This is a genomic window from Enterococcus viikkiensis (assembly GCF_005405345.1).
In the GTDB taxonomy this organism is placed as follows: domain Bacteria; phylum Bacillota; class Bacilli; order Lactobacillales; family Enterococcaceae; genus Enterococcus_A; species Enterococcus_A viikkiensis.
In genome coordinates this window covers 1-57,671 of record NZ_BJDW01000012.1, presented here as the reverse complement: position 1 = coordinate 57,671, position 57,671 = coordinate 1, and the positions used below count along the sequence as shown (strand labels likewise).

At 40.4% G+C, this 57,671-nt stretch carries 51 protein-coding genes (1 of these 51 running past the window's edge); 12 read left to right on the top strand and 39 right to left on the bottom strand.

Annotated elements, in window-relative coordinates; all coding sequences use genetic code 11:
• On the bottom strand, positions 1–691 hold the 5' end (the start) of the coding sequence (locus tag FFM67_RS07880; RefSeq protein ID WP_137614030.1) for a zinc ABC transporter substrate-binding protein AdcA. It extends 827 nt beyond the left edge of the window; the window shows 691 of its 1,518 coding nt (coding positions 1–691); it begins with the start codon at positions 689–691; the stop codon falls past the left edge of the window.
• A 383-nt stretch (positions 692–1,074) separates the two neighbouring features.
• Positions 1,075–1,854, bottom strand: a complete 780-nt coding sequence (locus FFM67_RS07875; protein ID WP_137614029.1) for an SDR family NAD(P)-dependent oxidoreductase — start codon at positions 1,852–1,854, stop codon at positions 1,075–1,077.
• A 103-nt stretch (positions 1,855–1,957) separates the two neighbouring features.
• On the opposite strand from FFM67_RS07875, the gene FFM67_RS07870 reads away from it, so the two are divergent.
• Positions 1,958–2,497: a TetR/AcrR family transcriptional regulator gene (locus tag FFM67_RS07870; RefSeq protein ID WP_137614028.1), complete on the top strand. Its 540-nt coding sequence runs from the start codon at positions 1,958–1,960 to the stop codon at positions 2,495–2,497.
• A gap of 43 nt (positions 2,498–2,540) precedes the next feature.
• Here the strand turns inward: FFM67_RS07870 and FFM67_RS07865 are convergent, their stop codons facing one another.
• The 6 genes from FFM67_RS07865 to FFM67_RS07840 all read right to left on the bottom strand — a co-directional run bounded on the left by FFM67_RS07865 (position 2,541) and on the right by FFM67_RS07840 (position 7,426).
• Complete coding sequence (locus tag FFM67_RS07865) at positions 2,541–3,140, bottom strand: DUF6198 family protein (protein ID WP_137614027.1); 600 nt, start codon at positions 3,138–3,140, stop codon at positions 2,541–2,543.
• The gene (locus FFM67_RS07860; protein WP_137614026.1) at positions 3,140–4,570 is read right to left on the bottom strand and encodes a glycoside hydrolase family 1 protein; all 1,431 of its coding nucleotides are present in this window, start codon (positions 4,568–4,570) and stop codon (positions 3,140–3,142) included. Before FFM67_RS07860 ends, FFM67_RS07865 begins: the two co-directional genes overlap by 1 nt.
• Before the next feature lie 73 nt (positions 4,571–4,643).
• Positions 4,644–5,444 carry a histidine phosphatase family protein gene (locus FFM67_RS07855; protein WP_137614025.1) on the bottom strand — a complete coding sequence of 267 codons (801 nt, stop codon included), beginning with the start codon at positions 5,442–5,444 and terminating at the stop codon, positions 4,644–4,646.
• A 9-nt stretch (positions 5,445–5,453) separates the two neighbouring features.
• On the bottom strand, positions 5,454–5,795 hold the full coding sequence (locus FFM67_RS07850) for a PTS sugar transporter subunit IIA (protein WP_137614024.1): 342 nt from the start codon (positions 5,793–5,795) through the stop codon (positions 5,454–5,456).
• 19 nt (positions 5,796–5,814) lie between these two features.
• Entirely contained in the window at positions 5,815–7,083 is a 1,269-nt protein-coding gene (locus FFM67_RS07845; protein WP_170178010.1) for a PTS sugar transporter subunit IIC, read from the bottom strand.
• A gap of 28 nt (positions 7,084–7,111) precedes the next feature.
• Positions 7,112–7,426, bottom strand: a complete 315-nt coding sequence (locus tag FFM67_RS07840; RefSeq protein WP_137614023.1) for a PTS sugar transporter subunit IIB — start codon at positions 7,424–7,426, stop codon at positions 7,112–7,114.
• 180 nt (positions 7,427–7,606) lie between these two features.
• On the opposite strand from FFM67_RS07840, the gene FFM67_RS07835 reads away from it, so the two are divergent.
• Positions 7,607–9,526: a BglG family transcription antiterminator gene (locus FFM67_RS07835; RefSeq protein ID WP_137614022.1), complete on the top strand. Its 1,920-nt coding sequence runs from the start codon at positions 7,607–7,609 to the stop codon at positions 9,524–9,526.
• Positions 9,527–9,736: 210 nt separating this feature from the next.
• Here FFM67_RS07835 and FFM67_RS07830 read toward each other — a convergent pair whose 3' ends face one another.
• The 10 genes from FFM67_RS07830 to FFM67_RS07790 all read right to left on the bottom strand — a co-directional run bounded on the left by FFM67_RS07830 (position 9,737) and on the right by FFM67_RS07790 (position 20,413).
• The gene (locus FFM67_RS07830) at positions 9,737–10,816 is read right to left on the bottom strand and encodes a coiled-coil domain-containing protein (RefSeq protein WP_137614021.1); all 1,080 of its coding nucleotides are present in this window, start codon (positions 10,814–10,816) and stop codon (positions 9,737–9,739) included.
• 18 nt (positions 10,817–10,834) lie between these two features.
• Positions 10,835–11,509, bottom strand: a complete 675-nt coding sequence (locus tag FFM67_RS07825; protein ID WP_246042959.1) for a hypothetical protein — start codon at positions 11,507–11,509, stop codon at positions 10,835–10,837.
• A gap of 84 nt (positions 11,510–11,593) precedes the next feature.
• Entirely contained in the window at positions 11,594–12,163 is a 570-nt protein-coding gene (gene lepB, locus FFM67_RS07820) for a signal peptidase I (RefSeq protein ID WP_137614019.1), read from the bottom strand.
• A 16-nt stretch (positions 12,164–12,179) separates the two neighbouring features.
• Positions 12,180–14,369 carry a glucosaminidase domain-containing protein gene (locus FFM67_RS07815; protein ID WP_137614018.1) on the bottom strand — a complete coding sequence of 730 codons (2,190 nt, stop codon included), beginning with the start codon at positions 14,367–14,369 and terminating at the stop codon, positions 12,180–12,182.
• A gap of 725 nt (positions 14,370–15,094) precedes the next feature.
• Positions 15,095–15,910 carry a phosphonoacetaldehyde hydrolase gene (gene phnX / locus FFM67_RS07810; RefSeq protein WP_137614017.1) on the bottom strand — a complete coding sequence of 272 codons (816 nt, stop codon included), beginning with the start codon at positions 15,908–15,910 and terminating at the stop codon, positions 15,095–15,097.
• Positions 15,900–16,994: a 2-aminoethylphosphonate--pyruvate transaminase gene (phnW, locus tag FFM67_RS07805; RefSeq protein ID WP_137614016.1), complete on the bottom strand. Its 1,095-nt coding sequence runs from the start codon at positions 16,992–16,994 to the stop codon at positions 15,900–15,902. The genes phnX and phnW overlap by 11 nt, the downstream gene beginning before the upstream one ends.
• Before the next feature lie 14 nt (positions 16,995–17,008).
• Positions 17,009–17,980, bottom strand: coding sequence for an extracellular solute-binding protein (locus tag FFM67_RS07800; RefSeq protein ID WP_137614015.1), 972 nt, complete (start codon positions 17,978–17,980; stop codon positions 17,009–17,011).
• Positions 17,981–17,996: 16 nt separating this feature from the next.
• Positions 17,997–19,355: an ABC transporter permease subunit gene (locus FFM67_RS07795; RefSeq protein WP_246042961.1), complete on the bottom strand. Its 1,359-nt coding sequence runs from the start codon at positions 19,353–19,355 to the stop codon at positions 17,997–17,999.
• A gap of 18 nt (positions 19,356–19,373) precedes the next feature.
• A complete protein-coding gene (locus FFM67_RS12415) occupies positions 19,374–19,652 on the bottom strand; it encodes a hypothetical protein (protein WP_246042958.1) in 279 nt (92 codons plus the stop codon).
• Positions 19,649–20,413 carry an ABC transporter ATP-binding protein gene (locus FFM67_RS07790; protein ID WP_137614014.1) on the bottom strand — a complete coding sequence of 255 codons (765 nt, stop codon included), beginning with the start codon at positions 20,411–20,413 and terminating at the stop codon, positions 19,649–19,651. Before FFM67_RS07790 ends, FFM67_RS12415 begins: the two co-directional genes overlap by 4 nt.
• A 292-nt stretch (positions 20,414–20,705) precedes the next feature.
• Here FFM67_RS07790 and FFM67_RS07785 point away from each other — a divergent pair, with 292 nt between their 5' ends.
• From FFM67_RS07785 to FFM67_RS07775, 3 genes are read left to right on the top strand one after another with little or no spacing between them, the layout of a single operon-like run.
• Entirely contained in the window at positions 20,706–21,143 is a 438-nt protein-coding gene (locus FFM67_RS07785; RefSeq protein ID WP_137614013.1) for a MarR family winged helix-turn-helix transcriptional regulator, read from the top strand.
• Entirely contained in the window at positions 21,140–22,861 is a 1,722-nt protein-coding gene (locus FFM67_RS07780) for an ABC transporter ATP-binding protein (protein ID WP_137614012.1), read from the top strand. Before FFM67_RS07785 ends, FFM67_RS07780 begins: the two co-directional genes overlap by 4 nt.
• Positions 22,851–24,599, top strand: a complete 1,749-nt coding sequence (locus FFM67_RS07775; protein ID WP_137614011.1) for an ABC transporter ATP-binding protein — start codon at positions 22,851–22,853, stop codon at positions 24,597–24,599. Before FFM67_RS07780 ends, FFM67_RS07775 begins: the two co-directional genes overlap by 11 nt.
• A gap of 45 nt (positions 24,600–24,644) precedes the next feature.
• On the opposite strand, the gene FFM67_RS07770 is transcribed toward FFM67_RS07775, so the two are convergent.
• The 3 genes from FFM67_RS07770 to FFM67_RS07760 form a co-directional block, all read right to left on the bottom strand.
• The gene (locus FFM67_RS07770) at positions 24,645–25,958 is read right to left on the bottom strand and encodes a TPM domain-containing protein (RefSeq protein WP_137614010.1); all 1,314 of its coding nucleotides are present in this window, start codon (positions 25,956–25,958) and stop codon (positions 24,645–24,647) included.
• A gap of 14 nt (positions 25,959–25,972) precedes the next feature.
• A complete protein-coding gene (locus FFM67_RS07765; protein ID WP_170178009.1) occupies positions 25,973–26,542 on the bottom strand; it encodes a LemA family protein in 570 nt (189 codons plus the stop codon).
• 165 nt (positions 26,543–26,707) lie between these two features.
• Positions 26,708–27,535, bottom strand: coding sequence for a LysR substrate-binding domain-containing protein (locus tag FFM67_RS07760; protein WP_137614008.1), 828 nt, complete (start codon positions 27,533–27,535; stop codon positions 26,708–26,710).
• 88 nt (positions 27,536–27,623) lie between these two features.
• Here FFM67_RS07760 and FFM67_RS07755 point away from each other — a divergent pair, with 88 nt between their 5' ends.
• Positions 27,624–28,631, top strand: a complete 1,008-nt coding sequence (locus FFM67_RS07755; RefSeq protein ID WP_137614007.1) for a YeiH family protein — start codon at positions 27,624–27,626, stop codon at positions 28,629–28,631.
• A gap of 47 nt (positions 28,632–28,678) precedes the next feature.
• Here the strand turns inward: FFM67_RS07755 and FFM67_RS07750 are convergent, their stop codons facing one another.
• Entirely contained in the window at positions 28,679–29,101 is a 423-nt protein-coding gene (locus tag FFM67_RS07750; RefSeq protein ID WP_137614006.1) for a RidA family protein, read from the bottom strand.
• Positions 29,102–29,485: 384 nt separating this feature from the next.
• On the opposite strand from FFM67_RS07750, the gene FFM67_RS07745 reads away from it, so the two are divergent.
• Together FFM67_RS07745 and FFM67_RS07740 are read left to right on the top strand one after the other, a co-directional pair.
• Entirely contained in the window at positions 29,486–30,277 is a 792-nt protein-coding gene (locus tag FFM67_RS07745; protein WP_137614005.1) for a TraX family protein, read from the top strand.
• Positions 30,278–30,563: 286 nt separating this feature from the next.
• Positions 30,564–31,934: an MFS transporter gene (locus FFM67_RS07740; protein ID WP_137614004.1), complete on the top strand. Its 1,371-nt coding sequence runs from the start codon at positions 30,564–30,566 to the stop codon at positions 31,932–31,934.
• A gap of 15 nt (positions 31,935–31,949) precedes the next feature.
• On the opposite strand, the gene FFM67_RS07735 is transcribed toward FFM67_RS07740, so the two are convergent.
• The gene (locus FFM67_RS07735) at positions 31,950–33,158 is read right to left on the bottom strand and encodes an MFS transporter (protein WP_137614003.1); all 1,209 of its coding nucleotides are present in this window, start codon (positions 33,156–33,158) and stop codon (positions 31,950–31,952) included.
• A 145-nt stretch (positions 33,159–33,303) separates the two neighbouring features.
• On the opposite strand from FFM67_RS07735, the gene FFM67_RS07730 reads away from it, so the two are divergent.
• Together FFM67_RS07730 and gloA2 are read left to right on the top strand one after the other, a co-directional pair.
• Entirely contained in the window at positions 33,304–33,660 is a 357-nt protein-coding gene (locus FFM67_RS07730; protein WP_137614002.1) for a winged helix-turn-helix transcriptional regulator, read from the top strand.
• Positions 33,661–33,679: 19 nt separating this feature from the next.
• Positions 33,680–34,069 carry an SMU1112c/YaeR family gloxylase I-like metalloprotein gene (gloA2, locus tag FFM67_RS07725; RefSeq protein WP_137614001.1) on the top strand — a complete coding sequence of 130 codons (390 nt, stop codon included), beginning with the start codon at positions 33,680–33,682 and terminating at the stop codon, positions 34,067–34,069.
• Between the two features lie 31 nt (positions 34,070–34,100).
• Here gloA2 and FFM67_RS07720 read toward each other — a convergent pair whose 3' ends face one another.
• From FFM67_RS07720 to FFM67_RS07665, 12 genes are all read right to left on the bottom strand, one after another.
• Complete coding sequence (locus FFM67_RS07720) at positions 34,101–34,394, bottom strand: nucleotide pyrophosphohydrolase (protein WP_137614000.1); 294 nt, start codon at positions 34,392–34,394, stop codon at positions 34,101–34,103.
• Between the two features lie 166 nt (positions 34,395–34,560).
• Entirely contained in the window at positions 34,561–34,947 is a 387-nt protein-coding gene (locus FFM67_RS07715) for an ASCH domain-containing protein (RefSeq protein ID WP_137613999.1), read from the bottom strand.
• 124 nt (positions 34,948–35,071) lie between these two features.
• Complete coding sequence (locus FFM67_RS07710; RefSeq protein WP_137613998.1) at positions 35,072–35,347, bottom strand: macro domain-containing protein; 276 nt, start codon at positions 35,345–35,347, stop codon at positions 35,072–35,074.
• A gap of 241 nt (positions 35,348–35,588) precedes the next feature.
• On the bottom strand, positions 35,589–36,542 hold the full coding sequence (locus FFM67_RS07705; RefSeq protein WP_137613997.1) for a tRNA dihydrouridine synthase: 954 nt from the start codon (positions 36,540–36,542) through the stop codon (positions 35,589–35,591).
• 514 nt (positions 36,543–37,056) lie between these two features.
• A complete protein-coding gene (locus tag FFM67_RS12520) occupies positions 37,057–38,235 on the bottom strand; it encodes a class C sortase (protein WP_137613996.1) in 1,179 nt (392 codons plus the stop codon).
• A gap of 76 nt (positions 38,236–38,311) precedes the next feature.
• Positions 38,312–40,168, bottom strand: coding sequence for a SpaH/EbpB family LPXTG-anchored major pilin (locus FFM67_RS07695; protein WP_137613995.1), 1,857 nt, complete (start codon positions 40,166–40,168; stop codon positions 38,312–38,314).
• Between the two features lie 10 nt (positions 40,169–40,178).
• Positions 40,179–41,684 carry a SpaH/EbpB family LPXTG-anchored major pilin gene (locus FFM67_RS07690; protein ID WP_137613994.1) on the bottom strand — a complete coding sequence of 502 codons (1,506 nt, stop codon included), beginning with the start codon at positions 41,682–41,684 and terminating at the stop codon, positions 40,179–40,181.
• A gap of 1 nt (position 41,685) precedes the next feature.
• Positions 41,686–45,006 (bottom strand): SpaA isopeptide-forming pilin-related protein, encoded by a 3,321-nt coding sequence (locus FFM67_RS07685; protein WP_137613993.1) that lies wholly within the window; start codon positions 45,004–45,006, stop codon positions 41,686–41,688.
• A gap of 1,362 nt (positions 45,007–46,368) precedes the next feature.
• Complete coding sequence (locus FFM67_RS07680; RefSeq protein WP_174784471.1) at positions 46,369–47,436, bottom strand: Fic family protein; 1,068 nt, start codon at positions 47,434–47,436, stop codon at positions 46,369–46,371.
• 525 nt (positions 47,437–47,961) lie between these two features.
• Positions 47,962–49,806, bottom strand: coding sequence for an ATP-dependent nuclease (locus FFM67_RS07675; protein ID WP_137613991.1), 1,845 nt, complete (start codon positions 49,804–49,806; stop codon positions 47,962–47,964).
• Positions 49,807–50,883, bottom strand: a complete 1,077-nt coding sequence (locus tag FFM67_RS07670; RefSeq protein ID WP_137613990.1) for a DNA cytosine methyltransferase — start codon at positions 50,881–50,883, stop codon at positions 49,807–49,809.
• Positions 50,884–51,074: 191 nt separating this feature from the next.
• Positions 51,075–51,887, bottom strand: a complete 813-nt coding sequence (locus FFM67_RS07665; RefSeq protein ID WP_137613989.1) for a helix-turn-helix domain-containing protein — start codon at positions 51,885–51,887, stop codon at positions 51,075–51,077.
• Positions 51,888–52,105: 218 nt separating this feature from the next.
• On the opposite strand from FFM67_RS07665, the gene FFM67_RS07660 reads away from it, so the two are divergent.
• Together FFM67_RS07660 and FFM67_RS07655 are read left to right on the top strand one after the other, a co-directional pair.
• Positions 52,106–52,396 (top strand): helix-turn-helix domain-containing protein, encoded by a 291-nt coding sequence (locus FFM67_RS07660; protein WP_003128904.1) that lies wholly within the window; start codon positions 52,106–52,108, stop codon positions 52,394–52,396.
• 47 nt (positions 52,397–52,443) lie between these two features.
• Complete coding sequence (locus tag FFM67_RS07655) at positions 52,444–53,631, top strand: tyrosine-type recombinase/integrase (RefSeq protein WP_137613988.1); 1,188 nt, start codon at positions 52,444–52,446, stop codon at positions 53,629–53,631.
• A 383-nt stretch (positions 53,632–54,014) separates the two neighbouring features.
• Here the strand turns inward: FFM67_RS07655 and FFM67_RS07650 are convergent, their stop codons facing one another.
• From FFM67_RS07650 to FFM67_RS07635, 4 genes are all read right to left on the bottom strand, one after another.
• Complete coding sequence (locus FFM67_RS07650) at positions 54,015–54,230, bottom strand: hypothetical protein (protein WP_033918655.1); 216 nt, start codon at positions 54,228–54,230, stop codon at positions 54,015–54,017.
• 158 nt (positions 54,231–54,388) lie between these two features.
• A protein-coding gene (locus FFM67_RS07645; protein WP_137613987.1) for an IS3 family transposase occupies positions 54,389–55,551 on the bottom strand; the annotation gives its coding sequence in 2 pieces (ribosomal slippage) (positions 54,389–55,275 and positions 55,275–55,551; 1,164 coding nt in all).
• 197 nt (positions 55,552–55,748) lie between these two features.
• On the bottom strand, positions 55,749–56,498 hold the full coding sequence (locus FFM67_RS07640) for a hypothetical protein (protein WP_174784470.1): 750 nt from the start codon (positions 56,496–56,498) through the stop codon (positions 55,749–55,751).
• A gap of 5 nt (positions 56,499–56,503) precedes the next feature.
• Positions 56,504–57,499 (bottom strand): sigma-70 RNA polymerase sigma factor region 4 domain-containing protein, encoded by a 996-nt coding sequence (locus FFM67_RS07635; RefSeq protein WP_137613986.1) that lies wholly within the window; start codon positions 57,497–57,499, stop codon positions 56,504–56,506.
• Between the last annotated feature and the right edge of the window lie 172 nt (positions 57,500–57,671).

Here is a 57,671-nt window from a genome sequence, read left to right as displayed (position 1 = left end):
GATCCGGATTGATCCCAGAGATACCAACTTGATTCAAGCCATAATCCAGCGCCAAATAACTAAAGGCGGTATGCTGGGTAACAAAATTCTTTTGCTTCGCCGCTTGTAAAGTTGTTGTATAGCTTTTATCCAAGGCCTCAAGCTCGGCTAAATATTTTTTTGCATTGACTTCAAAGACGGCCTTTTTTTCTGGATAAAGTGCACTCAACTGCTCTTTGATTGATTCCACTTCTTGGATTGCTCGATAAGGCGATACCCAAGTATGGGGGTCCAACGCATGGGGATGCCCTTCTTCGTGACTATGCCCATGTTCTTCTTCACCTGGAAGTAGCAGCATCCCTTTTGTGCCTTCAACAATATTCGGTGAGCCTTTTTCCCACGATTTGATTGCTTTGGGTACCCACATTTCCATATTTTCATTATGATAAATAAATGCATCGGCATCTGTGATCTTCGCCAAATCTCTAGCGGAAGGCTCGTAATCATGAGGCTCCGTTCCAGCTGGCATCAATAAGGACACCTCCGCTTCATCACCCACGATATTTTTAGTAAAATCATACATCGGATAAAAGGTCGCAACGATCTGCAGCTTATCATTTTTGCTTTTGGTCGCCGCTTGATTATTCTCTTTGCACCCAGCCAGACCGATCAACGCTCCTATACTAAACAAAACTAACCCTAACTTCTTCATTCCCAACCTCTTTCTTAAAACTATTTTTACCGCTGACGTTCATCCACTAAATCGACTTCACAATTAAAAATTACAACGAATCGTTAGGCAATCATAAAATAAGCAGTCCATGATCACTAAGTGCATGAAATCTCCAAGACTATGAACAGCAGTATTACCTTGTTTATGCCCTCCTATTCGCGTTACACAAAACGTAATAATTACGATTAGTTAACGATACTTTACCATCCAAGAAAAGAGCTGTCAATATAAAATAACATGAAATTTCATTCATGTGAATATCGCTTCATTTTTAGCTTTCTTAAGTGTTCGTGCCTCTTGTTTCCAATTTAACGCTAAAAAAGCCCTTAAGATTTTTTGCTCTTAAGGGCTTTACATTCACTTTATTTTTTTACGAATTCGGTCGCCATTGAACCTTTCATCGCCCCTATACGTAACGCCATTGGAGCGAATCGACCAATGATATTCAATAATTTACTAGGACCGGGATTAATAACTGCTTTATCTTTTTCGATTCCTTTAATCACCAGTGGAACAAAATCCGCTAGTTTCATATTCAACGGATTCTTTTCACCATTTTCATGCATCGCTGGATTCAAATTGGTCTCTGAAACTAAGGGTGGTGCAACTTGAATGACATGCAGCTTTTCATGTCCAAAATAATCGGCTTGGCCGCGAATCGCTTCGGTCAATGCGCCCACTCCAGATTTACTAGCGGAATAAATCGGATTAGCCGTACTCGCCACATAAGCCAGCCCAGAAGTAATATTCACCAATGTTGCTTCGGGTTGCTGTGCCAACAATGGCAGAAAAACTTTATCGACATTGATCGTTCCAATTAAATTGGTTTCGATTTCTTTCGACAACGGAGCAGCCGCGTCAAAAAAATTCACGCTTTGCATAATTCCAGCCGAATTAATCACCATATTTAGTGTCGGATGTTCGTTTAGAATCCTTTCTTTTAAACGCTCAACACTGGCTAGATCGCTGACATCGACTGGATAACCGATCAATCCAGGATTTTCAGCCGTTACTTGCTCAATCACCGCCGGACGGCGAGAAGTAACGATCACGGTATTATGCTTTAAAAGAGCTTGGGCTAGGCCTAAACCGAGTCCTGAGGTTCCTCCGGTAATAAGCACGGTATTATTTTCTAATTTCATTTAAATTCCTCATTTACATTTTTTTATTTTTGTAACTCACTACGTCACTATAAACCGGTTGGTTACATTTGTCAATTAATGTAACTTCTGCTAAAATCAATGCATGACTACTCTATCAAAAGAATTAATCTTACAAACCGCGTTCGACCTAGTTGAACAAAAACAAAATATTAAAATATCGTTGAATGATGTCGGTGGTGCATTAGGCGTCAGCCATGCCGCCCTTTATAAATATTTTCCCAATAAAAAGGCCCTCTGGACTGAATTAGCGATGAAATGGCTGGACCAGCAATTGATTGCGATTCTTCCTTTTGACACTTCTTCTTATGACGACGTTTCTGTCATTGCCCACGACTGGCTGTGGGCGTTAGCAGATGGAAAACGCCAAGCGAAGCAGCAGAATCCTGAGATGTTTTTGGTCTATACGACCTACATCGAGCAAGACTTGTCTGCCTATCAAAGACACGCACGAGATCTAGGTGAAAGCTTTATGACCGCAACCGGAAAGGATGAAGAGTTTACGATTGGGATTTTATTGTCCTTTATGTATTTTTCAGCCCCCGCCTATGCGATCCGTTGGGATGAACATTTTCAGGAGCAATTTGAACTCGTTTGGGCCTTGGTGAAAAAAAATTTTGAGTAACGCAAAAAGCGATTAAAATCTTTCCGATTTTAATCGCTTTTTCTTACCCTAACAATGGCTGCATCTTTTTCCCACAATACTGACTCGTAGCTTTCAGCAGCGGGCCAATCAATAACACACCAACGATCGGACCAATCATAAATTTTCCTCCTAGAATCATTCCGGTTAGAAAACAAATACAATCGAGGCTCATACGAACTTTGGCTAAATCCTTTGATAGCCGCTTACTTAATGCAAAGCTCAAAGCGATGTAGCTTTCTTTTCCGGCATTCGTCGCCGCCGCAATCCCTGATCCAATACCAATAAAGGAAATTCCTAGTATGACGATCAGTAGTTTCAGAACGGTCGGTCCTTCAAGCGTGACATGCTTGATGATCAAATCGGTCAACAGACTAGTAGCTAAGGGATTTAATAGAGTTGCTAAGCCCAGTTCTTTTTTATCAATCAATGCCACGATCACTAGACAAGTGCCCGTAACAACGAGAGAAGCCTGACCGACTGTCAGCGGTAAATGTTGTGTCAGCCCTTCCCACAAAACACCTAGCGCATCGGCGCCTAACCCGGTGACGACACAAAGACCAACGCCGACACCAACTAACGCCGAGCCCAAAACAGAAATCAGATTTTTTACGGTCATCTTCATTAATCCAATTTGGCGCCGTTTGAAGCGATCACGTCTTTATACCAGTAGAAAGAATCTTTGCGGATTCGTTTACACTCCTTCACATCATCATCGGTACGATCGATATAGACTAGGCCATAACGTTTTTTGTAGCCGTTACTAGTAGACAATAAATCGATCGCTGACCAAGGCATGTAGCCGACAACTTCAACTCCCATATCCATCGCGCGTTTCGTGGCTTGAATATGTTCACGAAGATACTCGATCCGATAATCATCATGGACTTTCCCGTCTGGCGTCAGCTCATCATAGGCACCTAACCCATTTTCAGTAATCATAAATGGCACGCGGTAGCGCGTATACAGATCCCGGTAAACATATTCCAAGCCGATTGGATCAATCGCCCAATCCCAATCTGTTGTTCTAAGCTCAGGATTCGCACACATTTGATAAAAACCTGGATGGGTCTCAAAACCAGACATATCGCCTTTTTTCCCAGAGATATTATAACCAGACCAGCGTCGCTCCTCGCCTTCCGGACAAGCATGCGCACATTGGCTATCATAATAATTAATTGCAAAGAAGTCAGACAAATTTTCTGCGAAAAATTCTTCATCACCGGCTTCCATTTTCGGTGCTAAACCGGCTTTTTGTAAATACGTTAAGGCGGCAACATTGTAGTAACCGCGGAAGTAAACATCTAGATAATACGCATTCCGCAAATCATTGGCGTTCAGGGCCGCTAGTTGGTCTTCCGGTTTACAAGTACGGGCATAAACAGGTGCGTACCCTAAAGCTGGACCTGCTAATGCACCCGCTTCATGAGCTAGTTTTACCGCAACAGCTTGAGCAAGATTCATGTGGTGATTGATTTGATAACGTAATTGATTGTCGTCTTGATATTCCGGTAGTACATAACACTTTTGTGTCCAATACTGTACGATGATACTTTGCTCATTGATCGTGATCCAGTATTTGATGTCGTCCTTAAATTCATTGATGACATATTTAGCGAATACTTCAAAATCCTTCACTACTTCTCGTGATAACCAGCCGCCATATTTTTCGACTAACGGCCATGGCAAGTCATAGTGATAAAGCGTCGGAATCGGTTCGATATCGTTTGCCTTCAATTCATTGATCAAATCACGATAAAATTGAATTCCTGCTTCGTTAACCACATCATCTCCATTAGGGAAGATCCGTGACCACGCAATGGAAAAGCGATAACTCGTAAAACCCATTTCTTTGAATAAAGCAATGTCCTCTTTGTATTTATGGTAATGATCACTGGCAACACTAGCATCGGCAAAGCCGAATTTTTCGTGTCGTTCAGAATTGATAATATCTTGTTGGGATAGTCCTTTCCCATCCTCTTGTGCTGCGCCTTCTACTTGATACGCGCTAGTTGCTGCTCCCCACAGGAAGTCTTTTGGAAATGCATTATTCATCTCTTTCGCTCCTCATCTTTTATTTAAAACTGAAGGATGAGTCAATAACGGACTGCTTCAGGTTTTATATCGGTTATTCTTTTTGATCGACAAAATGGGTATCGCCAATCTTCTTGACGGCGTATACGCCATCTTTATAAGTCAAAGTCGTCACACTGCAATTCGCAATTTTTTCGCCTTGATATTTCCCTGGTGCAACACTTTCCAACAAGATTGGAATAATGCCACCCGACGAAACAATCAACACGTTTCCACCTTTTTTGGCGGCTTTTTTCATGACTTGAGGCATCGCTTTTTCTACCCGCTGCTTCATTTGGTCATACGTTTCAGCCGTTTTTGTCGGGTCAACATCTGCGACTTTATTGGCTAATTCTTCCTCGGTTAGTTGGTCCTTCAAGAAATCCCACAATTCATCGCTACCTTCGGGATAGTCTAAATTCAATGCTTTCGCAACCGCAAGATTCATGTCGTCGTTGGACTGTCCTTCAAAGCCACCAAAGTTTTTTTCTCTAAATCCTTTATTTTCAACAATCGGTGGGATCTTATTTCCGTTTTGAGCCAAGATCAGCTGGGCAGTCTTACGCTGGCGCCCCAAATCACTGGAGTAGGCAGCGGTGAATTTGACTTCTTCTAGGCCTTCGCCGACTAATTTGGCCTGAGTTTCCCCTTCTTCAGTCAGCAGACTATCGCTAAAGCCTTGGACTTGGTTTTGCGTATTGAACCAGGTTTTCCCATGTCTAACTAAGTAGATCGTCGTTTCTTTAGACTGCTTGGATTCTTTGGCAAGCCCTTCATTTGCGCCACTGGTACCGGCAACGATGATTGCCAGTAAAATACTCAACAGCGAGACTATTCCTATTATTTTTTTCTTCATTAAGGTCTCCTACTTTTCTAGTGCTAGTTCAAATAGATCAACCAAATCTCTCGTCATATTCACTTCGCTGGTAATCGTCATTAAGTGGTCTTGTGCATGGGTAAAGAGTAAACAAGGTTGATAACTTTTTCCCGCTGCCTCATTTTGGATGACTTCGGTTTGCGAGCGGTGGGCTAACACGATATTGTCTTTAGCTTCTTTTAATGCTGTTCGTGCCGATTCAAAATCCTTTAGTTTTGCAAATTGGATTGCTTCTTGGGCTTTCGTTCGACCATTGCCGGCATGCAGGATGATCTGCATTGACACTGGAATCAATTCATTTTCTTCTAGCACTTCTGTTTCTTCCATCATTTTTTTTACACCTCATTTTTTAGATTGCTTCAACTGGGGCAGTGAATTCTTCCCCCAATTTTTCTTCTTTGACTTCTTCCGCTAAGACTTCTTTTTCATAAACTTTGAAGAATGGGTACCAAGTAACTAGATACAGCGCGAATAATAAGGCATACCACAGTACCGCACGGAAATCCTGTAAGATCATAACACTGGAGATTGGCGCCGGAATCTGAGCGACTTGCATCAAATCTTGTGGAATATTCAGCAGGCCACCTCGCATCGCAAACCATACGACACAGCTCCCAGTAATAGAATTGATCCACATCGGCATCATCAAGATAGGATTCATTACGACCGGTGCACTGAAGACGATCGGTTCATTAATATTGAAGATCGAAGGACCAATACAGATTCGGCCTAAGGTTTTTAATTTTTTCGCTTTCGAGAAGCACATCAATAAATTCAGTGTCAGTGTTGCTCCCGTACCACCCATCATGATCAACCCTAAGCTGTAAACTGTTTCATTCGTCACGATGTTCATCCCCGTATCGCCTCCCTTAAGGGCTAAGGCATTCGCCGCAATTCCAGCGATAAAAATCGGGTTCTGAATCGCTGACCACAGCCAAGTAGAGATTCCCATTGAATAGAAGAAAGCTGGAATCAGAACCAGTAAAATCAGACCTGGTAAAGATTGACCAAAGTTTTGAATTGGTTCAAACAGGTTGATGATTACTTCGAAGACATCGATCTTGAAACTGAAGATCAAGGTGGACCATAATGCTAAGCTCAAGAAAATTGGAATGATATTATTGATCCACTCAATCACAAAATCCGGTAATTCGGAATTTTGTAACAGGTGCAATTTGCTGAAATTATGAAAGATTACACTGACGATCGCCCCAACGATCACCCCAATCAAAATCCCGGTCGGTCCCACCCGTCCCATATCGAAGACGCCTTCTTTTGCCCCTACTGGATGTAAGGTCATCATTAAGACACAGACCGAAACGATTCCGGCAGTGATACTGTAATTTTGATGCTTGAATTTTTCCATGTATTGGTTCGCAACCATGAAGGCGGCAATTAACCCGATCATGCCAAATGAATAATTTGAAATATTGCCTAAATCCGGTAACTGTGGAATGTACGAACGGAACACGTTATAAAAGAAGACGATCGAACCGGTCATAATAAACGGAATCAACTTCTGCATGGCACTGGATAGTCCCGCGACGGAAGGCATTTGCGTCAGTTTCTTTGCTTTAGGCGCAAAGGAGTTTGCCAACCAATCCATAAATTTTTTCATTTTGCTCTTCCTCCTTGTTTAATTTGCTCTATTTTTCTAATTTACTAATCGCAAAGTCCAACAATCCTTCACCATCTAACATGCCGTAAATATCTTGCGGGATCACATCTACCACCACGTTGTGAGGTGCTGCTTGTTCCGCCATCTCTTCTTTGAATGACGCGTAATGGGGGCCTAAAAGTAAGATGTCGATGGAATTTAGATACGAAGCCACTTCACTTTCACTACGGGCATCGATCGAACCTGAGATTTTTCTTTTTTTTGCGGCCTTTCTAGTTTTTTGGGCTAAAAATCCACTAGACATCCCGGCACCACAACATAATAAAATATTGACTGTTTCCATTATTAATTCCTCCTAAATATGTTTTTTGTGTCTGTGCTGATCTCTTTTACACCCTTATTATTGCAAAATTTCTATTTTCCTCTCAACTAGACTGTTGCACGGAGGTGGTGCAAATACCTATTTTTTTAAGAACGTTTTCACGTTATAATAAAGAAAAACATATTTGAAGAGGTGAGGCTATTGAAAAAGAAACAAAAAGATCTGCTAACTCTATTGCTGCAGCAAGATTCTCCCATTTCTTCAAGGAGACTGTCAGAAAAAATGACTGTTTCGGTTCGAACAGTAAAAAACTATATTTACGAGCTGAACAGATTAGGAGCAGCCCCGGTGATTACATCCTCCAAGATCGGCTATCAAGTCGTCCGTGATGAAGCCGAGAAATTATTGCAGGAGCCAAAAGACCTTTCCCAATTGCCGCAAACCTTTAAGGAACGTTCCTTCTATATTATTAAAAAAATCTTGATGGAAAATCAGCGCATCAATATTTTCGATCTATCGGAGGAATTGTTTGTCAGCTTTTCCACTTTGAAATCCGATCTATCCCGCATGAATAAAGCGTACGAAAAATTCCATGTAAAATTTGTCCTGAAGCAAGAGGAAATTCAAATTACAGGGGAGGAAAAAGAAAAGCGCCGGCTGATCTCGTATATTATCTTTGAAGAAGTCCCTAATAAATTTATCGACAAACAAATTTTAGAAGCGACCTTTGAGAAGGAGGATATCGAGAAGCTATCAGAGATCATTCATACGATTTTGCATGAGTCTAATTACCATTTGAATGATTTTTACTTTGTGAATTTGATGCTCCACTTGCTAATTCTGTTGGAATCGGTCCGCAATGATAAATCCTTAGCTAGCCGTAATTGGTTCAGCTCGTGGCTAAGAGAAGACAAAGCTAAATTAGTCACGGAAATGATCCGCCAAATTGAAATCGCCTTTGATTTGACCTTAAACAATTTGGAAAAGGAAGAAATTCATATGATCTTCCAAGCCAACGCCAATTATATTCCCTCTAATAACCTGAAAGAATTGGAACAGATTGTCGGCAGCGAGATTTCTCACGCAGTAGACGCCATTTTGAGGGACGTGCGGCTAACCTTTGGTATCAATCTCATGAGTGAAAGCTTTATCGTTCCCTTTTCGCTACATGTCAGTGGACTCTTTTCCCGCGCAAAACAAAAGACTTCCCTGAAAAATCCGATGCTAAGCTCGCTAAAAAAAGAATTTCCGATGGTCTATGACATTGCTGTCTATCTTTCTTTACGTTTAAGCGCGCTGTTTGATATTTCCATCAGCGAAGATGAAACAGCTTACATCGCGTTGCATATCGGCTCAGAATTGGAAGGACAAAAAAGAAACCTATCAAAAATCCCAACGGTTCTGCTGTGTCCAAAGTACATGAATCTAGATGAGCGTCTGTATGAGCAGTTGACTCAACATTTTGGCAATGACTTGAATATTCAGACGGTCATTTCAAAGTTTTCGGAAGCCGCAGACTTGGATTTTGAACTATTGATTACGACCCTACCGATCCCTGCAACGAATGATTTCTTAACGATTGAGGTCTCGCCAATTTTTACGGAAGAACAGCGAGTAATGCTGATTACCGAGCTAGGAGACATTCGTTTAGATCGGAAAAAAAGTATTCTGCGAAAAAACTTTGACGATTATTTCGATCAGCGCTTTTTCACTAGTCAACTGAAAGCCAATCAAACCGAAGCCATCATCAACGATTTGTGCCACGTTTTAGAAAGAGAAAGTATCGTACCTGAGACCTTTGCTAAACATGTTTTAGAACGAGAACGAGCTTCTTCTACCGCCTTTGAAGCCGTGGCGATTCCCCATTCGGTCTATATGGATGCTCATCAGACTGTTATCAGTGTGGCGATTTCCGAAAAGGGGATCTTGTGGGGGGATAAAAAAGTCCATATCGTCTTGCTAGCTGCCATCAATGATATTGATCGCCATCTCTTTACAGATATCTATGAGGCCCTGATCTCTCTATTCGATTCCGCTATTAGCTATCAAGAAATCAAAGGGATCAAAAACTTTGAAGCCTTCCGTTCCTTTATTTATAAAAAAAGCAGACGCGGGTATTAAAAAAAGCGACTAAAATCTTTTCGATTTTAATCGCTTTTCAATTTAGTATGCTCGTTTCCTCTTTTATTGTGCAACTTCCTCGTTATTTAAAAGTAGCGAGCGTCTTTAAAAATAAAGAACAATCCTTTTCACGGAAAATGATTCGAATACTGGCTTTCACAAAAAAGAGGTACCGCCAAAATATCGTTACCTCTCAAGGAAAATTTATTTTTAGTTTTCAGACTCATCCGATTCGTTTTTTGTTGCTGCTTGTATTTTTCCTTGCGCAAGGATCTCTACTCGGGTTTGTATTTCTTCATACAGGGCCATAACAGAATGACGCGATTCACTGATTTCTTCCGAGATTTCTCTGGCTTGCTCATTGATTAGCGCTAATTCTTTTTTCGCCTCTCCAATAATCCGATGAGCATCCATTTTTGATTTTTCTACCATCCGATTCGCTTGCTTCCGAGCGGAAATCAAGACTTCGCCGATTTCCAGCTGAGTAGCGACCGCCTCTTGTTTCAGCTCCGCATTCTCTGCTTCAAAATAAGCTAATTGTTCCTTCAACTCAGAAACTTCTTCTAATTGATCCTCATTGGCTTGACCGTCTTGTCCTGCTACAATCTGTTCAATCATTTGATCCTTCTCTAGGATTACCTGGTCCAATTGGGAATAGTGTTCTTCCTTTTCATTGATTTCAGCTAGTAAGTCTTCGATTTGTTCCTCCAATTGTTTAACCTTCTCCAATCGTTGAACCTCTTCATCCTTTTGCTGAGATACTAAAGCTTTATGTTCTTCGTGAATGTCTTCCAACTCCTGTTCTACGGTGGCTAAATGTTCAACCGAGGCTGTTAATTGTTTGTTTTCGTCTAAGGTCTCATCCAACTGCTGCCTCAGCTCTTCTAGTTCCTGCGAATTTTTTAATCGCTTAATCTCTTGGCGTGCCCGTTGGATCTCCGTTTCCAAATCTTGGATTTGACGGCGATTTTGAGCTTTTTCTTCACCCATTCTTAAAACTGATTGACGATAATTTTCATTTTCCTTGGTTAATTGCTGGTTCTGGACAGTCATTTCCTTTTTGTATTTCTGCAAGACCTGTTCCTTTTCGAAAATCAAACGTTTCAATTCTTTGATTTCTTCTATCTGCTTGTCTGGCGAGTCACTGACCGTATTGTCTGCGACCATCTTTAATGTCGGTGCCGCTTTTGCAGAGTCTTCTTTTTCCACTTTCTCCTTCGGAACGGCATTGATCTCATCAATGATATTTTTATTAAAAAACCATCCGTTCTTTTTTTGTTGTGCTACCATTCATATCCCTTCTTTCCTTTAATCTTCTTGAATAATTGAAAATTGAGCTTCTTCATTCTCACGAGAGAAAGTACAACTATACTCCGGTTTTTGCTTGTCTCCCTCACGAACATTTAGCTGGAAGGCAATCTGTGTCAAATTAGACACTCCCTCCGCTTCCTTGGCAAAAGCCTTCACATTTTCTATGATCTGCTTACGATTATCTTCACTGGTCAAATCACTAGCTAGAGCGATATTCAACGTTTGCGTCGGAATATCTAAGACGATCAAGATCGTCGGTAATCCAAAATAGGGACTGAGTTTACTCGATAGATCGCTTTCCAGCGCATATTGCTTCTCACGGCTCTCATCGGTAAATAAGTCGTCCCATGAATCATCTTGCAAACCAATCCCCGCTTCCGGATAGGCTTTGACTGGAATCTTATTGATGAACTTTTTCTGTTCCTTCTTCATCAGATTGAGATCGTCTTTTAAAAGATTGTTTTGTTCATTCATGGTATACAGCTGATCTTGGACTTTAAAATTACTGTAAGTATTCAGCAACCACCCAACCGCGAGGAAGAAGATGATGAACAACAGCGCGGAAACGTGTTTTGTTTGTTCGATCTGCCGGACATATTCTAATTTCTGCTGAAAAGAAGGATCCGCGTTTCTTGGTGGCTTGACTCCTTGCAAACGAATGTTAATGATCATTCGGTAAAACCACACAAGGAGGACTAAAATAATCAGTCCTATGCAAATCCAATTAATGATTATCATATTCTTCTCCTTCTGTCCTTATTTTTCCGACTTTGCTAGGCGAACGACCGGAAGACGAAATTGAACCGTTCCTTCGATTGCCTTTTGTTGGACAAAGCCAAATGTTCGACTATCTTTTGAGACGTCAACATGATCGCCAATTACAAAGTAGACGTCTTCAGGAATTTTATTCAACATTTGAAATTCTTCTGCAACAGTGGGTGCTAATTGAAAGCTACTAGTGGTTTCAAAATCATCCTGTTCACCGATATTTAAAACCATCCGTCCATTACGGACAAACATGCTGTCTCCAGGTAGGCCAATCACACGTTTGACAAACATTCCCTTCTCCTTGATGACTGAAAAAGCAACAATATCGTAACGTTGGACCGGCGTTCTTTTTTGTACGATAACCATGTCCTTTTCGGTCAAAGTCGGCACCATCGATGTTCCTGAAATCGTATGAATGCTAAGATTTTTTTTTAATTGCCCATTAATGACAAATAGTATCGATACAAATAGCGCCACTAAGATCAAAACCGTCAACATTGCGGCCTTCCTATCTTCCCGTGGATCTGTATGTCCTTGACTTGGACGAATATTTGCCATTCGTGCTGGCACCCCCTTATTTTGCTTTGATGTAGGTAACAAGGTCGGATTTTGCTAGGTTCGCATCGATCACCCGATACGAAATAACTGTACCTCCGTAGACATTTCCTTCTGAGATCAAGATCCCTTCCGGTTTGACCGCTTCGACAAAGGCCACGTGTCCATAGCGTGCATCAGAGCCCGCGACGCCTGGTTTGAAGGAGATCAGCCAGCCGGCCTTTGGTTCGCGGCTCACTTCATAACCTAAAGCCTTGCCCTTCGTTCCCCATTCTCCGCCATTGCCCATGAAATCATCGACACTCTTGCCTAACTGCTTCACGCGGTTAAAGGCATACCACGTGCATTGACCGACAGGATACGATCCTGAAGTATTGTAATTGACGCCGTTGTAATCTGGGTAACACATCACTGAACGATACGCTTCTGGAATTTCTTCTTTGCCTTTAATGAAGACACCAGCTGTTTGATTGACCTTTACACGATCATACTGAGTCAAATTGTAAACCGCGATGATCGAATTCAATTTACGACCATAAGAAATATCGGTGGCATATGTTCCAGTCAAAGCATTGGTCGTCCGTAAATAATTCTTCGCTGTAGAACGCCATGTTTTTTGATAATAACCAGCATTGCCACTGATTCCACCACGCAATAGTTGAACATAATCACCTAATGAAGCGGCGTAGTTGGGATATTTACGAAAGGCGGCATTGATTGAGTACAGTGCGCCATTACCACGATCTTCTTGAGTTGCCATCGAAACAGCTTGTCCTTGATAAGTGCCCTTTACGCCAAACAAATTATGATTTGGCGGTAACGAAAGACTGCTAGTTCCTGAACCACTTTCTAACAACGCTTGCGCGATCATCACCGAAGCGAATACATCATATTCTTGGCCCAGTTGACGAGCGTCTTCAGCGATCTTAGCAATGAAATTCTTCGCGCCTTCGTTTTCAGTGAAATTGATTGAAGCCGGATACTCTGCTAACACTTCATTTCCGTATTCGGTCAAAGTAACCGCCGGTAACGACTGTACTAAAATATCTTCATCTAAATCCAACGGTTGCAGAATGACTTGACGCTGCTTTGTCTTTCCAGCTGAATCGTTGCCTACTTCCTTATCGTCGGAAAGCTTTGCCGCATCGGTATCTTTTTCTGCTTGCGCGACTTCGACATCACCTACTGTTAAGTAGTACTCCTCACCGATATAAATCCCGACTAATTCATTTTTTTCCTTTTTCTTTTGATACAGCAAACTTCCAATGTTGATCTCTTCCTTCACTTGTTCTGGCGTACCGGAAAGTTCGATTCCGAAGAGATTATGATAAAGCTCGGTGGCTAATTGCTCGGGGCTAAAGTTATTCGCTTGTTCGATTCCTAATTTTTTTATTCCGTCATAAACCAAGGCCCCGTGGGCTTGGTCCTTGAAGCTGGATAGCAATGGTAATTCAAACCCTTTCAAATCTGACTGTGCAACTTCCGACGTTTTCAACCCACTTGGCAGGTCCAACGTACTTGATTGTGAAAAGGCCTCTGGCACGACTGGCGTAAAAGCAGAACTCGCTTGGGCACTGGCTGAATTCGTTTTAGGCGGTGTTCCTTGTGGTGCGGCTGGTACTATCGGCTGCTTTGGCTCTTCATAGCTAGAAGGAGGTGGACTGCTTGGCTGTGTCCAACTAGAACTGCTATCGCTTGGCTGCGTGCCACCAGAAGTGGATCCTCCACTTGAAGAGGTACTAGTATCAGACGTTGGATTCGTCGCACTTTGATCGGTAGAACTTTGATCGGTAGAACTTTGACTCGTCGAACTGTCGCTGATTGAACTATCACTGGTTGAGGTCTCATTGGTGGAGGTGTCTTCAGATGTACTAGTGGTCGTTGGTGATTCTTCTGTACTATTTTCGGTTGGCGCCGTCGTTTCGGTCATCGATACTTCTTCTGATGTTGTTGGCACTTCGACCGAGAACCCTGGCGTGGATTCTTCAGGTATCTCGACTGGTATTTCCGTAGCGGGGACTTCGACCGTTGGTGTCTCTGCTACGGAAACCTCTGGCACTGGCGGAGCGATTGTCGAACTCTCAGGAACCGTTGTTTCAATCACTGGCTCTTGCAGCAAGTCATCCGCTTTCAAAACTCCGTTTCGTAAACTCGCCACTCCCCAGCAAACCATAATCAACCCACAAATCCCCATAACGATCTTTTTCATAAATATTTCCCCTTCTTTCTCTTTTTAAATCAAGTAAACCAATTTTTACTTTAAGAGCAACCAATGACTGTCGTTGTAAAAAAAATCAAGGATGCTGTCAGTAATCCGCATCCTTGATTCATTCTTCAATAATGATGCATTCACATCTAAAAAAACGACTGCCAATCATTCCCCCACCGCTCACAAACAAGATTTAAATAAGTAGCTTAAGTCACACTATTTTACTGATTCATGGCATTCCCCTAAGACAACTGTGATTGAACCCCCATTCAATCACTCCTCTGCTGAAAATAGTAAAATTACAATGACCATATCTTTTATGTCATTTAACTTGTTTGTTTTCTATGAACTTTATTTGCTAGCATTTTCGCCAACGAATACATTCATTTCCTTTCAACATAAAATTGCGAATAAAAGACTTTTCAAAGCACTTTAGCATTGGTTACACCATTATTCTACCCGCATTTATAAGGAAAGTCTCAGCCATTTTTTCAATATAAAATTTAATTTTTGAATAAAAATGAGTACTATCAACCGTTGTATCCGTCATCCTATTTGATGCTGCTCAAATTTCCATAAAAATAAAATCAAATGACTAGTTCAAAACTACTGAATTCTTTTTTTTGTTTTTCTATTTCGTTTTTGATTCAAGACGAGTGATTTTTTTTATTTCAAAATAAAAAAAGTTGAGGATAACGTTGCTCACGTCGTCCTCAACACTTCTGTTAACGAATTGCAGATTTCTTTTTGATCAATTGTGGGATCATGGTATGCTCCTGCAATAATTCTGCCAACTCTAATAAATTTTTCACACACAGATCTGCGCCCTGCTGATAAAATCTATCCGCGGTCTGCTGATTCAAATGAGCCATTTCGTCTTTTGATAATTGTTTGTATTCGTCAAAGGAAAGACCCATCACCGAACTACCTTCCGTCACCGCGATACTTAAAACCCCAGCATTTTTCCCTTCTTGGATGTCTGAGAAGGTATCGCCGACTTTGATTACTTCTCGCACTGAACGATTTTGGAAATGACGCATATTCTGATAGATCATGTAAGGATACGGCCGTCCGAGTGATCCAACCTCATCTGGTGTGACTAAATAATCGGGATGATAGCCTTCGACTTTGGCTGTCTCTGCTACGACCGTCATCATCGCTCGAGTGTACCCGGTGGTTGTCCCAATATTAAAGCCCAGCTGTTTAATCTTTCTGATCGCCTGTTTTGTTTCCGGCTTCAACTGACTGTGCTCTGCTAGATCCGCAAAGAGGTATTTCTCAAAATCTTGATAAATCGACAGAGCCGCTGCTTCATTACTGGCTTTACCAAATTGTTCCAGCCATTGCTGCTTCACTGTCTCTAATGCTAACAGCTGCTTGATATGGTCCAGCTTCAACATTCCCATGGGTTTACGAATTTCTTCATAAGAAAGAGTGATCCCTTTGTTCTCAAAAGCCCTTTTAAAGGCTTGAACTGGGGCCATACAACCAAAGTCAACCGTCGTACCAGCCCAATCTAAAATAATTGTTTTAACTGACATAGGCTACCTCCGAATAATGTTCAATTATTTCAACTAAGCGGTCGATATCCTCTGGATAAATCTCGCCAATATTGCCAATACGAAAACATTCCTGTGAACTGATCTTACCTGGATAGATTACAAAGCCATGCTCCTTCAAAAACGCATAGAACTGATCAAATTTAAAGTTTCCCCTTTTCGGATAATAAAACGAAGTAATGAAGGGGCCTTGATGTTCTTTAATAAAGGGATAATAGCCAATCTCAGACATTTTTTGCCGCAGCAGTCGATTGTTCGTCAAGTAGCGGACATACCGCTGATAGATGCCGCCTTCTTTCTCCAGTTCAATCAACGCTTGATAAAAGGCTAGCACCGTGTGAGTTGGCGAAGTGAAACGCCATTTTCCATCCTTTTCCATGACTTTATATTGATCATACAGATCTAAAGACAACGTCCGAGCATAGGTTTGCCGCTGTTCTAATTCTTTTCGCTTAGCAATCACAAAAGAAAAGCCTGGCACGCCTTGAATGCATTTATTTGCGCTAGAGATCAGAAAATCAATTCCCAATCCTGAAACATCGATGGGGATACCGCCAAAGCTGGACATCGCATCAACAATAAAAAGTAACTGTTGCTCCTTGGCTAACTGAGCGATTTCCGCTAACTCATTCAAAATACCTGACGTCGTCTCACTATGAACCATCGCTAGCGCTGTGATCGTCGGATTGGCTTTGATGAGCTTTGCGATGTCCGCCGCTAAAGGAATCGCGTTCTCTGCCACTTCGTAAACGGTATAGTTCAGTTGATAGCGTTCGCTCATGGCGACGATCCGTTGACCGTACGCCCCATTGGCACAAATCAACAAATGATCTGTCGGCTTAATCATCGAGCTAAGCACCGATTCCACACCGAAGGAACCGCTACCTTGCATCAAAACCGTCGTGTATTCCTGCTCTGAGACGCCGGCTAAAATCAACAGCTTCTGCCGAATCTCTTGTGTAATCGTTTTGTATTCTTGATCCCATGTACACTGATCCGTCAGCATCGCTTGCTTGACAGTCGCCGTAGTCGTCAATGGACCCGGCGTCAATAATTTGTATTCCATGTTGTGCTCCTCACTTAATCCACTAGTTTTTGATGATGCTCTAATAATTCCGCCGTCAATTCTTCAGGGAAGACTTTTTGTTCTTTCGCAAGGGCGCGGCTGTTAACTTTTTCCCCTTCGTATAAAGCGCTGGGATAAATTTCTAATAAATCCTTCCGACCCTTTTTCAAAATCACGTCCAGCATTTTTTCCGCTTCAGGGTTCGTACTTTTACCTTTGTCAATTACCGCTAACGACTCGGTCAATGTATAGGTGCCTTCTGAAGGCTCCACGAAATCGATAGGCAAACCATCCGTCTTGTCTTTGACCGCTTGGTGACGTAGACCGAAGCCCAGCGCGACTTCTCCTAAACGAACCTTTTTGATGGGACCTGAGCCTGAGCTTTCTAAATGGTCGCCAGTATTTTTATAAATAGCTTTTAAAATCGTCTTTGCTTCATCCTTGCCGTAAGTATCAACTAACGCTTGGAATAACAGCCATGCCGTAGACGATTGCTTAATGTCGGAGATTGATAGAACGCCTTTATATTGCGGGTCCGCTAAATCTTTTAAACTTTTCGGGATCGGTAAATGCAATTCCTTCATTTTGTCAGTGTTGTAAAAGATCGTACCTTCTTGCACAGTGAAGGGCGCGGCGTAGTCCGGAATTTTCGCTAAAGGTTTGACCGGTAACTTTTCTTCCTTGAACATTTTTTCCTTTTGCTGCGCACTATTCAAATAGAAGGTACTCATCGTTACTAGGTCCGCTTCGATATTTTTGCCTTCTGCCAACAGCTTTCCGCCTAGCTCTGAAGTCCCAAAAGATTGCAGGACGTACTTACCTTTATAGCCGTTATCGTCTAAAACTTTTTTCATTACTGCTACTGGCTCCTCATCCGCATTCGTATAGATCGTTACCTTGTCATTCGCGGCGTTGCTTTTGCTGCAAGCTCCTAATAACAACAAGGTAAAGATACAGCCTAGTAAGACGATTAATTTGTTTTTCATTCATCCTTCTCCTTCTTTATACGTGTTTTTTCTCAATCGAATGTTTTTTCCCTAGATTCGTTAAAAAACTTGGAAGCGTCGTTTGCTTCGCTAATTGCATCAATCCTTGTACGCTTAAATTAATGACTAGTAAAAACAGTGACAGCATGAAGATATCGTTAAACCGGCCAAAATGCTGAAGCTCCTTCAGCTTGGCGGTAATAACCATTGTGTTGGCGCTAGTCAAGAAAATTACCGCGCTGATAGTGACCATTGAATTGAAGAAATAGTAAGAAAAAATATCAATGATCGTGATTTTAGAATTCGGGATCAAGATTCGCCAAACTGTTTTGATCCAGCTGTCTCCCATTAATTTCGCGGTGTTCTCCCAATTCAAATTCATTTTTTGCAAGGCTTCCTTCGCCATTTGATACGGCGTAGAAAAATAATGAATGACCGTAACGATGACTAAGATCAGCAACGTATTATGCAGCGGAGTGTCGCTAAACAGTAATAAGAAGGCGACCCCTAAAACCATGCCTGGAATCGAGTTAGTGATCGTCGCGATGCTGTCGATCACTTGATTGACCTTATACAAGTTCCGCTCCCGTGAAGTCAGGATCGCTGCGAAATATGCGATCACCGTTCCAACCAACGCGGTCAATAACGCCATCATCAAAGAATTTCTCAAAGTAGAAACGAGACTGTCGTCTTGAATAAAGCGAGCGAAATTAGTAACGGTCGGCTGCAACTCATAAGGCCAATTCGTGACCATTGGAATAATCAGCAAGACTGCGAACACGCCTAAGATAAATAAGGAGACGCTTAAAAACAGCAATCGGAAAAGCCAATCTCTGACTGGATTTTTTTTCAGCACAATCGGTCGTGGTTTTTCGTATCGTACGACCTTCTTTTGCAAATGATTCAAAATCAAAATACTTACGATCGATGGCAAAAGCATCGTCAACGCTACCAGTGAACCAAATTGAAAATTCGGGATCGTTCCCATAAAGCCTTCATATAATAGAGTCGTGATAAAAGGTGTCTGTCCGCCTACCGCACTGGGAATCCCAAAATCCGTGAAGGACATGAAAAACCCTTGTAAAAAAGCCACCGCCAAAACCCGAGCCAAAGGAGTCAAAATCGTCTTGACTAAAGACCGATGCCATGCGTCCCCCATCAAACGAGAAACGATGAACAGCTGCGTATCTATATATTTCATGGAATTATTAATCAAAATGAAGATTGGTGGCAAAGTATAAATGATAAAACCTAATAAAATGCCGATGGATCCATAGATGGGAAACAGCTCCTGTTTGAAAATTTTGCTCCACAATCCTTGACTTCCAAAGGCATAAATAAGAACAAAGCCATAAGTAATCGTTGGTAGCAACATCGGAAAATGCAAGATGCTCTAATTCAGCTTTAAAAACTTGCGATTGATCTGCGTAAAATTATTGCCGTAAGCTAAGAGAAATCCTAGCAAAGTCGAACAGCTGGTCGCAATTAAGGAATAGCTCAAGCTATTACTAAAGGAGGCTCGCCACTTAGGACTAAAAACGTCAATGTTTTTCCCGCCGACCTCAGGAAAAGCAGTCAAAACGATCTGCACTAATGGCCACGCTATAAATAAAATGAAAAATCCTAAGACCAACCAGCTGCTGAAACGTTTCAAGGAAAAAAACCTACTCATGTAGCCACCAGCTTCATGGACGCTTGAAAAATCTGTTGGATGTTCCGTTGCTTGATTGCTAATTGATTGACGATGAATTCTTCCACAAAATGGCAAGAAGCCGCACTCATAATCTCCACTGGTGAGCTGCACTGGGCGATCTTTCCTTCATCTAACACGACGATCTTGTCGGACATCGTCAATGCTTCTTCCGGATCATGGGTGACGATGATGATGGTTAAATGCAGCTTGCGGGCAATTTCTTGGATTTTTTCCTTGATGGATTCCTTGATCACCCCATCCAATGCGCTCAATGGTTCATCTAACAGCAGCAGCTGCGGCTTCATCACTAATGTTCGGCCTAACGCTACCCGCTGTTTTTGACCACCTGACAATTGATGGATTGGTTTGTCTAAATGTTTTTCTAAGTTCAGCAGCTGAATCAATTCCGCTACCTCGTCACTAGAAGAACGATCCTTTTGATTTTTTAAGCCGTAGATCAGATTTTGATACGCGGTTAAATGAGGAAACAGCGCGTAATCTTGAAAAACGATATTGAAAGGCCGTTTCTCCATTAACGTATGAGTGATTTCTTTATCATTAAAATAAATTTTTCCCGCTGTCGGTTCTTCTACTCCTAAGATCAAATTCAACAATGTCGTTTTGCCCGAACCGGATTGCCCTAAAATAGAGACAATCTCGCCAGCTGCGATCTCTAAGTTGATATCTTCCAGCACCGTCGTTTCTTGGAATTGCTTGTAGATTTTTTCGAGTTTCAGCACAATTGTTCTCTCCTTTTTTTATCTTGAAGGGGCGTTCTTCCCAAGAGTCCTTCTTTATTTTTGATTGCTAGTTGTGTCCTCCACACCTAGCAAAGTATGTTAAGTGATTGCCCGCCTCTTAAAAAAGTATAGCGGCGCATTGTTAAGGCTCGAACAACTTCATGCAAAGATAAAATAAAGATTGTTATGGTTGTGTAAAGATTGAGGAAAATAATTCAACCTTTAATCGTTGCACCCGCAACGGTTTTCTTTTATACTGATTCTGGTTCAAAGGAAGGATGAGAGGAAGAAAATGGATTCTTTTATGCAAATGGTCAATCGCCTCGCGCGACTTTCAGCCTTGTATCGTGAAAAGGAATTTAAAAAATTAGGCTTGGGAGAAATGCATCACGCCTATATTTTAACGATTTGCCATCGGCCGGGGATTTCCCAAGAAGAGCTGGCTTGTCGTATCTTTGTAAATAAAAGCAACGTCGCTCGCCAGTTGGCGCAGCTAGAACAAAAGGGCTTTATCACTCGCAAAAGTGATCCGACAGACGCCCGACGCTTACAAATTTTTCCCACTGAAAAAGCACAGGAGATCAAAGAGGAGATTCGCCACATCTTAGCCGACTGGAATCAGACACTATTGGCAGAAGTCCCCGCTGAACGACAGACTGAGCTATTGGCGGACGTAGAGACGATCATGACAACTGCGGAAGCACGCATTTGTAGTAAGGAGCAAAAATGAAATTAATTTTAAACTATTTGCGACCCTATCGTTCACAAGTGACGATCGGTGTGATTATTAAATTTTTAGGAACAATGATGGAACTGGTCCTCCCGTGGACGCTGGCCTATATTTTAGACCACGTGATTCCACAAAAAGATCCCCATAAAATCCTTTTGTGGGGCGGTGTCATGCTATTGGCCTCCGCCTTTGCTTTATGGGCGAATATCATTGCCAACCGCATGGTCTCAAAAACGGCGAAGAACACGACCAAGCATATTCGCGATGACCTATTCAAAAAAATTAGTTATTTAGATACGACTCAAATTGAAGAAGTCAGCGTCTCCTCGTTAGTCTCGCGAGTCACGACAGATTCTTACAATATTCATTTAACACTGGGGGTCATGCTGCGGATGGGCATTCGCGCACCGATCCTGTTGATTGGTGGAATTTTGATTACCACCACCTTAGACCCGGTGTTGACACTGGTCTTAGTCGCGGTGATGCCGATCATCTTCGTGGTGGTCACACATATTTCTAAAAAAGGGGTCCCGCTATTTAGTAAATTGCAAACAAAGGTCGATCAACTCGTGCTGACGGTGCGGGAAAACGTGACTGGTTCACGCGTCATCAAAGCGCTATCGAAAGAAGCGTATGAACGGAATCGTTTTGAACAAGTCAATCAATCATTAGTAAATGCGGAGACGAAAGCCAATGTGACGTTGGCTGCTTCACCGGCATTATTGGATTTATTTTTAAATCTAGGCTTGACCCTCGTAATCGTCGTCAGCGCCTACCGCGTCAATGCAGGACTGACACAACCCGGGGTAATCGTCGCTTTCTTGACGTATTTCACGATCATTTTGAATGCGATGCTGTCAATCACGCGAATTTTTGTTTTGTATTCTCGAGGACTGGCTTCAGCCAAACGAATCAACGATGTCCTGCGGAAAAAACCAACCTTGGTTCCCGGCACTTTGGAACAACGCAACGAAAGCGAAACAAAATTACGCTTCGATCACGTGACCTTCGCCTATCCCGACGCTGCAACTGCGATTGAAGATATTTCCTTCAATCTAGCATCCGGCGAAACATTAGGGATCATGGGGGCTACTGGCAGCGGGAAAACCACCATCGCCAGTCTGATCTTGCGTTTGTATGACCGAACCTCTGGACAGATTCTTTTAGACGGTCAAGACATCAAGCATTATTCCTTAGACGCGCTGCATCAAAAAATCGGCGCGGTCTTACAAAAGGATGTACTATTTGCCGATACGATCCGTGAAAATATTTTATTCGGTCGAGCTTTTTCAGAAGTACAAGTCCAGCAAGCAATAGACGATGCGCAGGCACGAGAATTTATTGATAAATTAGCGGACGGTTTGGATTACCCCTCAGAAGCCAAAGGACAAAATCTCAGCGGTGGCCAGAAACAACGAGTACTCTTAGCTCGTGCGTTGATTGGTCAGCCGGATCTCTTGATCTTAGATGATTCCTCTAGCGCGTTGGACTATCATACGGATGCGAATTTAAGAAAAGCCCTGCGAACCCATTTTGCAGCGACCACCAAAATTTTGATTGCTCAACGGATCAGCTCGATCCAACATGCAGACAAAATCCTTCTTTTAAAAAAAGGAAAAATGATCGGTTACGGCAGTCATGAAGAACTGCTAGCTGAGAATGCAACTTATCAAACGATCTACCACGGTCAGATTGGAGGGGCAAGCATTGGAGAATAGTTCACGTAAAGGTACCCTGCTGCGATTGTGGGGCTACTTGTATCAATTCAAATGGCTTTTACTTTTAGCAGTGCTATTAACCATCGCCAGTAATTTATTTGCTTTAGTCGGCCCTTTGCTTTCCGGCTATGCCATCGATGCAATCCAGATTGGAAAAGGACAAGTCGCCTTCCAGAAAGTCTTCTTTTACTGTGCCTGGATGGTGGGCTTTTACTTAGCCTCAGCGATTTTAAGCTACGGTATCAGCCGCTTAATGATTTATTTGAGTCAAAAAATCGCCTTTCGGTTACGGAAAGATTTATTTAACAAAATCGTTTCACTGCCAGTCGGCTATTTCGATCAGCATCAAACGGGGGATATCGTCAGCCGCATGAGCTATGATATCGACACGATCAATACCTCACTAGCCAGCGACTCCGTCCAAGTGTTAAGCAGTTTGGTCACCGTCATCGGTTCTTTTGTAATGATGATGGTGATTTCGCCAATAATGGTAACGATCTTCCTAGTCACCGTGCCAGCATCGATTTTGCTAACACGCTTTTTGACCAGTAAATTTCAGCCGCTGTTTCGCAAACGTTCCGCTAAGCTGGGGGAATTAAACGGTCTAACCGAAGAACTTTTATCCGGTGAACAAACAACGAAAGTCTATCATCAAGAAGAAACCATGATCAAGCGCTTCGCTACTAAAAATGACGAAGCCATGACCGCCTATTACAATGCCGAATATTATGGCAGTATGACCGGACCTTCCGTCAACTTCATCAACAATGTCTCCTTGTCATTGATCAGTATCTTAGGCGCGTTCCTCTTCCTATTTGGGCATCTCACATTAGGGAAACTTTCGTCCTTTGTGCTGTATTCACGGAAATTCTCTGGCCCAATCAACGAACTGGCAAATATTTTCAGTGACTTGCAATCATCGATCGCTGCTGCTGAACGTATTTTCAAATTATTAGATGAAGAACCTGAAGTCCAGGATGTACCTGAGGCTTACGTCTTCAATCAGGTGAAGGGTGCTGTTCGCTTCGATCATGTCTCCTTCAGCTATCAGCAAGCGCAACCGGTAATCAACGATCTATCCTTTGACATCGCTCCCGGCAGCATGGTCGCCATCGTAGGGCCCACCGGTGCAGGCAAGACGACGATCGTCAATCTATTAATGCGTTTTTACGATCCAAATAGTGGCGCGATTTATTTAGATGGCCAAAACATCAAAGAAGCAACCCGCGAAAGTCTGCGGAAGCAATACGCGATGGTCTTGCAAGACACGTGGCTCTTTACTGGAACAATTTTTGAAAATCTAACCTATGGCAATGAAGCCGCCACGATGGAAGACGTTGTTTCCGCTACGAAGGCCGCTCACATCCACGATTTTATTACTCAACTGCCTAAAGGCTATGACACGATCATGACCGAAGACGGTTTGGCAATTTCTCAAGGTCAAAAACAATTACTGACGATTGCCCGAGCGATGCTGCTAAATGCGGAGCTGTTGATTTTAGATGAGGCGACTTCCAATGTCGATACCCAAACCGAACTGTTGATCCAAGCAGCAATGGGCCGTTTGATGGTGGATAAGACTTCCTTCATCATCGCCCACCGGCTCTCAACGATTCGTGAAGCCGACTTGATCTTAGTCGTCAATAACGGCAACATCGTCGAACAAGGGACTCATGAAGAACTCTTAGCAAAAAAAGACAACTACTATCAGCTCCATCAAGCCCAATTTGAACATTAAAAAAAGACGTTTACCAAAAGTTGGTAAACGTCTTTCTATTTTTTATTACCAGCCTCCAGAAGCGCCACCACCACCGGAGGACCCACCACCGAAGGAGCCCCACGAGGAGCCACCGCCAGAGCTGTTGTTATTATTGTCCGACCAATTATCGGAATTATAATTTGATGCTAAGTAGGCTGTCGTTAGTACATTCCCATTGCCAGAATAAAGAGTATCACCAATCAAGATCCGGCCGAACAATTTCTTTTCCGCCGCTGGATCACGCAGCAGCTGTCCCTGAATGATTGCTCGTTTAATCCCTCTAACAGACAAGCCGATTACTAAGCCACTTAAGAAAATCGCATACAGCGGCGATTGCTGTGCTGCTTGATTCAAAGCTTTATCACTAACGATCCTAGTCGTTTCACGCTGATAGCGCTTATAGGTGTCTTTTAAAAAGACGCGTGCCCGCAAAAGATTTATCAGACTGATCAGACTGACTAAACACAAGAGACTCAATACAACTAGGCCCATCCAATGGAAAAACATCAGCTGTGTCCGTTGATCCTTTACTTGAGCAATTTGCGAATCTACTAGCGCTGTCTTCGTATTCATGGTGGCGAAGACTTCATCGATCACTTGATTGACGCCTTGATCATAAGCTTCATCCTTAAAAGCATCCACTACGTCGTCATTATTGATAATATCATCTGCCTTACCGTCGGGAATCAAACCTTCCAAGCCGTACCCCACCTCTAATCGAAATTTTCGCTCGTCTAAAGCAATCAGGTACAAGACGCCGTTATTTTCCTGTTTATCGCCGATACCCAATTGATTAAAGATCGTATTAGCATAAGACTCGATATCTTGACCACGAGGCAGTTCAGATACGGTAACGACGGCTAATTGCGCGCCGTTGGTACTTGCCGCCAGCTGTTTGTTTAATTGATAAATTTTTTGTTTCAGTTTATCACTCAGCATCCGCGCGTTGTCAGAAACGAAAACATTATTCTTATTAATCGTCAAATGACTATCCGTCCCTTTAATCGCGACTTGATAATTATTGGCCTGCCTTGGATATTCCTTTAAGTTGGACAAATTGTCATTCATAGTCGTTTTGAAGGATTGTGTAACAGTCACCTGTTTACCAGCTAGAATAGCTGCTCGTTCCTGATCCAGTTTTGTTAGTTGCTGATCGTAGCCCGCCTTTTTATCGCCATAGCCACCGCTAGTAACGAATGTAAAGAATGAAAATCCGCTCACCAGCAATACAATCACTAACACGAATGAAAAAATACCGTTGCGTCTACGCAATTTGCGGTAATTTTCAACAACCGTTTGATGAAGTTGTTCCCTTGAACCATACGGATCCTTTTTCATTTTTCCACCCATCCTTATTCAAAACTAACGTCAGGCACCTCTTTGGCGTTTTCATCCGCTTTGAAATTTGCCTTTTTATCAAAACCTAAGACTTTCGCCGCCATATTTTTGGGGAAGCGGACTAAGCTTTGGTTGTAATCATTGACTTCTTCGATATAATTCTTTCGTTCAACGGAAATCCGATTTTCTGTTCCTTCTAGTTGTACCATCAATGTTTTAACATTTTCATTTGAAGCTAGTGTTGGGTAATCTTCTTGGATCACATTCACCATTGTTCCTAAACTTTGTTCGATCTGATTATTCGCCGCGTTTTTTTCTGCAGGCGATTTTGCGCTGTTGTAGGCTTTTCGTGCGTCTGTAATTTCCTTGACGATTTTTTCTTCATGATTCATACTGCCTTGCACACTGTTCACTAAGTTCGGAATCAAATCTGCTCGTCGCTGCATCACATTTTCAACCTGCGACCATTTGGCATCGACATTGTTTTCCGCTGAAGCCAATGAATTATAGGTGGTGATCAAGTAAACGCCAATCGCTAAAAGAATCACACCCATCCCAACAATAAGCCCTGAATTTTTTTTCATTTTCATCAATCCTTTTTTCTTTGTGATTGAGCTAATTATAGCACTCGCCCAGTGGCGCGCCTCAGCCTTTCGACCGATTTTTCAGTTAGGTGGTTGACAAAGAAAAAACAGGATAATTTTTTTATCCTGCTTCCTTCTTCTTAAATAAATCATCGCTCACAACTCTTACTGTTTACACCACTTCTCAATAAACTTAGTACATTTTTCAATCTCTTCAGAGTCTTGGGCTTTCCGCCGAATCAAATAAAAATGTCGTTTAAAGCTATCATCCAACATTTGGTAAGAAATCCCTTCAACAGCTCGTTCAGAAATTACCGAGCAACCGAAGCCACGCTTTAATAACCCTACAATGATCTCATTATTTTGAATCTCGATGATTGGATCTTTGATATCGCCCTCATCTAAAAAACGTTTCGTATAATAATGAACGCCAGAAGTATTTTCCCGAATGAGCCAAGGACCGGTCTTAGGATCGCCAGCCAAAACTAATTGGTCCTCCATTAAAGAAACCCGTTTGATGTTCACTGAGGATAATGGTTTTTCAATAAACCCAAGATCAACCGTATGATGCTCTACCGCCTGCAATACTTCTAGTGAATTCATCATTTGAACGCTGAAACGAATATGAGGAAAGTGTTGATACAAGTCGATCAGCAAGGTTGGCAAAATATAATTGGCAAAGGTGTGTGAAGCACCGATTACACACCGGATAGTTTTCTGCTGATTGATTTGAACTGCTTGATACAGATTCTCCCAGTCATCGATCAAATCCACGACCCGCTCATATAAAATTTCTGCTTGCTGAGTTACCAAGACTTCTTTACGACCGCTGCGAATGAACAACTGTGTGTTTAATTCATTTTCCAACTGTTTGATCTGTGAAGAAACCGTCGGCTGGGAAATAAATAAAATCTCCGAAGCCTTAGAAAAATTTTTGGTTTCATAAACCACTTTAAAGGTTTCTAGCCATTTAAATATCGTAATCACTTCCATTAACTTTTTCTATCTAAGGTATTATATCAATAAATTATAATAATGAAAGTTGTTGGTTATAATAAATTTAATAGAAAGGAACCTGCCTATGTCTAACAATTTTTTTATGTCGTTTAAAAAACTCATTCCTGGCTTAAGTTTGTCGATAGCTGTCGCGATTTGCGGTAAGCTCTTGGCGCTGTTGCTACCAAAGCTTGGTGCAGCAACACTGGCGATCTTACTAGGGATTCTCTTAGGGAATACTTTTTTTAAACAACCAAGTCTCGCAGATGGGACAAAATTTTCCGAGAGTCGGCTGTTGGAATACTCTGTCGTCTTACTAGGCCTCACGGTGACCTTCCAAACGATTGGTCAAATGGGGGTCAAAGGGCTGATTTTTATCCTACTCCTCATGACGATCGTCATCTTTGGAGCTTATCTACTAGGCCGCAAACTCGGCTTTAATGAAAAAATGGCCTTGATGATGGCTGGTGGAAATGCGGTCTGTGGCTCTTCTGCCATTGGAGCAATTGCACCAGCGATTGAAGCAGACGATAATCAAAAAGGACAGATCATCACACTAGTGAATCTGTTAGGAACCGTGATGATGCTTACATTGCCCTTTTTAGGAATTCATTTATTCGGCAATGCGTTATTCGCTAAGAGTGCTTTATTAGGAGGCACGTTACAATCCGTTGGACAAGTTGTTGCCGGGGCTAGCCTAGTCAATGCCGAAACGGTCAAATTTTCGATGCTGTTTAAGATCACACGAATCATTTTTCTCGTTGTTGTAGTATTCGTCTTTGAACAAAAAGTACGCCGCGATCAATTAGTCACTACCAAAAACGCCAAGAAAAAATTTCCGATTCCTTGGTATGTTCTAGGTTTTCTATTAGCCTGCATAGTGAATAGCTTCCTGCCTTTGCCTAGCTTTTTTAACCAGGGAGCTCATTTTATCAGTTCATGGTTTGAAACAATTGCCTTAGCTGCCATCGGCTTGCGTTTGGATTTTCGTAAATTTTTAAAAGAAGGCCCGCATTTTTTGATTTATGGATTATCAGTTGGCACACTGCAAACCATCGCCGCAGTCGTGTTAATTTTTCTTTTACACATTTAAAGAAGAACGTGTGCCAACCAACTGGTGAGTACACGTCCTTCTTTTTTTTATTTCACCACCGCAACAATTTCAACTTCCACCAACGCATCCTTAGGCAAGCGGGCCACCTCTACACACGAACGGCTAGGTTTTTCATTGGAAAAAAAACTTTCATAGACTTGATTAAATGCGACAAATTCACCGATATCATTCAAAAAGCAAGTCGTTTTGATAACTTGATCATAATCTAGATCGACGGCTCGTAAAATGCCACCCACATTTTGCAGCACCTGATTCGTTTGCTCTTGAATCGTTTCCCCGACTAATTCTCCAGTGACTGGGTCCAAGGCAATCTGGCCCGAGGCATATAAGAACCCATTGACGACTTTTCCTTGAACGTAAGGACCAATTGCCTGTGGTGCCTCATTTGTTTCGACGGTGTAAACAGGTGCTACCTCTTGAAAATCCAGTTTCGCTACATTGTTTTCCATTTTTCCCACTCCTTTTTTTAAAATCAAAAAAGCATCCCACCTTTATCAGTGAGATGCTGGAGAATCCCACTTAACAAATGTCAAACAGGACTTCAAACCGTTTTTTTCAAAACAAGTCTCAAGTCCTACGCCTAATAATAATCATTTGCCAAGCAGTCGTCGTGTTCATAGAAATTCTCCTTTTAAATTAAATTTAAATGGCAATTAAATTAATTTATGATTGTAATCATAACGGAGGTTACTTTGCTTGTCAATGAGTTTAAAGAATTTTCTGACATTTAGTTGTTCTCTTCCTCTCATTTTTGTAAGTTGATTGTTCGTTAAATACATGGTAAGATATCACTTTTTTCGGTATCTTTGAAATAAAGAGAGAGGAGTTTTTTAATGAATCATGGATTGACTGGTTTCCAGTTAAAAGTAGTCGGGGTCGTAACGATGGTGCTCGATCATCTAGCAGAATTTTTCCTATTTCTAGGAGTTCCGATGTGGTTTCACTGGATCGGACGAATCGCAGCACCGATTTTCCTTTTTGAAAGTTCCGAGGGCTTTATTCATACAAGCAATCGAAAAAAATATATGTTCCGTTTGTTGGTGGGCTATTGGATCATGGGAATTATCAGCCAAATTATCAACCGTTATCTGATGACTGGCGATACTGTTATTATGAATAATATTTTTGGAACGTTGTTCTTAGGGACCGTCTATATGCAAGCGTGCGAATACTTCAAACAACGCAAAACTTTTTTCAAAGGATTGATCTGGTTCCTTGTTCCAACACTGTTAAGTATCTTAGCGATGGCCTTATTATCTAGCAGCTTATTCGAGTCAGAAGTTGGACCGATTTTCTTCCAAATATTTACTTTGCTGGTACCGACCTTATTACTGACTGAGGGAGGAATTTTATTTGTTTTACTGGCCGTCTTGTTCTATTTATTCCACGGTAAGAAACTGTTACAAGTTGCTGCATTAGTTGTAGTCGCTGTAATAACGCTCGTTTTTGGAGGCGGCATACAGCATGCCTTTACCTTTAACTTCCAATGGATGATGCTTTTTTCAGCCATTCCTATCATCCTATACAACGGAGAAAAAGGCCGCAGCATGCGGAATTTCTTCTACATTTTTTATCCCGCTCATATCGCACTATTCGCCGTTATCAGCTTTTTAATCCAGCACTAAGCTTGACCTTCGCCAAAAAAAGCCGTACAATGCTGATTGTGAATAAATCGTACAGATAACACGCTTTCGCGTGTCGAGAGAGAGGCGGTTTCTATTAATTTAGAAACCATCTCTCTCTTTTTGCGAATTCCACTTCTTATTTTAGCAAGTTTGGTGGAATCGTATGTGTACTGAAGAGCATTCATTTTCTTTTTTTTAGAAAAATGAGTCCGATGCTTTGAAGTAGCTGCGAGTCCCACTTCGTTTTTTTATGCGATTATTCAAGTAAAATCTGTGAGGTTATAAAATGAAAGAAAAGAAAATCCACTTGTTGTATGCTGTCTTAGCCACTGGAATCATGTCCTTCGCTGGTGTCCTGATCGAAACCGCCATGAACGTCACCTTCCCAACTTTAATCAAGCAATTCGGGATCTCCACCGGAATGGTACAGTGGGTCACGACGATATATCTCTTAGTGATCTCTATCATGGTGCCTTTTTCAAATTACTTATTGAAAAATTATTCGATTCGAAAATTATTTTTAGTTGCTAATCTCTTTTTTATCGTCGGTTTGGTGACAGACTTATGGTCGCCTTCTTTTAGTATCTTGTTAGCAGGACGCCTGTTACAAGGGATCAGTACCGGAATCGCGCTACCGTTGATGTTCCATATTATTTTAAACTTTACGCCGATGCATAAACGGGGAACAATGATGGGAGTTGGAACCTTGACGACCTCCATTGCGCCGGCAATCGGCCCAACTTACGGTGGAATCATGACTGCTAGCCTGTCTTGGCATTCGATTTTTTTATTTTTACTACCAGTCTTGGCTTTGTCGTTAATTATCGGCTTATATGCGATCCCCGAAATGCCGGTCAAAAAATCCGGCGGACTGGATATCGTCAGTTTGTTAGGCGTGGCCCTTCTGTTTAGTGGGCTATTAATGTTCTTAAATCAACTAGGTAGCTGGCTAAGTCTCGTATCATTAGCCATTGGAATTTTAGGTCTCCTGATTTTTTATCGGCAAGCAACTCGCGGAAAAAATCCATTGGTGCGCATTACTGTTCTGAAAAACAACGTCTTCGTTTTATTTTTATGCGGTTTTCTCGTGTGTCAGTTTTTACTTTTAGGGATTTCCTTCGTCCTGCCAAACTTCATCCAGATTGTTTTAGGCAAAGACGCATTTGTTGCTGGTTTAGTTATGATGCCGGGTGCTGCGGTGGGGGCCATCTTAGCACCAATCTCTGGCCGCGTCTTAGATACCTTCGGCTCAAAAAAACCGATTCTACTAGGCCTGAGCTTAGCGACGATCGGCTGGATCGCTTTGACCGTATTATTACGAGCCCCCATTTTATTGGGCTTTGTAGCAGGCCACGTCTTTTATATGATCGGAATCGGCTTTGCTTACAGCAATCTGATGACCACCGGCATGAATTTACTGCCTGAATCCGATTATGGCGACGGCAATACGCTTTTCAATACGTTGCAACAATTTTCTGGTGCAGTCGCTACCGCAATCGTCGCGACGATCATTAATCTAGCACAGCAATCTCAGTCGGATTTTATCGCCGCCACCGTTACCGGTTCGCAAATCTCGTTGCTCTTTCTACTTGCACTGCTAGTGATCGTTTTGATTGCTTGTTGGATTCATTTTCGCAAAGAACCAACCATCGTTTGATGGCTGGTTCTTTTTTTATTCTTCACATTCACTCATGGTATCAATTGATTCAACTGATTCACTTTCTTTCACTTTCCCAATCAAAAGAATCGCTAATAAAACAATCACTGCCCCAAAAATCGGTGTGTAGGTAAGTCCTATTTTACCTGTGACTTGAGCACCAACCGTCGAACCTAAAGTGATTCCGATGTTAAACGCGGCGATGTTCAAGGCTGAAGCCAAAGTAATATCTTGTGGAACATATTTTTCAGCGAGCTCTACGACATACAGCTGCAAGCCAGGGACATTCATGAAGGCAAATAGGCCTAACAACAGTGCTGCTGACAATCCTAAAATGGTATTTCCAAGCAAAACTGTCACAAATAAAAAGACGAGCGCAGCCAACAACAATCCAAACATCTTCATCAATGACGACAACGGTTGGGCATTGGCAAAGTGCCCACCAATCGTATTTCCAATCGCTACCATGATGCCGTACACGATCAAAATAAGGACTACCGCACTAGCAGAAAAACCAAAACCTGCTAAAATTGGCGATAAATAAGTATACGCTGCAAAAGTTCCGCCATACCCAAATGCCGTGATTAAAAAGGACATGACTAATGATTTGTTCGTAAAGATTCGTACAAAGCCTTTTAAATCCACCTTTCCAGGTATCGGCAAATTGCGAGGCACTAAAAAACTGCTGGCAATCAATCCAATTAAACCAACGACTGCAATAAAAATGAAGGACATTTTCCAAGTCGTTTGCTGACCGATAAAGGTTCCTAATGGTACGCCTGTTACCGTTGCAACTGTCAAACCCGTAAACATAATCGCAATCGCACTTGCTCGCCGTGAAGGTTCCACGACATCCGCCGCGATCACTGTAGAGACTGACATAAAGATGCCATGAGCAAGCGCCGCTAAAATCCGACCAACTAATAAAATTGAAAAAGTCGGCGCAAAGGCTGCCAGTAGATTTCCACTGATAAACAGCAACATAATACCCAGCATCAAGTTGCGACGATTCCATTTTCCTGTTAAGACAGTCAAAAGTGGCGCACCAATCGTGACACCTAACGCATAGAGTGAGACAGTCAGACCAGCTTGAGCCAATGTGACGTGAAAGCTTTTGACCAGCATTGGCAGTAGGCCGACACTGATAAACTCCGTCGATCCAATCGCAAAAGCATTGATCGCTAAAGCAAATAACGTTAAATTAGGTGATAGTTTCTTTTCCATTTTCTTCCTCCAAAGCAAGTATTTGTAAGCTACAAGAAGATACTATATACTGTGGAAGATCTTTTGGTAAGTACCCACTTTTTTGTACCATAGATACCTTTTAGTAACTATTGGATCATATCAAGCGTTAAAGGAGCAAAAAAAATTGGAAAATCGTGCGTATATGATCGGTGTCGAAGCCACGATGGCTGTCATCGGTGGAAAATGGAAACCGATCATTCTATGTAATCTTCGGCATGGACCGATGCGCCCTAGTGATTTGAAACGGGGAATCACCGGCATCAGTCAAAAAATGCTGACCTCTCAGTTGCGGGAATTAGAAGAAGACAACATCATCGACCGCAAAGTCTATCAGCAAGTCCCGCCGAAGGTCGAATATTCTTTAAGTGAATACGGCCGCAGTCTCTCAGACATTTTGGATAATCTGTGCAGTTGGGGCGAGCAACACGTCGCTCATCTACAAGAACAAGGTCACGCAGTTTGTTTAGAAAAAACACCCTAAAAGAGGAGAGAGCCCTTTTATGCCAACACCAAATTTTTCCGCCATTCATCATGTGGCGATCATTGTTTCTGATTATCAGAAGGCGCGTAATTTTTATGTCGATATTTTAGGTCTTCCGATCATTCGTGAAAATTATCGTCCAGAACGAGAAGATTATAAATTAGACTTGCAGCTAAAGGACGCTGAATTAGAAATTTTTGCCGTAAAAAAACCACCTCGACGTCCCAGTTTTCCTGAAGCTTCTGGGTTGCGCCATCTCGCTTTTAAAACAGAAGACATCGAAGCGACAGTCGCCTACTTAAAGGAACAAGGCGTGGATTGCGAACCTTTACGTAAAGATGATTTTACCGGGGATCGGATGACGTTTTTTTTCGATCCCGATGGTTTGCCGTTAGAACTACACGAATAAAAAAAACGGCAGATTCGCTCTGCCGCTTTTTTTATACTTTATCAACTGGGTATTTGATGGCGTTTTTCTTTAATTTTTCACTGATGATCTCATCAATATCGAAGTCTAAATTATCTGCCATCATATACGAATAAATCAACACATCCGCTAGCTCTTCTTTCAAGCGTTCAGTTTGCGTTCGCGCTTCTTCTGAGTCTTTCCATTGAAAAAGTTCTAACAGCTCCGCGGCTTCTAATGTGATCGACAGTGCCAAATCCTTTTCATTATGAAAAGGACGCCAGTTTCGTTCATCACGAAATTGATTGATTTTTTCCATACTGTTCATAGTCAACCTTCTTTCGCTCCTATTCTACCACAGAAACAGGGCATCGCTTTTCCACCAGCTCACTAACCCCTTGAATCTAGCTAGTCCTTTTTACTCCCCCTTAACACTCAAAAACTCGTTTAGCACTTTCAATATTTTTATAAAAAGCGCTTACAAAATCAAATAATTAACTAATCAATGTGAGATAATATTTTTGCCAGAATTCTTCGGTGACGACCTTCTCCTCGTCCTCAACTAAAAATTCACCTCTCATCGGTTCCACGATGCGTTCATCTGAAACATGATAAAGACGTCGCTGTCCTTTGATAGAAAAAGGATGGATACAGCGTACATTTTTGAAGATCCAAGCGTAAGAACCTTCCCCTAACTGCTCTACATCAACCAAGTCCACGATACAAACCGCGTGTCTCGAAATACAGCCGGGAGTTTTGATTGCCGTTGAGCAAATCAATAATGGCCCACGATAATGCGTAGTCCATGAACGATATTCCTTTGTTTTCTTTCCCGCGAGAATTTCCATAACTGGTTCGGGATGAATAGAGATAGCTTTCAAGAACTTTCCCTCCTTTTGCTTCTTTTTATTATTTTATCACGTATTCCTCTTGATGATAATTTATATATATATATCGCTTACATTTGTGAAAAAAATAATACACCTATCGAGTTATCTTAATTGACTAACTTGATACAGCGATCAATTTTTCAAACAGCGGCAGCCAAGTTGGTTCTAAAACAATAATTTTAGTTTTAATCGTTTGATTTTCTGGGCGAGTGGCCACACGATACAAAATTTCTGCCGCTTTCTGTTTAGGATAATTGTAGATTCCTGTACTTAATACCGGCAAAGTTAGCGTCTGAACCGTCTGTTGATGCACCAAATCAAAAATCACTTCATAAGCAGACTGCAACTGCTCCGTCTCGCGCTGTTTTTCATCACGATAACGGGGGGCCAACTACACGAGTGACATACTCAGCCGCCAAATCAAAGGCCGGTGTAATGACCGCCACTTTTTCTGTTAGTTCAAACATTTAGCCAATTCTTCCTTTTTTGTTGAGGCATTCAGCTATTTGCGTTAACCGTACCCAAAAGCAATTGGGCCTGTCAATAGTTTTTAAGAAAAAGAGCGGGCGATACCGATCACTATCAAAAAAAGCTCTTTTCCTCAGAGTGAGAAAAAGAACGTTTAGTCAAGCTTATTGAAAGCGATCTAATATCGCTCGCACTTCCGCGGTTGATTTTGTATTCATCAGGCTGACGCGCAAATCATTCGCACCGGGAAAACTTTTCACGTAAATTTTAAAGAAGCGATGCAAGCCGACGATTGAACGAGGAACCTGTTCCGCGAATTGATCTTGCAAATCCAGTTGCAACCGTAATAAATCCATCATTTCTTTTGGTGTATGTTCCTTCGCTTCTTTTTCAAAAGCATAAGGATTCTTGAAAATACCACGGCCGATCATGATACCATCCACACCATATTTTTCTGCCAACTCTAACCCCATCTGACGATCCAAAATATCACCGTTAATGGTGATCAAAGTTTGCGGCGCGATTTCATCTCGCAATTTGACGATTTCAGGAATCAGGTCCCAGTGAGCATCGACTTTGCTCATTTCTTTTCTCGTCCGCATATGAACCGAAAGATTCGCGATATCTTGTTTTAACAAGTGACTGATCCATGCTTCAAGCTCGTCTTTTTCCGTAAAGCCGATGCGCGTCTTGACGCTGACCGGCAATCCGCCTGCCTTTGCTGCTTCGATCAGCTCCGCTGCTACCTCTGGCCGTAAAATTAGACCGCTGCCTTTGCCTCGCTCCGCGACATTGGGAACCGGACAGCCCATATTTATATCGATTCCTTTAAAGCCCATCTCAGCTAACGCCATGCTCATCTCACGGAAAAATTCCGGCTTGTCTCCCCAAATATGCGCCACCATTGGCTGCTCATCTTCCGTAAACGTCAAGCGACCACGTACGCTGTCAATGCCATCCGGGTGACAAAAACTATCTGAATTCGTAAATTCTGTAAAAAAGACATCCGGCGCTCCGGCTGCTTTGACTACATGACGGAAAACGACGTCCGTCACATCCTCCATTGGTGCCAAAACAAAAAAAGGCTTTGGCAGTTCTGCCCAAAAATTAGTTTTCATGCTATGTACTTCCTCCTATCGCGCACAGACGCGATTTTCAAAACATGCTCATTATACTAAGGATCGGCTGAAGAATCAAAAAGGGTGTTTCGTTGACGAACTTCTGTGCTAGTGCTAATTATTTTATTACTCAGAGAAATTAAAGGCAGCATGTTGATTGAATACCCTTAAATTACTTTTTCTTTCTGTAGATGCCATTGTTCGAGGTACTTTGATAAACCAACGAAAATTTTTCTCATCAAGAACTCCATTCCTAGTTGTTCAACATTCATATTGAACGGACGGAGAACCTTTTGACGATAATTTTGTATAAATCACATTTCTTCGGAAGCTAGCAGTAATTCTAAAAAGGAATGACGACAATCCCCTAGCTGTTCAGAATACAAGGTGTGCTTTCCTTTTTAAATAGTTGATTGGGAAAATGACGGCTCATCGCCCCACTTGTGTTTGCCAATTGTAAGTTATCATAAAGCAGCCTGAGGAATAACTGATTCGTTCCCCAGACTGCTTTTCTTTAGCTAAATTTGTTCTCTTTGGTTTTTTTTATTACACGGACTTGAGGGATCTCCTCTGTATCAACGACTTGTACTTGTTTCCCGCCTAGAATCGTAAACGCTCGATCGTTGACTTTTTTTACTTTGATTCTTAACTGGAGACCTTCTGTCTTTAAGGTGTAGCGTCCGCCACTTAGCGCTGGCTCGACTAGGCGTCCCATCTCATCCGTCGTTAGATAGACATGATCGCCTGTTCGTGTTAAAGGCCGTTTGCCGTTTCTAGTATACAGTTGGAATATTTGACCACCAAGACCCTGTCCTGCTTGATCCTGCAGTAAAAAGTACAATTGATATTTGCGATTCGCAATTTTTGCTGCTTTGATCCGCTGATAGATGAACGTAATCAATACAGCCGCCAACAACAGACAACCGATTACTAATAAAGTCTGTCTCAGCTTGATGTCCCGATCGATCGCATCGATTTTTTTCTTCATGGCTTTTTGATAAGGAACTCGATGACCTCGGACTAATAAGCGATGGCTGTTGATCATATAGGGCGTACAAGTCATTAAGGTCACATAATCTTGCCCTTCCACGATTTTTAATTTTTCCGTCTCTGTCGGTTCGATCACGCTAATGTCATCGACTTTATAAGCCAATGTCTCCTGATTAATCTCGATAAAAAATTGATCCCCTTTTTTCAATTTTGGCAAATCAGTAAATAATTTCGCTTCTGGCAATCCACGATGAGCGGAAATAACGGCATGCGTATTTGTTCCTCCCGTAGGATAGGAAGTCCCTTCTAACAAGGTAGCACCACGACTCAAAAAAACATCGTTTGTTTGATCATACACCGGCAGTGAGACATTGATATCAGGAATTTTCAACACGGCGATGGTATGTTTTTCAAAATAGCTCCGATTCTCCACCCGTTCTTTTTCCGGCTGATTAGCTAAGGGATCGGCCCCAGGGTTGTTCTTTTTCGCGATCTCGCGGTTTTTTTCTGCCAACTTTGCTTTTTCTGCCGCAATCTGTTCTTTATTTTTTTCATTTGCTTTTCTTTGGTGGTAACTGATCACTTGCTGCTCTACGTATTGGTTCAGTCCATCACTAACGAAAGGATACAAGGCGGCACAAATTCCCACAATCAGCACGATAGTCATCAAAATATCCATCAGTATTCTTTTCTTTTTTTTCACTCGATCACCTCATCCACCGACCTCTTTATGTAAAAAAGGAGCCAACATTAAAAACTGTCGACTCCTACTCAATCAATTATACTTCTGTGTAACCTGCTCTTTTTTTGAAGTAAATTGCCGCTCCAGTAATCGTGATAACTCCGAGCAAGACTAAACCGATGATCCCCATGCCACCAGTGGATGGTAAAATCCCTTTAGATTTATTGATAACAGGTAATGTTTGTGTTCCATCATCTGCTACAAATGTTAGATCTGGCATGGTCACATAGCCGTCAGGGGCCTTCGTTTCAATCAACGTGTAGCTTCTGCTAGCGATTCCAAAGACACTGAATTTTCCATCTGTACCTGAGACAAGAGTGGTTCCTTCCTCTTTACTATCGACCCATTTGACAGCAACCGCACTGTCCATTTTATCTCCTGTAACCGTTGCGATCGGATTATTGGAAGCATCTTGATACTGTAAATATTTTCCACTTCCATTAGTAATCTTAAATTCTGCTCCCGCCAATTTTTCCTTCGTGTTGGCGTCTTCTTTGACAAAGCGTTTTCCGAAAGTCTTTATTTTTTCAGTATCGTGCTTGTCATAGAAGTTGTTATCAAAAGTGATCTTGTTTTCGATTGTCGTTAGATCTGTTCCCGGTGTCACCGTCATTTCGACTTCAAAGGTCATCGTTTCTCCAGCGTATTTTGCCAACTGACTTGGGGTGAAAGTCAGAGTAAATTGATTCGCCCCTGCAGAATAAGTTGGAATGACATCCGTAGCTGTTGCTCCACCGATTTTGAGACTGCTTAAAATTTGAGCATCTGTTGATACCAGTCTCAAACGCGCATCGTAGTTATCAACCAACTTATACTCTGTATATTGGGCGACATCATCTGGAATTTTTTGTGTGATCGTAAACTTCACTATTTGACCTGCGTCAACATCCGTGTCATCAGCTTCTTTTTTAGGAACGGGGACCTTGTAGTTATACGCTTCTGCTGAGCCTGCTCCAGTTTGTTTGACTAGTTGTCGATTGTAGTAGTCATAAGTGACCTCCATATTAGTAGCAACCGTTGCCGTCACGACCGGATTGTTCTTATAGTGGAAAATCTCGTTGTTAGCCGTAGACTGTCCTTGGCTCGTTGAAACAGTACTATCGACCTCATAGAACTCATATTTTCCTGGATTCAATATCAGCCCTGAAACTGAAACTATCCCATTGTCATTCGATTCGATCTTACTAGCGCTCGCTACATCTGTAATATCAAACTTATTATTAGAAGAATTATAGTACAAGCCACTCGCCACATCTTTTAAGATAAACTGAGCTTTAGCTAACGTTGCCTTCGTTCCATCCACTTCGATACCATATTTAGTAAAACCTAGACTCACTTCTTTAACTTCATTTTTAGGATATACATGAACGGGATTTCTTAAGTTTCCTCCCTCATCATAGATTGGTAACCCTAATACGAATGGAACTGATTTTTCTTGATTGACACCTGCTGGTGAAGTTGTTTCAACAAAGAGATACACAGCTTTTCTACCACCTGAAGTCATTGGCAAAGCACCATTTGCAATACCGTCAGACCCAGTAGCGGGGAACGCGATCCCATTTGTTTGAGAAGCTAATTTTGCCGCTGCGATTCCTGCCGCTTTTTTCGCTTCTGTATTGCCTGGCGCAGCATCATAAGCCGTCCAATAGTCTGTTGTAGCATCATAAGCGGTAAAGACCGCTCCGGCTAACGGTTTTGAACCCGTCCAAGTCATCTCCGCTCCGGTATTTTGCGTATTGCCTGGCATAGTTTCAAATTGCAACTTGTGGATCCTAATATTTTGCGTATTTGCGGTGTCTACCGCTAGTACTCGAGCGCCTCCTAGTAATGCGGTAAGACTACTGATCAGCATCACAGCTAACGTTATTAAACGTATCAACTTAGATTTTTTCATCTTCTTTCCCCTATTCTTTTTTATTTTTTTTATAAAACGCGGCAAGTGAGACAAGCAATACTCCTCCGACAACAACTAACCAATAATTAGTGAGCATATTTGTTTTTGGAAAAATCTTACTTGGCGAATATGCTGTTGGTGTTGATGGTATTTGCGGCGTTGGCGGTACGACTTGTTTCGTCGTAGGTTTATTGACCACCTTCAATGCCAACGTTGACGCCCCTTTAGTGACCATAAACGGGATCGGATCTTGTGATACTACATAGCCAGCAGGAGCTTCCAACTCTTTTAAGAAATAGTTGCCATAGCGTAACCCCATTACTTGGAACTCTCCTTGATCGTTTGACTGCAGTTTCATCGCCTGAACTTGATCCTTCGTCCATTGATACCCTGTATCCGTCTTTTGCAAATAGTTATTTTGTCCATTTTGGACAACGAAGACCGCACCGCTTAACTGTTTACTTTCGTCTGTTAGATCCACTTTAAGGAACTTCTTCCCGCCAGTATAGATCTCACCATGGTCTGCTAACTTATCAAAATCGGTGACCAAGTCGGCCTGATTAAGCAAAGCTTGATCCACCTTTTCATAAGAATTTAACCGCATGGAATAACTGATCGTAACCGTCTTACCCGTATAATTTTTCAAGGAATCAATGTTGAAATCTAGCATAAAGCCATGATCATCCGTCTTTAGTTGATAATCACTATCCTTGACCAAAGTCGTTTGATTCACTGTGACTTTCAAGGTCTCTGGTAGCATCAGCAAACTTTCATCTGCCTGATCAGAGACTCTGTACATCGTGTAGTTGAGCAAACTTATCGGTATTCTCGTCGTCAAACGATAATCGATCTGATCCCCAAATTGATAACTCGACTGTTGATCTATGATCTGCTTATCGAAAGTCGGCTGTTCTTCCACAATCGCATTTTTAGGAAATAAATGGATCGTATTCATCGTGCTACCCGAAGTTTCATTATCGATGATCGGCAAGACGACTACTAAGTCTTCAGCCGGTGCCTCAACTTGTGCGGGTGCTTTGGTCTCGCGAAATAAGTAGATCGCATCTTTGTCCTCTGATTTGGCCGGCAAACTGAACTTAGCTTGACCTGCTTCACCGTTAATCGTAGCCGTTTCCTGAGTCTGTAACGGCGCCCGATTATTCAATTCGAGACCAACCATTTCTGCTTGAGCCGCTTCTTGCAGTGCTGTCCCTTGCAATCCCTCTTCTCTTAGTTTTGCACGTGCTTGATAAAACTCTTCTGAGATATCATAAACGGCAAAGGTAACACCATCTAATCCTTTATAATCCTTTAGTAGCTCAGCAGTTTTGCCATCATTTTTCCCATCATTTAGGATTTTTTCTGGCATTTCTGAACTAGGTATCGCAAGCTTGTGCAAAATAAAATCAATATTTTCATTTGCTTCATTTGCTGCCATCACCTGTGTTCCTCCAACAAACGGCAAGGCAGCTAGTAGCAAACTAACAAGCATTACCACTCTGACTAGTCGTTTCATCTTAAAGCACCTCCTTTGCAAAACGAGCTTTGAAGAGGTAGATGACCGTTAAAGCGATCAAAACAAAACCAGTCATCAACCATATGAGTCGCCCTGGTCCTCCCGTTTCTGGTAATGGTGCTTTCGGATCATTGTCAACGGTCAAGCCGATTTGATTATTCTTATCAGCTGAACCAAGTGTGATGGTGGAATTAGGAAAGGCTTCCCCATCTTTTTCCACAGTCACATTACCATTAGCGGCGATGCTAACTTTATAGATGCTCGTTGATAAAACATACCCATCTGGTGCCGTCGTTTCCTTGAAGTAATAGGTTTTGCCAGCTTCTAACAGGTAGAGCGAACCATCGGCTTTCTTAAACTGACCTTTGCCATCTTCACCAGTGTTCAAAGTCGCTACCGCATTAGCTGAAGTATCGGTTGGATCTTTATCGTATAAGGTAAAGATTGCACCCTTTAAGACCAACTTATTGTCATTGGCATCACGTTTTAATAGGTCCAATTCAAAAGGTTTCAGTCGGTTGACGGCGTTCATCGTAATCTGGATCTTCTGACCCGTCTTGTCTACAGTGAAGTTGCTACCAGTAACGCCTGCTGCTGGTGTAAAGGTAATCTCACCCACTGCTGTAATCGTGATCGTCCCAATCGTTCCTAAAACTTGAAAGCCATCGGGCGCCTTCGTTTCGACCACTTCATAAACACCTGGTTTCAAATCAGTCAGGGTGTGGACACCCCCGCTCCCCGCCGTCAACGGATACTCAGTATTTCCTTGTTTCAGCTTGAATACCGCGCCGTTCAATGCGCCACCGGTCGGGTCTTTCTTATTCAATCTCAAATCGATTTGTTTCAAGGTATTACTGATTTTTCCACCTGTAATACCCGTTCCTGTCACTTGTCCTTGACGGTCCACAGTGATTTGGATTGGAGCCATCGTCTGAAATCCTTCAGGTGTGACCGTTTCTCGCAACCAATAGGTACCTGGGGTGATATTAGTAAACTTCAGTACACCAGTCGCATCAGAAGTGACTTCATCCGACTTCGCAGTCCCACCAGTTGCAGCATCGAACAATCGGAATTTCGCATTAGCTAGACCAATCGTTGTACCAGCTGCAACTTTGGTCAGTTCGAATTCGACCTTAGGCATGGGGGCTTTGACCGATGGTACAGCGTAGTATTTATTATTCCCATCACCGTTGGCTAGGTAGGTCGTCTGATTGGTCGGGTAAAATGTATTGTCACGATAGGCTTCTTTTAAGGTGACATTATAGGTTATTCGATACCCTTGACGCAGGTTATCCTTATTCAATCCTAAGTTCACATTATTTAACTGGATCTGTGTACCGGTCACATTTGACGTAATTGCTTTGGCAAAATCAGGATAATTCGCCGTATCGCTACTTGGAATCACCGTTAAAGATCTGTTGCTAGTTTGCGAGAGCAATAAAGCCGAATGTTGTACCGATGAAGTATCTAAAGTCACATAGGTACTCATCGGATCCGTAATAACCGCCTTATAAATCGTCGATATCAATTCCGAAATCGCCGTCTGCAATGCTTGGATCAATGAATCAACATCCGTTGCTCTGAATGCACCATTCGGACCGAGAGCGGTGACCACAGCATTCGCACTGTCACCAGTATGAAAACCAACCCCATAACGATAGAATCCTGGAACTTGATTGTATCTATTATTTATAAAGTCAACTGTGGGTTGTCTGTTATTGATAATATCCCCCTGACCTCCGGTGCCATCAAAATAAGTAGTACTAGCAGTCATTTTTAAAATATTACCCGTTTCTTTGGTTTTGCTTAATCTATTTAATGAATTACTCACATTATTACCCTCAGTATAAGCATCCGTAGGTCTAAAGGTCGGATCACCATCTGTAATCGTAATAATGACTTTTTTCGCATCTGATCTTGCTCCATACCCTGTTGTATTTAATAGTTGTAATCCTGCATCTACTCCTAAAAACGTTGGCGTTCCAGAATTAGAAGGTGGGTCCGAGGCTAACATCTGATGACCTTGTAGCACTGTTGCGCTTTTTGTAAATCCAGTCAACGCACTTGGCAATCCGCTACCCGGTAAAGTAAAGTCTCCAAATGAAGCAATCCCACCATAAGGATTAGAACTTGCCGACCCAAATGCTGCCAGTCCAATTTGAACATCATGCGTCGCTGAATTGCTTAGCATATTATTAGAGAATTGTGTAACTGCTTCTTTTAATTGTTGCCAACGTGTTTTACCATTAGTGGAATTGTTGACCATACTACTAGACCTATCCAAAACTAAGACGATATCGACTTTTGGTATCGGCCGGATGGCATCACCGATCGTATCTAGTTGAACTTGGAAAACATTCGGATCATTCGTTGGACTGACGGTCTTTTTTGTATTTAACCGTCCGTGATCTGAACTTCCGTACTCATGGTATCCATTGTTAAAGTCCAAACTAGAACCAGTGATGTTGTAAAGCGCAATATTATCTTCTGCCTCAGTAGTTTTCGTCGCATTGCCATAGTTATAGTTTTTAATGTAATCTGACGTTCCTTCTGCTGGTACATATCGATTTGTATTATGTTTAGGATAAATTCCAGTTGGGTTACTACTATCAAAATACTTGAACGGATCAGCCAACGTTGCCCGTGATACGAGATTACCACTTAGTAATGAAAACCCACCTACAGAACTGCCAGCTTCTGGGATTTCCACCAGTTGAGTAGCACTCTTCGCTTCTTCGGCGGTACTTTCGCCCGCTGTCTCTGTTTCAGTCGCTTCCTCTTCGGTTGAGTTTTGCGTTCCTTCTGGCTTGTTTTCTGCAGTCTCATTCGTTTCGGTTACTTGAGTTAGGCCTAATTCATAGGGCCCCACTTCATCCGGACTTAATTGATCTTCTAACACTTCTCCGACTTCATCGCGCTCATTTATCTGGAGCTCCAGCTGGAGTGCTGTTGCATCTTTGGGTACAATTAACTCCAATACTCCCGTTCCTTCAGATGAAAAGTTTTTTTCTGTATACCAATCATTTTCAAAGACAAAATCATCATTCGTTGTATCACTTGCTTGATTAACCCGAACTTTCAACTGGCTTTCCACACCATCTGTAAGCGCTTTCTTCTCAAAATAGACCTGCCAGTGTTGAGCCTCGTCTACTACTTGCCCCTCGACTTCCACCTTGATCTGCTCATTGTCTACTAACGTCTGCTTCGCTGCTGTTTCTGCGGAAGCATTCAAAGGGAAGATACTCATAGCGTTCAATAAATAAGGAACCAACACACCGAATATCATCAGTAAATACATGAACTTACTTTTCCGCTTCTCCATTTTCACCTATCCTTTCTGACCATCAAACACTTATACTTACCAACAACAAAACAGAAATACAATTAGTTATAAATTAGTATTAAATAATTATATACTAATAATAACGAAATGATTTTATCATTTAATCATTATATTTTTAATAATAACAATATTTCTTAATCAAATCAATTAATAGCTACCCTCCAAAAGAATGATTTTCTCTAATGAAATAAACCCATGAAACCAGCGGGGTTTTATCACTTTTTAATCCTTAAAAAGGTCGCCATATTCTCAAACACTCCGTATATTTAACGCCAATCATGCTTTTTTCCTGTTCCCCAATAAACGCCCTTCTTTATTGCAGCTTCATAAAGTCAAACCCTATTTAATATCTCTTTGCCCCAAAACGACGGTTTCAAAATATATATTTCAAACACGCAGCGTTGTCGAATATCGTTATGACGCCTTTTCCGTTCAGATATTCCGCAAAAATCAAACTATTTGTTTCGGGTAAAGCATTAGCAATAGATGTGCATAAATTGGCATCCTATGCTTTTCAATTATCTCCACTCCTCTGTAACTTCATAGCATCTGATCTAAGTCTCAAGAACAGCCAATTCAAAATCTCGTACCTAAGCGCACAAAAAAAGACACCCACCAAATGGTGGATGTCTAAAATCGTTGATATAACAACGATTAACGTTTTGAGAATTGAGAAGCTTTACGGGCTTTTTTAAGACCTGGTTGGCAGTTCAATTGTGTTATTTTAAATCAATGAATATCAAAAATGCTGATTTATCAGTATTTTCTCCTCAAGATTTGTACTGGATTTCAGTCGATTTTAGGCACTCGTAACCACGATTCGTAACCAATTTTGAATGTAAGACAATTTGGTTACAACAAATTCAGAGCATATCAGTATCTACTACACTCCTTTTAATCTTTCCATTGAAGAAACTGCATGATAAATCCATGTAGTCTTTTTAGCGTAGCAAAGTCAATAATAAAAGAACAAATTCCCCAAACGTTAGGCGCTCTTTGCGGAGGGGTTCGCCTCAAGCGAATTCCCCTTCGTAAAGAGTTCGCCTTGAACACGAGTGGGCGCTAGCCCGCGAGTGTTGTTTCACCCCCCCTATCTAACAGGGGGGTACAAAAACACGAAAAACAATCGAAAAACTACGTACAAACACTGTTATACCAAGGAAATGGGCACTTATTGACAAGTGTTAACTAATTTAAAAAAGTTCACACTTTGTTTTCACTGGTTCTAACGAGTTTCAAATAGCGCATCAAACTGATCTTTTTAGCTATTCAACTTTCAATTAGCCTCATTGATTCTCAAACTACCGATTTTATACTTCTATTAATGGCCCATGAATAGTATTATGATTTGAATTCATTTATTAGCTGATACTTAGTCGCACGGCCTTGCCCGACTTTTTGAATCTTATTCTCTGTTTGTAACTCAGCTAAAGCACGTTCTATCGTTCGCTGGCTAATATCCGGCAACAAACTCTCTAGATCAGCTCTACTCAGAGGTTCAAAAGACTTTTCTAGTTCTTCAACTACCCGCTCTGCTGGTGTTAGCTCACGATTGATAATCATCTCAAAGCGTTCTGAAAAATTTTCATACGCTCGCAAAATAATTCCCACAAGATAGCGCACAAACGGCGTGTAGTCCTGCTCATTTTCCAGCCAGCCCACAGAGCTTGCCTGTAACGCTTCATAGTAAGTTTGCTTCGATTCTTCAATCAGCATCTCAATACTAATGTACTTGCCAACTAGATAGCCCGACTTGTACAGCAATAGCAATGTCAATAAACGAGACATCCGCCCATTCCCATCACTAAATGGATGAATCGAGAGAAAGTCTAAAACAAAGCAAGGAATCAGCAGTAACGGATCAATCTCAGCTTTCTGAATGGCTTGATTGTATTGATAGCACAGCTCATCAATTAAATCCGGTGTCAAATAGGCTGGAGCTGGGACAAACCGAACGCGCTCGTTACCATCTAAATCTTTTTCCGTAATAACATTATCGCCACTTTTGAACTTACCTTTGTAATTTTTAGCCGAGTAATTATATAGATTTTTGTGTAACGTTAAAATATCGTTGGGCACGACGCGAATATACTCGTAACTATCATGAATCAGTTTCAACACATCTCGATAACCGGCAATTTCTTCTTCATCCCGATTACGAGGCTGTACTTTTTCCGCTACGATTTGCTTCAAGCGGCCATCTGTTGTCGCAATTCCTTCAATCTTATTAGATGCCTCTGTACTTTGAATCAAAGCGAGATTCGTTAGCTTATTTAAAATCTCTGGTTTTGTGGCAATATACGGTTCTTGCTTCCCCTTATACTCATGAATTTTGGTCAGCATATTCAGCAGATCATGACTAAGAGTGAGCTTATTCAACTCCCGGTAATCAAATTCTTTCACCGCCATCCACCTCTTTTCTCCGCCATTTTATCTTATTTGGCGGAGAAAAACAAATAGTAACGGAGAACTTAGCCTAAATTCTTATAGTAAATAAAACTCATTATATAAGTATAGACACAATTGTTCTTCACATTAAAAATCTAACTTACTCATGAGTTATCGCCTGAGTATATATTTCACATTGAGCGAAACTACCCAAATTTAAAATACGTAATATTTCTTATCAATTATAAGTATTCGCCACAAAAAGAAGTAATATCTTTAAAATTTTAGTACCTATACCAAATAATTTTTTTAGCACTTTTTATGTTCTAAGCTTTGTATTCCTTATTGTCTCGGACATAGTCATTTTTGATTTACATTCAAGCAGAATAGCGATGCTATCCTTGCAATCGGTACCGATAATCGAAAGCCAACTAATTGATCAAACTTTCACAAAAATTTTCCAATCGAAGTTTCTAGATAGCTAGTTAATGTTTAGGACTTGTGATCTAAACATTAACTTTGAAATGAAAGCTTAAAGATTCCCATCTAATTCGTTCTTTCCCAAATTAAATTAAGTATATTATCAACATGAACTCTTAATAAGGAATCTTTTTCTAAGTTATTTAATTCTTGTTTCTGACAAAATAGAATCTCATCAGATTTCACATTAGTTCCAACGCACTCTTCTGCTAGTTCTTTAAAGTATGTTTTTCCCGTTTGGTCTTCTAAGTCTGCTGTATTAATGTCTTTATTAGATTCTAGGATAGCCATCTCCGGGGTCGTAGAGTTTAAAAAATAGACATTAGAATTCCAATACTTAAGAAATTCCCGTTGCAACAAATATTTTTCTTTTCTACTATTTTCCCCACTATTGGGATTAAATTTTATAGTAACGCCAGTAAGTTCCGTGATGATATTCCCCAAATTTTCATTTTCAGATTCAGATATTTTGTCCACATTAATTTTTGCTTCCTCAACCCATTCTTTCTTAATAAACATCAAACCATCCAAATTAAGCAATTTATTGGCATCTCCATCTAAAACATAAAAAGTGGACTTCTCATTTTTTAATGCTGAGGAATAGATATGATATTTAATAATATTGGCTACCCCGCCAGGTAAATATTGAACATCAAATATATCTCTCATAGATTTAGTTGTTGATTTTATAATTCCATAATCAACAATTGCTTTTGCCAACTTATCTTCAACAATAATTTTATTTTTTTCATCAATCTTATTTCCCAATACTAAAAAGGCATCTTTATAGTCCACATTTTCAGCTACAGCTATTTCCTCATCAATATTTTGAAACGTTTTTATAGCACATTTTGGCAAATGATCAACAAGATATGGTGAGTGTGTTGTCAATATAATTTGATGATTTTTCAGTTTTATTTGTTGTAATAGAAAGAGCTTAAATCTAACAATCGCAATGGGGTGTAAATTGATTTCAGGCTCATCAATCAATATTAACGAGTTCTCATTAGCACTCATGATATCATTCACCAACATTATTAAACGTGACTCACCACTGCCAGCAAAAGCTTCTGTGTAGTTCAAATTTTTCTTTTTCATTAGAATGGTTTTTAATGGTCGAATTTGATTTCCTTTATCATAAAGTTTATGGGAAACGATTCGAATCTCATCGTATTGCTGGTCCAAAATCCATCCAATCTTATTGACGATATCTTCCGGCAAAACATCATTAGTATCAACTCGTTCAACTTTTGCCCAAGTAAAGGAATTTAAATTCTCATCTATTACTTTAGATAATTTTTTTGATCTATTTCTTATAAATTCCTGTCTAGTTTTATATGACTTTTGAGGTTCAAAAACATAATTATAAAAATACATATCAAATGCTGAAATATACTCTTTAAAATCACAAAAAACTACATCTTTCCGTATAGGGTCCCATCTACTAATACTATTATTATTCGCATTTTTAAGCTCAGTTTTTGTGGGCTTTTCCATACCATATTTGACTAACGCCCTAGATGGTTCCCAATAATCCGGGTTATTCTCTTTTTTTATTCTTGTTTTAAGTACTTCTACATCTCGCTTAGCTCCAATATGATAATAAGAATAAATAAAACAATGTCTTTCCTCATCCGTGATCCTATCTACATCAGTGGAAAACCAATAAGTCCCCACACTTTTTTGATCAGGGACACCAAATAATGCCTGTAAAACAGAAGTTTTATTACTACCATTTATTCCGACAAGAACAGTGAGGGGAAATTGAAAATTGATTTCAGTATCTGCAATCAAAGCTTTGTATCTAGGAAATCTAATTTTTTTAATATAAGGTGTATAGATACTATCTATACCTGCAGTAAATTTCTGAGTTATGTCATCAATCAACATTTGTAAGTTAGTATCATTCATTCAATTTCCCTCACCTAATAGATTAATAAAATACGTCCCACTTGCCTTAGCTAAGTTGACGGGTACAGCATTTCCTATTTGCCTAGCCAGCTGAGCTTTATTTCCAAAAAAAACATAATTATCATCAAAAGACTGTAATCGAGCTGCTTCACGTGCACTCAACGCTCTATTTTCATAGGGATGTCCAAATCTGCCTTTTGAAAAGGTCATACATCCTCCAGTAATTGTAACTGCTGGTTTACTTATATCCAATATACCATAGACGTCCGAATGCCCCACTTTATTTTTATGGCAATCAAGGATTAACTCCTCTGGAAGAGAGTCTCTCGATCCACTCCCATTTCTGATGATACTAATTCTTTGCATATTTTTTTCAGAAAGTCCATTCGAGACATGGTTATATACCAATTCGTCCCCTTGATATTCTTCTCCAGCCTCCAAATTAGGTAATCCTAGAATTACATCAGCCTTTTTCCACAAGGGGAGACCTTCGCTTCCATTGTACGAATGTGTTTTCACAGGGAGATTTACATTTTGAACTTTCATTTTTTTTAAGAGTGATTTTTTTATTCCATGCAACACTAACCGTTTCCTAGTTTGTGGAACGCCGTAGTCTGCAGCATTTAAAACATCATAGATTATCTCATAGTCATCTTCCAAATTCTTTTTAAATTCATTAAAAATCTTTTTCCCTTTTTTACTTGTCATTCCTGAAACATTTTCCATAAGTAAAAAATCAGGTTTCATTTCATTAATTAATCTTAGGTATTCAAAAACAAGCTCATTTCTAACATCATCTTCACCACCACGTCTAATTGATGAGAATCCTTGACAAGGTGGACAAGCAACTAGTAATAATTTGTCTTGCCTAGAATCGTATAATTTAGAAAAGTCATTACCGCTTATTTCTCTGATATCTTTATTGAATAAGAAAACTTCTGGATTATTATAGCTATAGGTCTGATTAGCAACCTCATCGATTTCTACCGCAGCAATAACTTCCAGACCAGCCTTTTTTAAACCTTGTGTTGTCCCTCCACTACCACTAAATAAGTCAATTGCTTTAATTTTTTCCACAATAATCATCCCACTTTTTTATCTCAACTTAAAATAATATACATTTTATTTACAATACGCAAACTTACTTTTTGTAAGTTTGTGCTATATTAAGATGACCCTATTTTACGATATTTTTTTTTCCATTGAAAGATTATTCGAACAATCCTTACTTATTGTACTTACTATCTAAAAAGCTAAATTATCTAAATCTATCCCTTAATGAAAAAGGCGATTTTTTTTGCTTCATCTTTGAATTGTTCAAATAAGTCAACTTCAGTTTTAAAGCAATCGTAAATATTAAAAGAATCATTATATCTATACTCTTCAATATTCAATGATTCCTTCATTTTCTCAATTCCATAATAAACAATTTTCGACTTCTCTAAATCAATCCCCAACAGCGGAAAGGCTCGGGTAAAGAAGTCAATCGTTACCTGATTCGTTAAGTCCGGTAAATTGTGATATAGATACTTTTGTCGCTTCGCAAATGTATAGGGTAACAAATGGACTCGGTTGTTCTTAACGTCTACATAGGCATAATAACGTGGCGATGGATCCTCTGGGTCATTGGCTGCGGCCGCAGTATAAAGTGACTCGGTTCCCTCAACTTTGGAATATGTTAGATACGGATCATTTCTCTCCACTAACATACCTGAATCCATAATTCCTTGCAGAAATTCCATAATCGTCATTTCATCATAGACATCCACTTTTTGCTGTTTTAAGAACGCCAACATTTGCTGTAAGAATGCTGGATTCACTTGTAACTGAAAATGATCCTTTAACAAGTTTGTCAGTACTTCTTCTGGCGAACCATACAATAGCTCTTCTACAGTCGTCTTACCCAATAAGGCGATTTTTTTGAGTTTGTCTTCTTTAGGTAAATTAATCCCTCGCTCCCAATTATTAACTGTGGTTTTGGGAGAATTACTGATTAGCTCACCAAACTGAGCCATACTGTAGCCTAAATCCGTCCTTATTTCACGGATTTTTTTTGCTACTCTTTGTTGATCGACTTTCATAATCCTCATCACTCCGATAGTTTTCTAGTTTCATCATATCAAATTTTCTTAATAATCGAAATATAAAAGTACTTATTTTCGAACTTTATTTTGTTGACATTCTACTGGATTAGGCGTACGATATACAAAAGTACTTTTATAAGTACTTTTGGCACGCCCTTTGAAAACTGAATAGTACCTTTCTTCTTTTTACTTCTAGATTGGAGGTAGATCAATCAATGGCAGTCGAAATTACACTTTCGCCTGATCAAGAGACGAGTTTAAGAGAATATATGTATACCTTAATGGTAGATGAAGTGAGAAACGCACGAATAGCCGTACATTTAGAGAATCGCTATTTATCAAAAAAAGAAACTTGTGAGTATTTAGGTATCGCCAACAACACGCTTGATAAATGGATTGATGCAGGGCTTCCCATGATACATCTTTGGGGAGTTGTACGATTCCAGCGAGAAGAGATCGATAAATGGCTAAGGGAGTATTCCAAAGCACAGCAAGGCGCTGTATGATGAGTGTGTAGTGATACTGATATGCCATTTTTGAAAGGAAGATAGAAATGGCAATTAGTCTAATGGAAAATGGCTCGTATAAAGTTAATGTTTATATGGGGGCAGATGCTTCTCGATACGTGGCTTATGCGGACAGCAAACATGAAGCCGAGATTTTAGAAACAGAAGCAAAACTAAAAAAATTGAAAGGAGAAGTGAAAAAGAAGAAAGGTTCTTATACATTCAAAGAGGCTTACCAAATGTGGTGGGATAAGAAATACACAGTTACACAACATCATGAGCAGTCTACTTTAGATCGGACCAAGACTTGCTTTGAGAAGAGAATTCTTCCCTACTTAGGGGAGATTCCGATTAATAAGATTACCTATGACCTATTAGAAGATACTCAAATTTTGTGGGCATTTGGCAATGAGGAAAAAGGCATTAAACCTTATGCTAACTATAAACACTGTGTCTCCTACACCAAACAAGTATTACGCTATGCCCTAGTGAAAGGCTATATCCAAAAGAATCCCTATGATTTGTTGGAGATGCCTGTAAATGCAGACCTAAAGAACAAAAAGGAAGAAAAACGTCAGCAAAAGTACTATTCTAAGGAACTCATCCAACAAGTGCTAACTTTAATGAAACAAGAATATGGGATGCGAGACTTTACGTTACTTTCTTTGGTTTATCAATTAGGAGCAGCCAAAGGAGAAATTTATCCCTTGGTCTGGTCAGATATTGATTTCAAAAATAAGACGATTTCCCTCATGCATAAATTGGTGAAAAATAAAGCTACCGGAAAATACGAACGTGTAAAAGGAATGAAAAACTCCTATCGTTTTCGAACGATTCCAGTAGCAGATTCCGTCATTGATTTATTGGCAAAATGGAAAAAGGTTCAATTTAATGAACTTCAACAAGTCAATATTTTTCCAACTGATGATCAATTTATTTTCACCTATACTACTCAAAAGGGAGAACTGAATCAACCTTTGCATCCAGATTACCTTAACAATAAACTTGATGCCCTTTCAAAGAAATTTGGCTTTTCCAAAATAACACCACACGGGTTGCGACATACTTTTGTCAGTGACCTTTTAAACAATGGTGTGGATGATTTAATTGTAAAATCTCTAGTCGGTCATGCGGAAACATCTGAGATTACGCGAAATGTTTACGGACATGTAAATCCAGAAGTTCAGAAAGAAACCGTCAAGCACTTGGAGGATTACCGGCAAAAAACAAGTTGAGAAAAATAGTCGTAACCAAACTAGTAACCAAAATAAAAAAAGCACCTTCCAAATGAATGGAAAGTGCTTGAAATCGTTGGTATAACAACGATTAACGTTTTGAGAATTGAGATGCTTTACGTGCTTTCTTAAGACCTGGTTTTGCTTATAAATAACACAAATTGATTGTTTATCGTTTAATCTAAAGGGTTTTATAGATTTTTTAAAAATCTTTATATCAATCAATTTCAACTGATTTCAAGCAACTCGCACATCAAAACGTACATCAAAAAAATACGCAAACCAGAACAAGACTACTCAACATAAATAACAAATCAACAATTATTTATATTTGACATATCGTACCTAGGAATATCTACTGTCACCGTGAACAACATCATATCTCATTCGCGTTCAAATTCAGACGAGCGATATTTCTCAATGACTATTTTTAATATCTCAATAATTTCAATATTTCCATCTACATATTCTTCTACTAATTTCATCGTATCTTCGGAAGGCATTGCTGCATCTAATGCTGAGTATGCCAAAGCAGTATCTCGAAGTTTTTCTCGCTCAATTTTCGTGGTGTATTTTATATAATGTTCGTCATCATTCATACCCTACGACTCCTTAGAGGTTGCTTACTATGGAATGGCAACAGTTTTTTTGACAAATTTTATAAGGTGCAGAACTTCTTTCCGTATGCTATTCCGATTGTCCTTGACAATGAGCCTCCTCGGATGTGACGATCTTCAGCAGGAGCTAACAGTTAAAGTTAGACTGCCTCGCTAGCGTTAGCACATCCGAGCTCATTATCAAGGATTCGCTGCGCCAATCTCTGGTTACGGTAACCAACCGGTGTCTCGTAGCCAAGTGTACCGTGCAACCGAAGGTGGTTCCACCAATTGACATAGTCAAATAACTCCAAATCCAATTGTTGTAAGGTTTCAAATGTGTATTGATAGACAAATTCTACTTTCAACGACTTATAAGTTGATTCAGCTACGGCATTATCAAAAGGACAGCCTTTATGACTCAATGATCGATTGATGTCAAAAGTTGTTAATAATTCATCAATAGCTTGGTTATCAAACTCTTTTCCACGATCAGTATGAAAAATCTCAACCTCTGTCAGAGGTTGTTTGATACGGCTAAATGCTTTTTTTACTAGAACGGCATCTTTATGTTCTCCACAAGAATAGCCGAGAATTTCTCGATTGAACAGATCCAAAATGAAACAGACATAATTCCATTTTTTCCCGACTCGTACATAAGTCAAGTCTGTTACGATCGCTTCTAATGGGTTGTCTCTTAAGAATTTACGATTCAATACGTTTGTCGTTTTGGCTTCATTGCAAGTAGAATGATGTACTTTAAAATAAGCAACAGTATAGCTCGATTTTAATCCTCTATTTTTCATGATTCTACTAATTTTTCGTCGGCTGATCCGAATGCCTCGTTTTGATAAGGCTTTTTTTATTTTTCTTGAGCCGTAGGCCTTTCGGCTGCGGATAAATTCTTCAGCGACTACTTCTTCAAGTTCTGATTCGTCTTTCTTTGGTTTTGATTGATAATAATAGGACTGACGTGATAGACCTAATATTCTGCACATCGCTGATATAGGGTAAAGATGCTTATTCGCATCGATTACTTGTCTCTTCGTCCGCATATCAGCGCTGCTTGCTTTAAAATATCATTTTCCATTTCTAATTGCTGGTTTCTTTTACGTAGTTCTAACAATTCTTTTTGTTCAGGCGTAAGATTATCTTTTTCTTTGAATGAACCACTCGTTTTAGATTGCTTTACCCATTTGTCAAATGCTGAAGCCGTTAGTTCATATTCTCGAATGATTTCTACACGTGGCTTTCCAGCTAAGTAAAGATTGACGATTTGTTGCTTGAATTCTTGTGAAAAAGTTCTTCGTGTTCTCTTAGACATAAAAATTCCTCCTGGTATGTTTTCTTCTAGTCTACACACCTTAATTTTTCTGTCTAGTTAATTGTAGCCTATCCACTAATAAAATGCTGATACAAATCGACTTCATATCAATTTTTTCTGTATAAAATTACTCCTTTTTGATTACATAGTAGTTTAAAGTAATTAAAGCTATAATAAATCCTTTGAGGGTGGGATTATTATTTAGATTGCAACAATACAGTTAACATCTCGTATGTCTGCGTTTTATCAAAAGGAATATCCTCATTTTGAGGAATTTCATTTATTCGTGTCTGTAATTCATCTAAGAACTCCAGCATGTCTTCTTGCACACGTTCATTAAGGGGCAACGAATCGAGATTTTTCAAAGAACCTAATAGTCTTGCTATATCGTTTAAATGCTTTTTGATGTTTCTACTATCCACTCGCATGGTTCCCTGTTCACGTTTTTTAGTTAAGTCCAACCAGGCTTTTGCTTTAAACACAATAAGATATTTACTATCCAGCACTGAATAACCATCTACAATAATTTTTCCTTTTACGAGAAGATCATAATAATCTTCATCAAGTAATAGTGCAGATAAACTCATATCCTCATCAAAATGTACCGGAGCAGTTCTTAATGTACTACTGAACCAATTTGGCGTTACACAAAATAGCTCTATAATTGCTGGATAATCTGGATTATCTGTTTTAAAGCGATATAGTTTTCCCTTCTCATCCATTTTATTTGGTGTGTACCCACCCGCATAAATAAAGTCAACAAATGCCTGATAAAACAACCAATCCTTCTTTTCTTCGATAACCACTAAGTCATAATCTTTTGTCGAACGACTATTCAATCCATTTTGATGTAAAACAAGTGATGTAGCGGTACCACCAATTATCACATAACGATCCGAATAATCTTTAAAGGCTTCTAGAAAGTTTTCATTACTATTTAACGGCATCTCAATTACTCCAAACTTTGTTTTATTTTGTAAAGTAGTTCATCCAGTTCCATCTCAATCCTTGGATCATCGCTATCTTTAAGGCTAAAATACAACGATATTGGATCAACGAATCGATCATTACTAAGGGAAAATGGGGAATAACTCCATAATTCTAGTTCAACCCTATTACCAATATTCACTTCAAATACTTCCTTGTTACTCATTATTGAATCTTCAATTGACTCCTTAAACACTTTTAGTGAAGTGGCATATACTTCCTCGGTATTTGCTAAATTTGATATTCTACTCAATGCCGGTAGTCCAGCAACTTTTAACCTAGTATTGGTTGTCTCTATTTCACTTAATTGATTAATATCTTTGTGCTTCAAATATACACTTTGCTTTTTAGGGTTTGTAAAAAAAGAAGCAGCTTTTTCAAAAACGTCATTTTTGGAAAGTAAGAACGAATAACTTCCATATTCTGATTCAATCCATTTAAACGAACTAAATTTTTTTAAACCTCGATAGACGGTCGGAATAGACACGCCGGTTATTTCACTTATTTCATTTGGTGTAAATCCTTTTCCTGTTCTAAGTAAAATACTTATAAGTACTGCTTGTTCACTAGGAGATAATTTATCTTTTAAGCCTAGCTCTATATTTTGAATTCTCTTAAGGGACATTCCAAGATCCGGGATAAACAAATTCCCCTTATAATCCACAAAAGGAATTCGAGCTTTTAACAATAATGTTCTAGTTTTTTCAGGTATCTCCGTAAATACTAAAATAATCTTTTGTCCGATAATTTCACCTATTTTATCCGCCTGGTTTATAAATGATTCAATCGACCCTGTCCTTTTTTCTTTAACTAATACAAATCGTTTGTTTTCATTTAAAATCGTCATTTCTAGATAATCATATCGATACTCAAAAGCTATAGGCAAATTAACAACTACATTTTTTAGTTGAACTGGCAATGCAATCTTTTCAAATACTTTATAGATTTTTTTTTCGTTCAATCTAACTCACCTACCGTTTTATCATGATAAGCAAATTTTATCACCGCATTTGATAATTTACAACCGTTTTGATAATTCGTGTCTGTTAATTTTATAATAACGCCGATTGTAAAATTAAGCTAGACAACTAAAAAAGCCATTTGTGCTACACTCAAAATAGTTCTGACCAAAG

Excerpts from the sequence above, each read along its gene's own strand:
- FFM67_RS07675 (WP_137613991.1), bottom strand. The coding sequence starts at position 49,806 with ATGAATGATACTAACTTACAAATGTTGATTGATGACATAACTCAGAAA.
- FFM67_RS07760 (WP_137614008.1), bottom strand. The coding sequence starts at position 27,535 with ATGGAAGTGATTACGATATTTAAATGGCTAGAAACCTTTAAAGTGGTT.
- FFM67_RS07795 (WP_246042961.1), bottom strand. The coding sequence starts at position 19,355 with ATGTTGCTACCAACGATTACTTATGGCTTTGTTCTTATTTATGCCTTT.
- FFM67_RS07800 (WP_137614015.1), bottom strand. The coding sequence starts at position 17,980 with ATGAAAAACAAATTAATCGTCTTACTAGGCTGTATCTTTACCTTGTTG.
- FFM67_RS07740 (WP_137614004.1), top strand. The coding sequence starts at position 30,564 with ATGAAAGAAAAGAAAATCCACTTGTTGTATGCTGTCTTAGCCACTGGA.
- FFM67_RS12415 (WP_246042958.1), bottom strand. The coding sequence starts at position 19,652 with ATGAGTAGGTTTTTTTCCTTGAAACGTTTCAGCAGCTGGTTGGTCTTA.
- FFM67_RS07875 (WP_137614029.1), bottom strand. The coding sequence starts at position 1,854 with ATGAAATTAGAAAATAATACCGTGCTTATTACCGGAGGAACCTCAGGA.
- FFM67_RS07650 (WP_033918655.1), bottom strand. The coding sequence starts at position 54,230 with ATGAATGATGACGAACATTATATAAAATACACCACGAAAATTGAGCGA.
- FFM67_RS07640 (WP_174784470.1), bottom strand. The coding sequence starts at position 56,498 with ATGCCGTTAAATAGTAATGAAAACTTTCTAGAAGCCTTTAAAGATTAT.
- FFM67_RS07785 (WP_137614013.1), top strand. The coding sequence starts at position 20,706 with ATGGATTCTTTTATGCAAATGGTCAATCGCCTCGCGCGACTTTCAGCC.
- FFM67_RS07860 (WP_137614026.1), bottom strand. The coding sequence starts at position 4,570 with ATGAATAATGCATTTCCAAAAGACTTCCTGTGGGGAGCAGCAACTAGC.
- FFM67_RS07690 (WP_137613994.1), bottom strand. The coding sequence starts at position 41,684 with ATGAAACGACTAGTCAGAGTGGTAATGCTTGTTAGTTTGCTACTAGCT.
- FFM67_RS07765 (WP_170178009.1), bottom strand. The coding sequence starts at position 26,542 with ATGAAAAAAAATTCAGGGCTTATTGTTGGGATGGGTGTGATTCTTTTA.
- FFM67_RS07825 (WP_246042959.1), bottom strand. The coding sequence starts at position 11,509 with ATGATCATTAACATTCGTTTGCAAGGAGTCAAGCCACCAAGAAACGCG.
- FFM67_RS07865 (WP_137614027.1), bottom strand. The coding sequence starts at position 3,140 with ATGAAGATGACCGTAAAAAATCTGATTTCTGTTTTGGGCTCGGCGTTA.
- FFM67_RS07830 (WP_137614021.1), bottom strand. The coding sequence starts at position 10,816 with ATGGTAGCACAACAAAAAAAGAACGGATGGTTTTTTAATAAAAATATC.
- FFM67_RS07735 (WP_137614003.1), bottom strand. The coding sequence starts at position 33,158 with ATGGAAAAGAAACTATCACCTAATTTAACGTTATTTGCTTTAGCGATC.
- FFM67_RS07855 (WP_137614025.1), bottom strand. The coding sequence starts at position 5,444 with ATGAAGAAAAAAATAATAGGAATAGTCTCGCTGTTGAGTATTTTACTG.
- FFM67_RS07870 (WP_137614028.1), top strand. The coding sequence starts at position 1,958 with ATGACTACTCTATCAAAAGAATTAATCTTACAAACCGCGTTCGACCTA.
- phnX (WP_137614017.1), bottom strand. The coding sequence starts at position 15,910 with ATGTCAGTTAAAACAATTATTTTAGATTGGGCTGGTACGACGGTTGAC.
- FFM67_RS07705 (WP_137613997.1), bottom strand. The coding sequence starts at position 36,542 with ATGAAAACTAATTTTTGGGCAGAACTGCCAAAGCCTTTTTTTGTTTTG.
- FFM67_RS07720 (WP_137614000.1), bottom strand. The coding sequence starts at position 34,394 with ATGAACAGTATGGAAAAAATCAATCAATTTCGTGATGAACGAAACTGG.
- FFM67_RS07770 (WP_137614010.1), bottom strand. The coding sequence starts at position 25,958 with ATGAAAAAGGATCCGTATGGTTCAAGGGAACAACTTCATCAAACGGTT.
- FFM67_RS07680 (WP_174784471.1), bottom strand. The coding sequence starts at position 47,436 with ATGGCGGTGAAAGAATTTGATTACCGGGAGTTGAATAAGCTCACTCTT.
- FFM67_RS07665 (WP_137613989.1), bottom strand. The coding sequence starts at position 51,887 with ATGAAAGTCGATCAACAAAGAGTAGCAAAAAAAATCCGTGAAATAAGG.
- FFM67_RS07840 (WP_137614023.1), bottom strand. The coding sequence starts at position 7,426 with ATGGAAACAGTCAATATTTTATTATGTTGTGGTGCCGGGATGTCTAGT.
- FFM67_RS07815 (WP_137614018.1), bottom strand. The coding sequence starts at position 14,369 with ATGAAAAAGATCGTTATGGGGATTTGTGGGTTGATTATGGTTTGCTGG.
- FFM67_RS07685 (WP_137613993.1), bottom strand. The coding sequence starts at position 45,006 with ATGGAGAAGCGGAAAAGTAAGTTCATGTATTTACTGATGATATTCGGT.
- FFM67_RS07750 (WP_137614006.1), bottom strand. The coding sequence starts at position 29,101 with ATGGAAAACAATGTAGCGAAACTGGATTTTCAAGAGGTAGCACCTGTT.
- phnW (WP_137614016.1), bottom strand. The coding sequence starts at position 16,994 with ATGGAATACAAATTATTGACGCCGGGTCCATTGACGACTACGGCGACT.
- FFM67_RS07845 (WP_170178010.1), bottom strand. The coding sequence starts at position 7,083 with ATGAAAAAATTTATGGATTGGTTGGCAAACTCCTTTGCGCCTAAAGCA.
- lepB (WP_137614019.1), bottom strand. The coding sequence starts at position 12,163 with ATGGCAAATATTCGTCCAAGTCAAGGACATACAGATCCACGGGAAGAT.
- FFM67_RS07660 (WP_003128904.1), top strand. The coding sequence starts at position 52,106 with ATGGCAGTCGAAATTACACTTTCGCCTGATCAAGAGACGAGTTTAAGA.
- FFM67_RS07755 (WP_137614007.1), top strand. The coding sequence starts at position 27,624 with ATGTCTAACAATTTTTTTATGTCGTTTAAAAAACTCATTCCTGGCTTA.
- FFM67_RS07655 (WP_137613988.1), top strand. The coding sequence starts at position 52,444 with ATGGCAATTAGTCTAATGGAAAATGGCTCGTATAAAGTTAATGTTTAT.
- FFM67_RS07850 (WP_137614024.1), bottom strand. The coding sequence starts at position 5,795 with ATGATGGAAGAAACAGAAGTGCTAGAAGAAAATGAATTGATTCCAGTG.
- FFM67_RS07695 (WP_137613995.1), bottom strand. The coding sequence starts at position 40,168 with ATGAAAAAATCTAAGTTGATACGTTTAATAACGTTAGCTGTGATGCTG.
- FFM67_RS07745 (WP_137614005.1), top strand. The coding sequence starts at position 29,486 with ATGAATCATGGATTGACTGGTTTCCAGTTAAAAGTAGTCGGGGTCGTA.
- gloA2 (WP_137614001.1), top strand. The coding sequence starts at position 33,680 with ATGCCAACACCAAATTTTTCCGCCATTCATCATGTGGCGATCATTGTT.
- FFM67_RS07780 (WP_137614012.1), top strand. The coding sequence starts at position 21,140 with ATGAAATTAATTTTAAACTATTTGCGACCCTATCGTTCACAAGTGACG.